This is a genomic window from Hyphococcus sp. D3-15 (assembly GCF_055809375.1).
The window spans coordinates 1053597-1110639 of the sequence record NZ_CM147910.1 but is presented as its reverse complement, the minus strand read 5'-3'; the positions used below and the strand labels follow the sequence as shown (position 1 = coordinate 1110639).

General features: G+C 57.8%; 53 protein-coding genes, 1 tRNA gene and 5 pseudogenes (1 of these 59 running past the window's edge). 15 read left to right on the top strand and 44 right to left on the bottom strand.

What is annotated here, in order from left to right; translation table 11 throughout:
- Positions 1–411, bottom strand: the 5' portion of a protein-coding gene (locus tag AC0L8G_RS05685) for an IclR family transcriptional regulator domain-containing protein (protein WP_473387549.1). The gene continues 402 nt to the left of window position 1, outside the view; 411 of the gene's 813 nt are visible here — the first part of the coding sequence; it begins with the start codon at positions 409–411; its stop codon lies off the left edge, out of view.
- 80 nt (positions 412–491) lie between these two features.
- Positions 492–1640 (bottom strand): CaiB/BaiF CoA transferase family protein, encoded by a 1149-nt coding sequence (locus AC0L8G_RS05680; protein WP_473387547.1) that lies wholly within the window; start codon positions 1638–1640, stop codon positions 492–494.
- A gap of 252 nt (positions 1641–1892) precedes the next feature.
- Here AC0L8G_RS05680 and AC0L8G_RS05675 point away from each other — a divergent pair, with 252 nt between their 5' ends.
- The 6 genes from AC0L8G_RS05675 to AC0L8G_RS05650 all read left to right on the top strand — a co-directional run bounded on the left by AC0L8G_RS05675 (position 1893) and on the right by AC0L8G_RS05650 (position 9109).
- Positions 1893–2672, top strand: a complete 780-nt coding sequence (locus AC0L8G_RS05675; RefSeq protein ID WP_473387545.1) for a citryl-CoA lyase — start codon at positions 1893–1895, stop codon at positions 2670–2672.
- Between the two features lie 20 nt (positions 2673–2692).
- Positions 2693–3715, top strand: a complete 1023-nt coding sequence (locus AC0L8G_RS05670; protein WP_473387544.1) for a uroporphyrinogen decarboxylase family protein — start codon at positions 2693–2695, stop codon at positions 3713–3715.
- A 2-nt stretch (positions 3716–3717) separates the two neighbouring features.
- A complete protein-coding gene (locus AC0L8G_RS05665) occupies positions 3718–4890 on the top strand; it encodes a hypothetical protein (protein ID WP_473387542.1) in 1173 nt (390 codons plus the stop codon).
- A gap of 24 nt (positions 4891–4914) precedes the next feature.
- Positions 4915–6057 (top strand): cobalamin-independent methionine synthase II family protein, encoded by a 1143-nt coding sequence (locus AC0L8G_RS05660; RefSeq protein ID WP_473387540.1) that lies wholly within the window; start codon positions 4915–4917, stop codon positions 6055–6057.
- 207 nt (positions 6058–6264) lie between these two features.
- On the top strand, positions 6265–7140 hold the full coding sequence (locus tag AC0L8G_RS05655) for a methylenetetrahydrofolate reductase (protein ID WP_473387538.1): 876 nt from the start codon (positions 6265–6267) through the stop codon (positions 7138–7140).
- A gap of 502 nt (positions 7141–7642) precedes the next feature.
- Positions 7643–9109, top strand: a complete 1467-nt coding sequence (locus AC0L8G_RS05650; protein WP_473387536.1) for a carotenoid oxygenase family protein — start codon at positions 7643–7645, stop codon at positions 9107–9109.
- Between the two features lie 42 nt (positions 9110–9151).
- Here the strand turns inward: AC0L8G_RS05650 and AC0L8G_RS05645 are convergent, their stop codons facing one another.
- The 8 genes from AC0L8G_RS05645 to AC0L8G_RS05610 form a co-directional block, all read right to left on the bottom strand.
- On the bottom strand, positions 9152–9670 hold the full coding sequence (locus tag AC0L8G_RS05645; protein ID WP_473387534.1) for a nuclear transport factor 2 family protein: 519 nt from the start codon (positions 9668–9670) through the stop codon (positions 9152–9154).
- Positions 9671–9719: 49 nt separating this feature from the next.
- Entirely contained in the window at positions 9720–11837 is a 2118-nt protein-coding gene (locus tag AC0L8G_RS05640) for a PQQ-dependent dehydrogenase, methanol/ethanol family (protein WP_473387532.1), read from the bottom strand.
- Positions 11838–11840: 3 nt separating this feature from the next.
- Positions 11841–12647 carry a nuclear transport factor 2 family protein gene (locus AC0L8G_RS05635; RefSeq protein ID WP_473387530.1) on the bottom strand — a complete coding sequence of 269 codons (807 nt, stop codon included), beginning with the start codon at positions 12645–12647 and terminating at the stop codon, positions 11841–11843.
- Between the two features lie 2 nt (positions 12648–12649).
- Positions 12650–13306 (bottom strand): nuclear transport factor 2 family protein, encoded by a 657-nt coding sequence (locus AC0L8G_RS05630; protein ID WP_473387528.1) that lies wholly within the window; start codon positions 13304–13306, stop codon positions 12650–12652.
- A gap of 79 nt (positions 13307–13385) precedes the next feature.
- Positions 13386–14117, bottom strand: a complete 732-nt coding sequence (locus tag AC0L8G_RS05625; RefSeq protein ID WP_473387526.1) for a nuclear transport factor 2 family protein — start codon at positions 14115–14117, stop codon at positions 13386–13388.
- Complete coding sequence (locus AC0L8G_RS05620; protein WP_473387524.1) at positions 14114–14587, bottom strand: hypothetical protein; 474 nt, start codon at positions 14585–14587, stop codon at positions 14114–14116. The genes AC0L8G_RS05625 and AC0L8G_RS05620 overlap by 4 nt, the downstream gene beginning before the upstream one ends.
- The gene (locus AC0L8G_RS05615) at positions 14535–15098 is read right to left on the bottom strand and encodes an SMP-30/gluconolactonase/LRE family protein (RefSeq protein ID WP_473387522.1); all 564 of its coding nucleotides are present in this window, start codon (positions 15096–15098) and stop codon (positions 14535–14537) included. Before AC0L8G_RS05615 ends, AC0L8G_RS05620 begins: the two co-directional genes overlap by 53 nt.
- A 147-nt stretch (positions 15099–15245) precedes the next feature.
- The gene (locus tag AC0L8G_RS05610; RefSeq protein ID WP_473387520.1) at positions 15246–16208 is read right to left on the bottom strand and encodes a helix-turn-helix domain-containing protein; all 963 of its coding nucleotides are present in this window, start codon (positions 16206–16208) and stop codon (positions 15246–15248) included.
- A gap of 201 nt (positions 16209–16409) precedes the next feature.
- Here AC0L8G_RS05610 and AC0L8G_RS05605 point away from each other — a divergent pair, with 201 nt between their 5' ends.
- On the top strand, positions 16410–18521 hold the full coding sequence (locus tag AC0L8G_RS05605; protein WP_473387518.1) for a PQQ-dependent dehydrogenase, methanol/ethanol family: 2112 nt from the start codon (positions 16410–16412) through the stop codon (positions 18519–18521).
- The gene (locus AC0L8G_RS05600; protein ID WP_473387516.1) at positions 18502–20334 is read left to right on the top strand and encodes a DUF8021 domain-containing protein; all 1833 of its coding nucleotides are present in this window, start codon (positions 18502–18504) and stop codon (positions 20332–20334) included. Before AC0L8G_RS05605 ends, AC0L8G_RS05600 begins: the two co-directional genes overlap by 20 nt.
- A gap of 10 nt (positions 20335–20344) precedes the next feature.
- On the opposite strand, the gene AC0L8G_RS05595 is transcribed toward AC0L8G_RS05600, so the two are convergent.
- The 12 genes and pseudogenes from AC0L8G_RS05595 to AC0L8G_RS05540 all read right to left on the bottom strand — a co-directional run bounded on the left by AC0L8G_RS05595 (position 20345) and on the right by AC0L8G_RS05540 (position 30179).
- On the bottom strand, positions 20345–20974 hold the full coding sequence (locus AC0L8G_RS05595) for a helix-turn-helix domain-containing protein (protein WP_473387514.1): 630 nt from the start codon (positions 20972–20974) through the stop codon (positions 20345–20347).
- Positions 20975–21236: 262 nt separating this feature from the next.
- Entirely contained in the window at positions 21237–21803 is a 567-nt protein-coding gene (locus AC0L8G_RS05590) for a nuclear transport factor 2 family protein (RefSeq protein WP_473387511.1), read from the bottom strand.
- Positions 21800–23194, bottom strand: a pseudogene (locus tag AC0L8G_RS05585) (MFS transporter). The gene AC0L8G_RS05590 and the pseudogene AC0L8G_RS05585 overlap by 4 nt, the downstream one beginning before the upstream one ends.
- The gene (locus tag AC0L8G_RS05580; protein ID WP_473387509.1) at positions 23181–24515 is read right to left on the bottom strand and encodes a nuclear transport factor 2 family protein; all 1335 of its coding nucleotides are present in this window, start codon (positions 24513–24515) and stop codon (positions 23181–23183) included. The pseudogene AC0L8G_RS05585 and the gene AC0L8G_RS05580 overlap by 14 nt, the downstream one beginning before the upstream one ends.
- Positions 24512–25168: a nuclear transport factor 2 family protein gene (locus AC0L8G_RS05575; protein WP_473387507.1), complete on the bottom strand. Its 657-nt coding sequence runs from the start codon at positions 25166–25168 to the stop codon at positions 24512–24514. Before AC0L8G_RS05575 ends, AC0L8G_RS05580 begins: the two co-directional genes overlap by 4 nt.
- Positions 25161–25640: a nuclear transport factor 2 family protein gene (locus tag AC0L8G_RS05570; RefSeq protein WP_473387505.1), complete on the bottom strand. Its 480-nt coding sequence runs from the start codon at positions 25638–25640 to the stop codon at positions 25161–25163. The genes AC0L8G_RS05575 and AC0L8G_RS05570 overlap by 8 nt, the downstream gene beginning before the upstream one ends.
- 168 nt (positions 25641–25808) lie before the next feature.
- Positions 25809–26225 (bottom strand): hypothetical protein, encoded by a 417-nt coding sequence (locus AC0L8G_RS05565; protein ID WP_473387503.1) that lies wholly within the window; start codon positions 26223–26225, stop codon positions 25809–25811.
- Positions 26226–26292: 67 nt separating this feature from the next.
- Positions 26293–27837, bottom strand: a complete 1545-nt coding sequence (locus tag AC0L8G_RS05560) for a putative PEP-binding protein (RefSeq protein WP_473387499.1) — start codon at positions 27835–27837, stop codon at positions 26293–26295.
- A gap of 2 nt (positions 27838–27839) precedes the next feature.
- Positions 27840–28100: an HPr family phosphocarrier protein gene (locus AC0L8G_RS05555; RefSeq protein WP_473388803.1), complete on the bottom strand. Its 261-nt coding sequence runs from the start codon at positions 28098–28100 to the stop codon at positions 27840–27842.
- Positions 28101–28154: 54 nt separating this feature from the next.
- Positions 28155–28541: a dihydroxyacetone kinase phosphoryl donor subunit DhaM gene (dhaM, locus tag AC0L8G_RS05550; protein WP_473387497.1), complete on the bottom strand. Its 387-nt coding sequence runs from the start codon at positions 28539–28541 to the stop codon at positions 28155–28157.
- Positions 28538–29194 carry a dihydroxyacetone kinase subunit DhaL gene (dhaL, locus tag AC0L8G_RS05545; RefSeq protein WP_473387495.1) on the bottom strand — a complete coding sequence of 219 codons (657 nt, stop codon included), beginning with the start codon at positions 29192–29194 and terminating at the stop codon, positions 28538–28540. The genes dhaM and dhaL overlap by 4 nt, the downstream gene beginning before the upstream one ends.
- Positions 29191–30179 (bottom strand): annotated as a pseudogene (locus AC0L8G_RS05540) (dihydroxyacetone kinase subunit DhaK). Before AC0L8G_RS05540 ends, dhaL begins: the two are co-directional and overlap by 4 nt.
- A gap of 167 nt (positions 30180–30346) precedes the next feature.
- Here AC0L8G_RS05540 and AC0L8G_RS05535 point away from each other — a divergent pair.
- Entirely contained in the window at positions 30347–30763 is a 417-nt protein-coding gene (locus AC0L8G_RS05535; RefSeq protein WP_473387492.1) for a nuclear transport factor 2 family protein, read from the top strand.
- Between the two features lie 251 nt (positions 30764–31014).
- Here the strand turns inward: AC0L8G_RS05535 and AC0L8G_RS05530 are convergent, their stop codons facing one another.
- Entirely contained in the window at positions 31015–31590 is a 576-nt protein-coding gene (locus AC0L8G_RS05530; protein ID WP_473387489.1) for a nuclear transport factor 2 family protein, read from the bottom strand.
- A gap of 130 nt (positions 31591–31720) precedes the next feature.
- On the bottom strand, positions 31721–32260 hold the full coding sequence (locus tag AC0L8G_RS05525; RefSeq protein ID WP_473387487.1) for a nuclear transport factor 2 family protein: 540 nt from the start codon (positions 32258–32260) through the stop codon (positions 31721–31723).
- Between the two features lie 61 nt (positions 32261–32321).
- Between AC0L8G_RS05525 and AC0L8G_RS05520 the strand changes: the two genes are divergently transcribed.
- The 3 genes from AC0L8G_RS05520 to AC0L8G_RS05510 are packed head-to-tail and all read left to right on the top strand — an operon-like array spanning position 32322 to position 35340.
- Positions 32322–33449, top strand: coding sequence for a DUF8021 domain-containing protein (locus tag AC0L8G_RS05520; RefSeq protein WP_473387484.1), 1128 nt, complete (start codon positions 32322–32324; stop codon positions 33447–33449).
- Positions 33449–34384, top strand: a complete 936-nt coding sequence (locus AC0L8G_RS05515) for a DUF8021 domain-containing protein (protein ID WP_473387482.1) — start codon at positions 33449–33451, stop codon at positions 34382–34384. Before AC0L8G_RS05520 ends, AC0L8G_RS05515 begins: the two co-directional genes overlap by 1 nt.
- Positions 34381–35340 carry a DUF8021 domain-containing protein gene (locus tag AC0L8G_RS05510; RefSeq protein ID WP_473387480.1) on the top strand — a complete coding sequence of 320 codons (960 nt, stop codon included), beginning with the start codon at positions 34381–34383 and terminating at the stop codon, positions 35338–35340. Before AC0L8G_RS05515 ends, AC0L8G_RS05510 begins: the two co-directional genes overlap by 4 nt.
- Positions 35341–35513: 173 nt before the next feature.
- On the opposite strand, the gene AC0L8G_RS05505 is transcribed toward AC0L8G_RS05510, so the two are convergent.
- The 6 genes from AC0L8G_RS05505 to AC0L8G_RS05480 all read right to left on the bottom strand — a co-directional run bounded on the left by AC0L8G_RS05505 (position 35514) and on the right by AC0L8G_RS05480 (position 44580).
- Complete coding sequence (locus AC0L8G_RS05505; RefSeq protein WP_473387478.1) at positions 35514–36641, bottom strand: amidohydrolase family protein; 1128 nt, start codon at positions 36639–36641, stop codon at positions 35514–35516.
- 35 nt (positions 36642–36676) lie between these two features.
- Positions 36677–37777 (bottom strand): amidohydrolase family protein, encoded by a 1101-nt coding sequence (locus tag AC0L8G_RS05500; protein WP_473387475.1) that lies wholly within the window; start codon positions 37775–37777, stop codon positions 36677–36679.
- 176 nt (positions 37778–37953) lie between these two features.
- The gene (locus AC0L8G_RS05495; RefSeq protein WP_473387472.1) at positions 37954–40479 is read right to left on the bottom strand and encodes a TonB-dependent receptor; all 2526 of its coding nucleotides are present in this window, start codon (positions 40477–40479) and stop codon (positions 37954–37956) included.
- A gap of 452 nt (positions 40480–40931) precedes the next feature.
- On the bottom strand, positions 40932–42260 hold the full coding sequence (locus AC0L8G_RS05490) for a hypothetical protein (RefSeq protein ID WP_473387470.1): 1329 nt from the start codon (positions 42258–42260) through the stop codon (positions 40932–40934).
- Entirely contained in the window at positions 42253–43920 is a 1668-nt protein-coding gene (locus AC0L8G_RS05485) for an MFS transporter (RefSeq protein ID WP_473387468.1), read from the bottom strand. The genes AC0L8G_RS05490 and AC0L8G_RS05485 overlap by 8 nt, the downstream gene beginning before the upstream one ends.
- 570 nt (positions 43921–44490) lie before the next feature.
- Positions 44491–44580, bottom strand: a tRNA-Ser gene (locus AC0L8G_RS05480).
- Positions 44581–44757: 177 nt separating this feature from the next.
- Here AC0L8G_RS05480 and AC0L8G_RS05475 point away from each other — a divergent pair.
- On the top strand, positions 44758–45030 hold the full coding sequence (locus tag AC0L8G_RS05475) for a hypothetical protein (protein WP_473387466.1): 273 nt from the start codon (positions 44758–44760) through the stop codon (positions 45028–45030).
- 50 nt (positions 45031–45080) lie between these two features.
- Here AC0L8G_RS05475 and AC0L8G_RS05470 read toward each other — a convergent pair whose 3' ends face one another.
- Positions 45081–45881 carry a TerC family protein gene (locus AC0L8G_RS05470; protein ID WP_473387463.1) on the bottom strand — a complete coding sequence of 267 codons (801 nt, stop codon included), beginning with the start codon at positions 45879–45881 and terminating at the stop codon, positions 45081–45083.
- A 129-nt stretch (positions 45882–46010) separates the two neighbouring features.
- Between AC0L8G_RS05470 and AC0L8G_RS05465 the strand changes: the two genes are divergently transcribed.
- Positions 46011–46877 (top strand): lipoprotein N-acyltransferase Lnb domain-containing protein, encoded by an 867-nt coding sequence (locus AC0L8G_RS05465; protein WP_473387462.1) that lies wholly within the window; start codon positions 46011–46013, stop codon positions 46875–46877.
- Positions 46878–47234: 357 nt separating this feature from the next.
- Here AC0L8G_RS05465 and AC0L8G_RS05460 read toward each other — a convergent pair whose 3' ends face one another.
- Complete coding sequence (locus tag AC0L8G_RS05460; protein ID WP_473387460.1) at positions 47235–47648, bottom strand: VanZ family protein; 414 nt, start codon at positions 47646–47648, stop codon at positions 47235–47237.
- On the bottom strand, positions 47648–48640 hold the full coding sequence (gene galE, locus AC0L8G_RS05455) for a UDP-glucose 4-epimerase GalE (protein ID WP_473387458.1): 993 nt from the start codon (positions 48638–48640) through the stop codon (positions 47648–47650). The genes AC0L8G_RS05460 and galE overlap by 1 nt, the downstream gene beginning before the upstream one ends.
- A gap of 102 nt (positions 48641–48742) precedes the next feature.
- Here galE and AC0L8G_RS05450 point away from each other — a divergent pair, with 102 nt between their 5' ends.
- On the top strand, positions 48743–49492 hold the full coding sequence (locus AC0L8G_RS05450) for a metallophosphoesterase family protein (protein WP_473387456.1): 750 nt from the start codon (positions 48743–48745) through the stop codon (positions 49490–49492).
- 3 nt (positions 49493–49495) lie between these two features.
- Here AC0L8G_RS05450 and AC0L8G_RS05445 read toward each other — a convergent pair whose 3' ends face one another.
- The 11 genes and pseudogenes from AC0L8G_RS05445 to AC0L8G_RS05395 all read right to left on the bottom strand — a co-directional run bounded on the left by AC0L8G_RS05445 (position 49496) and on the right by AC0L8G_RS05395 (position 57021).
- Positions 49496–50125, bottom strand: coding sequence for a hypothetical protein (locus tag AC0L8G_RS05445; RefSeq protein WP_473387454.1), 630 nt, complete (start codon positions 50123–50125; stop codon positions 49496–49498).
- The gene (locus AC0L8G_RS05440; protein WP_473387452.1) at positions 50100–50852 is read right to left on the bottom strand and encodes a class I SAM-dependent methyltransferase; all 753 of its coding nucleotides are present in this window, start codon (positions 50850–50852) and stop codon (positions 50100–50102) included. Before AC0L8G_RS05440 ends, AC0L8G_RS05445 begins: the two co-directional genes overlap by 26 nt.
- 162 nt (positions 50853–51014) lie before the next feature.
- On the bottom strand, positions 51015–52199 hold the full coding sequence (gene argE / locus AC0L8G_RS05435) for an acetylornithine deacetylase (protein WP_473387451.1): 1185 nt from the start codon (positions 52197–52199) through the stop codon (positions 51015–51017).
- Between the two features lie 143 nt (positions 52200–52342).
- Positions 52343–52636 carry a hypothetical protein gene (locus tag AC0L8G_RS05430; protein ID WP_473387449.1) on the bottom strand — a complete coding sequence of 98 codons (294 nt, stop codon included), beginning with the start codon at positions 52634–52636 and terminating at the stop codon, positions 52343–52345.
- Between the two features lie 205 nt (positions 52637–52841).
- Positions 52842–53213 (bottom strand): annotated as a pseudogene (locus tag AC0L8G_RS05425) (FKBP-type peptidyl-prolyl cis-trans isomerase); the annotation flags it as partial.
- Between the two features lie 102 nt (positions 53214–53315).
- Positions 53316–53804: pseudogene (locus AC0L8G_RS05420) on the bottom strand (FKBP-type peptidyl-prolyl cis-trans isomerase); the annotation flags it as partial.
- A 147-nt stretch (positions 53805–53951) separates the two neighbouring features.
- Entirely contained in the window at positions 53952–54515 is a 564-nt protein-coding gene (locus AC0L8G_RS05415; protein ID WP_473387447.1) for a hypothetical protein, read from the bottom strand.
- On the bottom strand, positions 54506–55141 hold the full coding sequence (locus tag AC0L8G_RS05410) for a lysophospholipid acyltransferase family protein (RefSeq protein WP_473387446.1): 636 nt from the start codon (positions 55139–55141) through the stop codon (positions 54506–54508). Before AC0L8G_RS05410 ends, AC0L8G_RS05415 begins: the two co-directional genes overlap by 10 nt.
- A pseudogene (locus AC0L8G_RS05405) lies at positions 55141–55937 on the bottom strand (phosphatidate cytidylyltransferase). Before AC0L8G_RS05405 ends, AC0L8G_RS05410 begins: the two are co-directional and overlap by 1 nt.
- A 145-nt stretch (positions 55938–56082) precedes the next feature.
- Positions 56083–56697 (bottom strand): CDP-alcohol phosphatidyltransferase family protein, encoded by a 615-nt coding sequence (locus AC0L8G_RS05400; protein WP_473387444.1) that lies wholly within the window; start codon positions 56695–56697, stop codon positions 56083–56085.
- A gap of 54 nt (positions 56698–56751) precedes the next feature.
- Positions 56752–57021, bottom strand: a complete 270-nt coding sequence (locus tag AC0L8G_RS05395) for an usg protein (protein ID WP_473387442.1) — start codon at positions 57019–57021, stop codon at positions 56752–56754.
- Positions 57022–57043: the final 22 nt, after the last annotated feature.

Here is a 57043-nt window from a genome sequence, read left to right as displayed (position 1 = left end):
TCCGACATTTGCGCTCAACCGGATCGGCCGCAAGGTCGACACATGCGCCACATAGAGAATGTCATGGCCCGAAAGCACCGCCATAGACGAACTGTCGCCGGTTTCGTCGCGAACCTTTTGCAAGGACGGCAGCGCGACCGTTTCGAGATTCATCGAAGACATGTAAGACCAGCCAAAGGCCAGCACCTCTGGCCGCAGCAAAAACTTGCGGCCATGCTTCGCCACATAGCCCAGCTTGACCAACGTGTTCAGGCATCGCCTGGCCACTGCCGGACTAAGCTCCGTCACCGCTGCGACTTCGCTAAGCTGCATCTCAGGCCGGTTTTGATCGAAGGCACGCAGCACGGACAAGCCGCGTTCTAGCGTGGAAAGATATTCCGGTTCTTTGTCGGCGTTTTTAGCCCTGGCCATTCTCGGCGCCTCAACAGTCTGCGCCGTAGCCTGGTCTGCATCGGCGGGACCGCAAACTAGCATTGCCCGCCCGCCGCTGGCTACTCCGCTGCGTCGCGCGCGGTCTTGCGGCCAAGAATCTCGCCATTGTGTTCGCCCAATGTAGGCGGCGCGCGCAGATCAAGCGAATGTTCGCCGTCGAATGAAAGCGGCGACCGGATCGTGCGGAATTCGCCCATAGTCTCATGCGCCGCCTTGACCTCAAGCTGCAGATGTTTGGCCTGCTCGCTATCCAGCACATCCTGCGGCTGGCGCAGGGGAGAGTGCGGAACTTCCAATTCTGAGAGCCGTGCGCACCATTCATCCAGCGCGCGGGTCTTGAAAATCGGCGCAAGAAACGCCGCTACGGTTTCATAGTTTTCGATCCGCGCCAGACGATCGGCGAATTCCGGCTGCTTGAGCATGTCCGGCTTGCCCACCGCATTCGCGAGGTTTTCCCAGAATTTCGGCGGAGACGACATATGCAGCGCGAGCCACCGACCATCGCCGCACTCAAACACATAGGATTGCGAGACATGCGGCCGACTATACGGGCCCATGGTTTCGCCCGCCGAAAGATAGTGGGTGAAGTCATCTAGATTGAAGTGGCACATCGCTTCGAACATAGAGGTCTCGACCAGACGCCCCTTGCCGGTGCTGGCGCGCTCGGTAAGCGCGGCGAGCACGCCCAATGCAGCGTAAAACCCGGTCACCGCGTCGGCGATCGCAGGACCGACGACACGCGGATGTTCCGGGTTGACGAGCAATCTCAAAAAGCCGCTGGCGGCCTGCGCCACGCTGTCGAAGGCTGGCCGCTCCTTATCCGGGCCGTCCGGACCAAAACCGGAAATCGAACAATAGACGAGCTTGTCATTGATCTTGCGAAGACGCTCATGATCGACATGCAACCGCCCGGCAACGCCGGGACGAAAATTCTGAATGAACACATCCGCATCGGCGACAAGACGATCAAGCGCAGCGAGGTCATCCGCGTCTTTGGTGTTTAGCGTGATGCTGCGTTTGTTGCGGTTGTAGGTCTGAAAATGCGGACTGTAGAGTTCGCCCTTGAACGCCCTGAACGGATCACCGGTTCCAGGTTGTTCGATCTTGATGACATTGGCGCCCAAATCCGCGAGCAGCATGCCGGCGGCCGGTCCGGTAATGAACGTGCCCATCTCAAGCACGGTAATGTCGCTGAGCACTTTAGCCATAAAGCGGTTCCTCAAGCATTGAAGGACGCCTCTCCGTTTCTCAGCGTTCGCAGCCAAAATCTGCGCGCTTTATCAGGGGCGGCCTCGTAAAATACGGCATTTTTCTTGACATTCCTATAGAAAATTCGAATAACGAAGACAAGTTCGGAATGCGAAATTTCTATTGATTGCCGACGCCGCATGGCGGCGCGGCGCAAATATGCGATTTCACCTGAGGGGCGATTGCCCGGCTCAGATGAAAGGACCAACATTATGCGCATCGGAAAACAAGATAATCCCTACAGCGCGATTTCCACCTCAGACTCAGAACGGATTGTCGTCCGGGGGCGCGATCTTTGTGACGATATTATCGGCAAAGTCGATTTCACCAGCTATTTCTGGCTGCTGGTCACCGGACAGGAACCGAGCGCCACGCAAAAGAAATTCGCCGACTCTGTTCTAGCCGCTATCGCCGAACACGGACTGGTCCCAAGCGTTGTCGCCGCGCGCATGACCTACGCCGCAGCGCCGGAAGCCTTTCAGGGCGCTGTTGCGGCGGGCCTGCTTGGCTGCGGATCTGTCGTATTGGGCAGCGCGGAAATCGCAGGACGTTTACTCGCCGAAGTAGTTGCCGACGGTGACGATATCGACGCTGCGGCGTTGCGCGCAGTAAAACGCCTGCGCGAAACAAAAACGCCAGTGCCTGGCTTTGGTCACCCGCTGCATGCTGATGGCGATCCGCGCGCGCGCAAGCTTCTCGCCATGGCGCATGAAGAAAACACAGTCGGACCGCATATTCGCGCGCTCGAAGCGGTCAAGGCCGCGATCCCTGAAGTGATCGGACGTCCGCTGCCCATCAATGTGAATGGGGCAATTCCAGCCGTCATGCTGGATGTGGACTTTCCGCTCGGGGCGCTCAAAGGCATTTCCCTGCTTGCGCGCACAGCAAGCCTGATCGGGCATTTGCAAGAAGAAACAGAACGGCCCATCGGCTTTATCCTTTCTGGAAAAGCCGCTGAAGCAATCGATTATGACGGACCGGACATGAAATAAAAAAATCGAGGAGGCGTCCAATGACTCTGCTGCCAACATCACTTGTCGGCTCATATCCCCAACCGGACTGGTTGATTGACCGGGAGAAACTTGCAGGGCGTTTTCCGCCGCGGGTGCGCGTCAATGAGCTATGGCGCGTTTCTCCGCAATGGCTGGAACAGGCGCAGGACGATGCGACCATCATCGCATTGCGCGATCAGGAACGCGCAGGTCTTGATATTGTAACCGACGGCGAGATGCGCCGGGAGAGTTATTCCAATCGTTTCGCCACGGCGCTCGATGGCGTCGACCTCGATAATCATGGCGAAGCGCTGGATCGCAGCGGCCATCCCAACCCGGTGCCGCGCGTCATCGGCAAGATTAAGCGCCGCCACGCAGTGCAAGTGCGCGATGTCAAATTCCTCGCCGCCAATACCGACCGCAAAATCAAAATTACGGTGCCAGGCCCGTTCACCATGTCGCAACAGGCGCAAAACGATTTCTATGACAGCGAAGCGCAAATGGCGCTCGACTATGCCGCCGCGGTCAATGAAGAGATCAAAGACCTTTTTGAGGCCGGCGCCGATTATGTTCAGGTCGACGAACCCTACATGCAGGCGCGGCCGGAAAAGGCCCGTGAATATGGGCTCGATGCGCTTAATGCGGCGCTTGACGGCGTGACCGGCAAAACCGCTGTGCATATCTGTTTCGGCTATGCCGCGATCATTCACGAGCGCCCATCCGGTTACTCCTTTTTGCCGGAACTCTCGGATTGTTGCGTGCAGCAGGTCTCGATTGAGACAGCGCAGTCCAACCTCGACACTTCTGTGCTGGAGGAGCTGCGCGGCAAGACCGTTATTCTCGGCGTCATCGACCTTTCCACACAGGATGTCGAAACGCCGGAGATTGTCGCCGCCCGCATCCGCCGCGCCCTTCCTTATGTGGAAGCTGACAAGATCATCGTCGCGCCCGATTGCGGCATGAAATATCTGCCGCGGGATATTGCATTCGGAAAAATGAAAGCGATGGCGGAAGGGGCGGCGCTGGTCAGGGCGGAATTGTAACTGTGACCAATCCTGATTTGGCGCTCTCCCCGACAGCACCCGACAACTCGTCTGAAAAGAACTTCCGCTTCTTCGACAATCGTCAGAAATATCTGATGTTTGTGAACACATGCAGCGAAAAAGACATTGTCGCCGAGCGCGCCGGCATGGAGCTGTCTTTCCTCCAGCCCGCGCCGCCTGCAATCCGGCTGTTTGACGGCGGCATTGGCGACGGCACAGTGCTGGCGAAGCTTTTACGCGAAATGCATGGGCGCTTCCCGACCATGCCATTCTACATTTCAGGCAAAGAAATCAGCCTCGAAGACATTCGCCTGACGCTAGGAAAAATGGCGGACAGATTGTTCGAACATCCGGCTACCGTGCTGGTTTTCACCAACATGTTTTATGCGGAAGCGCCATGGCTGACCCCAAAAAACGAGTCAGCGAAAAAGTCGCTCGTCTGGAAAGAACTCGCGCTGGAAGGCAGCACGGCGCATGATTTCGACAGACAGATTTCCGGCCTTGAAAACTTCCTGACCGACAACTGGCAGGCGCGCCACAGCCCGAAGACCGGAAACCCTATTTACGAGCACCCTTCCGTGCTCGTCATTTATCGTGATGATTACCGGTTCCTGCTCAATGATGTCATTCCCAAACAGGGTGAAGCAAAAGCTGATTTCGATCTCGTACTGGCGTCGCAGCCCTATCGCTTGCGCGTTCCGGCGGCGCTGAAGGCCAGAAACGTTATCGCGCCGCTTGCGCGGGCCCTGCGCCCCAGCGGCCGGCTGCTCGGCATCCACTCCTATGGGCGCGATCCCGGCATGGAAATCATCAACCGGATTTGGCCGGACGATAATCCGTTCGAAACTGACCGGCATGACATTTTACGCGCGCTCAAGGCGGAACTTGGCGAAGAAGCCGAAGAGTTCGACTTCAACGCCTTTTCCGATGATCGCTCCATCTTCCGGTATAAAATGCACACCTTGCCGAGCGAAGTGGATTCAAGCATCGGCACGTCAACGCTTTACGCCGCATGGAATGATGCTGTTTATGTGGCTCAGATCGAAGATGACCGCCTGGAAGAAGCCCCTGCGGGCGCGGCCTATTTGCAGGCGACGCGGGACGTTTTGAGAAAGCATGGCGGCCTCTGGTTCAATGACGAATCCTATGTCGTTTCCAGAACCAAGCACGCATAAGAACCCCTTAGAGGAGAATATTTCATGGCTTCAGCCGGACGATTTCAGACGACACATGTAGGCAGCCTGCCGCGGCCGGAGAAGCTGATCGAAATCATGTTTGCACGCGAGGATGGTCTGCCGCTTGACACGCAGGCGGTCGAGTCGGAAATCGACGCGGCGGTTCGCGGGATTGTCGAGAAACAGGCGCGCGCCGGTATCGACATTGTCAATGACGGAGAAATGTCGAAGCCGAGTTATGCGACCTATATCAAGGATCGCCTCGCGGGTTTCGGCGGCGCAGGCAACTCATATGCGTTTCAGGACATTGAAGACTTTCCCGCGATCAAGGCGCGGATATTTGACGATCCGGGCCGCAAGCACCGCAAGGCGCCGGCCTGCAATGGACCGATTAGCGTCAAGGACATGGAAGCCCCGGCAAAGGATGTATCTCGCCTGAATGCGGCGGTCGCGGCGCATGCAGGGGTCAGTGCGTTTATGAGCGCCGCCTCTCCGGGCGTGACCACGCTTTTTTTCGGCAATGACTATTATGACAGCCACGAAGACTATCTATTCGCCGTCGCCGAAGGATTGCGCCACGAATACGAAACGATCGCCGCCGCCGGAATCACCTTGCAGATCGACTGCCCCGACCTCGCCATGGGCCGGCATACTCAGTATGCAGATCTAGACCTCAGCGGTTTTCGCGACCGTATGGCGCTCCATATTGAAGCGCTCAACCGCGCGGTGGTGAATATTCCAGCGGAACAGTTGCGCATGCATATGTGCTGGGGGAATTATCCCGGCCCGCATCACTGCGACGTGCCGTTCAAAGACATTATCGACCTGGTCTGGCGCGCCAAGCCTCACGCCATCCTCTTTGAAGCGGCCAATCCGCGGCATGCGCATGAATATGAACTGTTCGAAACCATCAAGCCGCCCGAAGGCAAGGTGCTTATTCCCGGCGTCATTGAGTGTCAGTCGAACTATATTGAGCATCCCGATCTCGTGGCGCAACGTATTGGCCGCTACGCCCATTTGGTAGGGCGCGACAATGTCGTGGCCGGCGTCGATTGCGGCTTTTCCATTCATGTGGGGTCGGGCGGCGTCGATCCGAGCGTTGTCTTCGCAAAGCTGGCGGCGCTTTCGGAAGGCGCCGCGATCGCCTCCAAAAAATTCTGGCCCTGACCGGCGAGATTGACCCTACCTATGGGTATTTTAACTAATACCCATGCCAATATCGGCCCATGCAGTCGCAGGCCTTGGCGCCAGTCACGTCCGGTGGAGGGATGGAACCGATTTCTTGCGCAGACAAGCGGGCGACGGAAATTTCGCGAGCTATTCCTGTCAGAGATTGTGACCAGAAAGCCGTCTCTTCTAAAGGATCGCCCGCCTATGTCTTACGCTGAAATTCACCCCAAATGGGAAACCCTGTCCGACGATTTGCTGGACGGCTACTCGCTGGAGATCACCGCAAAGGATGTCCCAGCCTTGCGCGAAGCAGCGCCCATGATCGCGCCGCAGACACCGATTGCGGTGACTTTCCTGCCCGGCGAAGAAATGGAAGCCCGCATTCAGGCGGTGAAAGCAGTGCGCGAACTGGGCTTTGAGCCGATGCCCCATGTCTCCGCCCGGCGTCTGACATCGGTTGACGTTTTTGAAGACATGATCAAGCGCGTGACGAGCGAATCCGATGTTAAACGCCTGTTCGTCATCGCCGGCGATCCGCCGACGCCGGAAGGACCGTTCGAAGATCCGCTTCAGGTCATCAAGACCGGCGTGCTCGAAAAGAACGGCATCAAGGCCATCGGCATCGCCGGCCACCCTGAGGGGCATCCGAATGTCTCAAAAGACGATCTGTGGGTGTGGATGGAAAAGAAAATCGCCGATATTCGCGAACGCGATATGTTGCCGATTATTGTGACGCAATTCGGCTTTTCGGCCGACCCTTTCCTGGAATGGCTTGAAGAAATGCGCGCGCGCGGCATCGATGCGCCGGTTCGTATTGGCGTGCCGGGCCCTGCCGGCATCAAACGTCTTCTGAGCTTTGCAGCGCGTTGCGGCGTCGGCGCCTCAGCGTCTGTAATGTCGAAATACGGCGTCTCACTTACCCAGTTGATGGGCACGGCTGGCCCCAACAAACTTGTCGGCGCCTTAAATGACGGCCTCGATTTCAAAAAGCATGGCCGTGTCCGGCTCCATTTCTATCCGTTTGGAGGGCTCTCCAAAACGCTGGAATGGATCAACGAATACGAGCAAAAGAAAAAATAGCCCGTACCGCATAGCGCCGATTAATTTTAAAGGCCAGACTTTGCATTGCAAGGTCCGGCCTTTTTAATTCCACAAATTGCCGCAGAACCAATATGCATCTCGCATTCGATCAGGCGAGCATTGTTTAACAGCATCACCAATCATGATAAGGCCTATTGCAACGTGTACTGAAGGCCGCTTATCGCGCGCAAAATTGTGTATACGGCATAGCGGCGCCGCACCGGCGCGGCACAGTTAACCAACATCGTTCATACTCAAACGGATTGCATGCCTGGCTCACCCCTCACGGGCCTGAGCGGAACCACCTATCCAGGCCCGATTCACGCGTCCTCTCGCGATTTCCAGCCAAGGCAACACGGCAGGCCACATAAGTCATGGACCGACACACAGGCCGACTTTAGGCAGGAAAGCAGAATGCGGACTCCAAGGTTTGACAAGGATCAAACATCGAAAAAGGCGGTCGGGACATACTTTCCGGCGTAAAGACTGAAGGTGCGAGACCATGGCTCATTTCCCCAACAATCCCAGCTTTACAGGCACGCTGAGCCCGGGTCGCCTTGAGTGCGACATTCGCGATCTGGAGATCGAGGGCGAGGTGCCTGCTTCGATTGACGGCCTGTTTCATCGGGTTCATCCCGACGGGCAGTTTCCGCCGAAATTCGAAGACGATCAATTCTTCAATGGCGACGGCATGGTCAGCCTTTTTCGCTTCAAAGACGGCAAGATCGACTTCAAACAACGTTACGCCCAGACCGATAAATGGCGGTTAGAACGCGCTGCAGGCAAATCCCTGTTCGGCGCCTATCGCAACCACCTGACTGATGATGAAGAGGTGAAGGGCCAGATCCGGGGCACGGCGAACACCAACGTCATGGTGCATGCGGGAAAACTTCTTGCGATGAAAGAAGACAGCCCGGCCTTGATCATGGATCCGCTAACGTTGGAAACCTTTGGCTATACGGATTTCAACGGCAGGCAGGAAAGCAAAACTTTTTGCGCGCATCCCAAGATGGACACCAAAACGGGAAACATGTGTGCATTCTCATACATGTCGAAGGGCCCTTTGACGCTCGACATGTCCTATATGGAGATCAGCCCGGAAGGCGAACTGCTGTTTGAGATTCCATTCGAGAACAAATATGTCTGCATGATGCATGATTTCGGCATCACTGAAGACTACGCCATTTTCAATGTCATGCCCTGCGTCACCAATATTGAGCGCCTCGAAAGAGGCATGCCCTATTTTGGTTTCGACCACTCAATGCCCGTCTGGCTTGGCGTCCTGCCACGCCATAGCGGCGCCACCGCCCAGGATATGCGCTGGTTCAAGGCGCCGGCGAACTGCTTCACCGGTCATGCGATGAACGCCTTCAATGACGGTTCAAAAATTCATTTCGACCTTGCAATCGCGCAAAAGAACAGCTTCCCGTTCTTCCCCGACGTCACCGGCGCACCTTTTGATCCGATCGGCGGTCTCAGCTATTTAACGCGCTGGACGGTCGACATGGAATCGAACTCCGACAGTTTTGAAAGCATTGAGCAACTTACCGATCTCGCCGACGAGTTCCCGCGCATTGACGACCGCTACAGCGCACAGGCGCATCGCCATGGCTGGATGCTGATCTTCGACAATTCGAAACCCTATGAAGGACCCGGCGGCCCATTTGTCAGCACGATTAACAGCATCGCACATATCGATCTGGCGACCGGCAAGGAAAAGACCTGGTGGCCCGGAGCGCAAAGCGGCATTCAAGAGCCTTGCTTTATTCCGAAAAGCGCCGACGCGCCTGAAGGCGACGGCTATGTCGTTGCGCTTGTCGATAACCATGTCACGAATTATTCGGACTTGTGCATCTTCGATGCACAGCATGTGGACGAAGGGCCGATCGCCCGCGCCAAGCTGCCATTCCGGCTGCGTCAGGGGCTCCACGGCAACTGGACCGACATGAAGAAACTTGAAACAGCCTGACCGATGCCGCGCAGAGCGGCATACGCGGCGTTAGCGTTTCTCTTATTTTCGCGACGGCGGCGCCGGCATCAAGCCGCGCACTTGCCTGCGCCGAAACTTCCACTCGCCGTCGATCCGGACGATTTCGTCTTCATACTCCGCCATCATCGCAATTTTCGGTAGATTACTCTCACCGGGAACGACGTAGAACGACATGCTTGTTGAAGTTGCTGCGTCGCCATTCAGCTGAATAACTTCATTGAAGAAGACGTGAAAATTGGGCTCGCCGAAGCCCAGCGCGTTGGCTGCGAAAACTGCGCTCATCCCGTCAGCAATCGCTTCCGGCCCCTGGGTCATCGCGCCTGCGCCGCCATATTCGCCATCACTGGTGAATAGCGCGCCAAAGGCTTCGAAATCACGCTCGTCGAGCGTACGCCCATAGTCCATGAGCAATTGATGTATCGCCGTTCGGTCGCGCAGTTCCTGCGCCGCATCGGGCGCCTCCTGGGCTGCCACGCAAACGGGCGCCGCAGCAAGCGCAGCGAAAGCAGATACGGCGAAAAAGGCCTTCAGAACTTTCATGCGAAGCATCCCTCTCCGAGCGCAGGCGCGCAGGTTAGCGCGACAGACCTCATTGACCCCAATCTTCATTCGCCCGTGCGATCAGATAGGCGTGAATATCAGCGACCTGTTCTTCCGTAAGGATGTCCGCAAAGCTCGCCATGCCTTTGTCGACATAAGCGCCGCCCAGCACGATATCCTTGAACTTTGCGTGGGTCTCCGGCGTCATATGGCGTAGATCCGCCATACCGCCCATGGCCCGCTCGCCATGACACACGGCGCAAGTCTCCGCATATAGCTGCGCGCCGCTTTTCACTTCAGCCTCAGATGCAGTCAGCCGAGGCGGCGACGGCACCGGATCCTTTGCGGCCAGCGGCGGCAATTGCACATCGCCGCCAAGCTTGAACACCAGCAGGCGGGCGCCCGCGCGTGGGCGGTCTACGCCGGCGCCGCGCTCAACCTGCGCCGCGCCGCCGCCCCAGCCTGCGTTGATCGCAACATATTGCTCGCCGTCGAGCATGTAGCTGATCGGCCCCGCCACAGGCGAACTCTGCACCGGGAAAGACCAATATTCTTCGCCTGTGTTCGCATCGAAAGCAGCGATCGTCTGATGCGTCGTGCCTTCAAATACGAGGTCGGACGCAGTGACCATGACGCCGCCATTGCCATGACGCGGCAAGGCAACCTGCCAGGCGATCTCCTGCTTCACCGGATCATAAGCCGTGAGCCACGCTTTTTCGTCAGCGTCGCCCAGCGCCTGCAGCTCAATTCTTTTCTGAAGCACGTCGCCGCTATAGCCGCCCCAGCCGCTGTTTGAACGAAACGGCTTCGGCTCAAATTCCGGATTGAGCGCATAGACCCGACCGGACTGATAAGCCGGGAAATAAGCCAGCTTCGTACGCGGACTATAGGCCATCGGGAACCAGTTATGCGCGCCGCCGGGCCCGGGATAGACCAGAACCGGATCGATGCCGTAATGCTTTTCGGCATTGATGATCGGACGGCTTGTTTCCGGATCGATTCCGCTCGCCCAGTTCACCTTCACATAGGTGTCCGCCGAGATGAGTTCGCCGGTCGCCCGGTCGATGACATAAAAGAAACCGTTCTTCGGCGCCTGCATCAACACCTTGCGATCTTCGCCGCCTATCGTCAGGTCTGCGCTGATAATCGAGCTTGTGCAGGTGTAGTCCCAGTCTTCTTCCGGAACCATCTGATAGTGCCAGGCGTAGCTGCCGTCCTTGGCGTTGAGCGCAACGATCGAGCAGACAAACAGATTATCGCCCTCACTCTCGCTGCGATAATGCCAGGACAGAGGCGAGCCGTTCCCGGTCCCGACATAAACGAGACCCAATTCCGCATCATAGGCGATCGAATCCCATGCATTGGCGCCGCCGCCAAGCTTCCAATATTCTCCGCTCCATGTCTCGCGGATCATCTCCATGATTGGATCGGATGCTTCTCCGTCGGGACCGTCCGCCGGATTGCCTGGCGTGAGGAAGAATTTCCACAATTTTTCGCCCGTATCGGCGTCCACGGCGATGACGAAGCCGCGCACGCCCATATCGCCGCCCGACTGACCGACAACGACCTTGCCATCAAAAACGCGTGGCGCGCCGGTGATGGTGTATGGATATTTATTGTCGAAGGTCCGCGTGCTCCAGAGCTGTTCTCCGGTCTTCGCGTCGAGCCCGATCAGACGCCCGTCCAAGGTCGCAATGATGACCTTGTCTTTCCATAATGCGAAACCGCGCGACACCGGTTCGCAACAGGCATAGCGGCCCATTTCACGCGGCACTTCCGGATCGAACGTCCAAAGCCGTTCCCCGGTGCGCGCGTCATAGGCGATGGTGATGTTCCATGCGAGCGTGTTGTATAAAACACCGTCAGCATAAAGCGGAGTCGCCTCGATGCCGCGAAAAGTGTTGTAGTCATCGAACCAGGCAAGGCCGAGCTGACTGACATTTCCGGCGTCGACCTGCGTCAGCGGACTGAAACGTTGAGCGGAATAGGTCCGCCCGTCGCTCAGCCACACTTCCGGCTCGTCCGCTGAATTGACCAGGCGCTCGGCATCAACGCCGGCTGCATTCGATGTTGCGACATCTCCCCGGCCGCACGCTATCAGCCCCAGTGAAACGGCAATCGCCAAAGCAGCGCGCGTAAGCACGGCTGATCTCTTCCCGTTACGCATCGTTTAATCCTTCGGGGGTTCTGCAATCGGCTGCGTGCCATGCGCCATGGCGCCGACGCCGATGGCGGCATCCTGCTCTGGCGTGCCCGGCGGGCGATGATAGGCGCCGACCTCATCCATCTGAACGGCAAACGGTTTGCCGGTCACCGGGTTCGGATAATGGAAAGGCACAATATAATATGCCGGATAGGTGAGATAGATCACCGAAGGCGGCAAATCCGGCGGCGGATCGAACTTGTCCGGCCAGGTGTTGTTCAGCGCGACCTTCCCCCAGCCGTCCCAGCCGGCATACATGGTGAACGGGCCGGTCAGGCGGCTGATCCGCCATTTTCCGTCTTCGCCTTTTTTATATTCGTTCTCATAAAGCGGCAGGCCCCAGCCGCCATTGCTCATCACATAAGCGCGGCTGCGCGCCCAGCCTGTCTTGCCGTCCGGCGAGATATCGACGATCGGCTGAAACTGCATATGATTTGCGAGCACGCCGACCTTGGTGCCGTCCGGGCCGAAGGCGGTCTGCATATACTCAAGCACCCGGTCGCGGCCGAGAAACAGTCCCTTGCCGCCTATCTCAAGTGTCGCGTCATCAGAGAACAATTCTGAAAGCGGCGTCCACTGGCTCTTATCGACAAAGAAACCATAGGCGCGCTGCACGCGCTCAATCTGGTTCATATCTTCAAGCCGCGTAATTCGCGCATCAAGCGCGTCCAGCTTTTCCGCGGCTGTCTGCGCCGATGCGGGCGCGGCGATCATCTGCATTGCGACCGAAAGCGCCGCAAGGGAAATCATCCGTATGTTGAGTTTATGCTTCATGACTACTCGCGCCCCACCACATCATCACCGGCCAATGGCAGGTTTTTAAGTGACTTGCCCGTCACAGGATGCTTATAGCTGAATGGCGGAAGATACGCCGCAGGCAAAGCCCGATACACCTCAGTTGGCGGGCGATCCGGTGGAAACAGAGCGCTTTGGCCCTCCATCGGAATTAGCGACTTCATCCAACCCTTGTCATAGTCGGTCTTGCCGGTGACATAAAAATGCAGCTTGGAAATTTTCCAGACGCCGCCGTCTTTCACATATTCATTCTCATAGACGCCCAGCCCCCAAATTCCATTGGCGCCAGGTTCCGCCAATTGAATAATGCCTTGCCAGCGCGCGGTTGCCGATTGGCCGTCGTCGGCGACGACCGTGACATTCTGCAACTGCATATGATTGTTGAGATAGCCAGGCGCTAACCCCTGTGGCCCGAACAACAACAAAGCGCGGGCGATGCGCTCCTTGCCGATATAGACGCCGCGCTGGCCATATTCGAAACTGGCGTTTTCAGCGAACAGATCAGCGACGTCGCTCCAAAGGCCTTTGTCGAAATAATAGCCGTAGCTGGCTTGCAGGGTCTCAATCGCAGCCTGATCTTCTAGCCGGTCAACCCGGTCGCGATAGGCGGCGACCCGCGCCTCAAGCGACTGCGCCATGACGGGGGCGCAGAAGCCATCAATACAAAACCGATCGAAGAGGCGCAGCATAGCTGCAGGAGTTTTTGACTTGCACGCATCACTTGCCCCCTTTCACGGGTTGGCCGGTCACCGGGTGAGGCTCGCGGAATGGCGGCACCTGCACCGCCGGAAACGGCTCATACGAGGCTGTAGGACCGCGATCGGGCCTGTATTTTTTAGATGCCTCGCTGCGCACCAGCCCTTCACCCGGCTTCAACCGCGCCCACCCTTTTTCATAGGGCGCAACAAAATTGACAAAGAGGTGGAGCGATTTGATCTTCCAGATCCCGTCTTCTTTTATGTAGCTATTCACATAAATACCGTCGCGCCACTCTGCATGATCCTTATACTGACCAAGCATGCCGAGATCGCGCCAGCGCGCTGTCGCACTCTTGCCGTCACTTGCGACGGAAATAACCGGTTGCAGCGTCACCCACTCGTTAAGCTGACCGTAAATAAGGCCTTCCTGTCCGCCATGCAGACGCTTCAGATATTCGCGAATACGCTCCTTGCCCACATAGACGCCATCGATGCCTATCTCGATCGTACCGTCATCCGCGAAAAGGTCCGCGGCATCGCCCCAGAGACCGCGATCAACATAAAAACCAAAGGCGCGCTGTAATTTTTTGACTGCGCGCGTACCTTCAAGCTGCTCGACGCGCAACGTCAGCGCCTCGATCTCCGCATCAAGGCCAGTGTTTTGCGGCGTGCTTTGCGCCGATGCAGGCGTCATCATAACCGGCTGAACGGTCATGGCCGCAAGCAAAGCCATGGGAAGAATATGTTTCATAGTCCCTCCGGAATGGTGAATGCCCGGATATAAAACTCTCCGGGGTCCTGGTCTTTTAATGCGGGATCGATCAGATATCCGATCTTGCCTTCCGTTGCGTAACCAACCGACCCGACGCGGGTAACGCCGGGGGACGATGCAAGACCAGTGCGAAGCGGCGTGACGGAAGCACTATCGCCATCAATGGTGATGAGCGCGACGCGGCCGCCGGATCCTTCAGCCTGTAAGAATTGATCGCTGCCGACAGGGCGCAACCCATCGGGGCCGCTAACCGGTTCGGACAAGGTTAAGTCGGTAAGTCCAATATAAGCGCCGCTTCGATCACGCTCGACCCGTTGAAGCAGGTTTGCGCGCACATTGTTGACATACATAACGCCGTCGCCGGCGAAGGCGATGCCGTCAACGCCAACAAGCTCATCACCCTCGGCGAATAATTCGAGGCCCGATGCACCCGGCGCAAGCCGGAACACTCCGGCCGCCAGCGGTTTCCGTCACGAATACTTCGCCATCCGACGCAACGGCGGCGTCATTGCAGGCTGCAGGCCCTTCTGGGAACGGATAACTTGCGTGAAAAGCGCCGCTCGCAAGCTCAAAAGCGATGAAGCTCGACCCCGCAGCCCCGCCGGCAAATGGATTTGGGTTGGAACAAACCCATAGCAAATCGTGCGTTTCATCCGCCAGCACGCCAAACAGCGACAGGAGCCCGTTGCCTTCATTCGGCATGATCCACGGCTCCGCGGTGCCTGCACCCGCCTGTGCGCGATAGATGACGCCGCTCAAGCTGCCGACATACAGATTACCCGCGCTGTCCGATGTGATGCTTTCTGGAAAGACACGGCTTCCCGCAATCAGAATATCTTCAGGCTCTGTTTGCGCGGCGGGAGGTTTTTTGGCGTCGCAACCGGCAAGAACCGCAGCCCCTGCGATCGCCGCCACACAAGCAGAAGCGGCGCGAAAGCCTGCAACACGCGGTCGAAGCATCAATTCCCTCCAAGCTATACCGGTTTGCACCGGTTTAGCTATTTGATAGACGACTTAACCGTCGAGGGGAATCTTCTGGCTAGCCCGAACTGGAATCGCGACTTGACCCTACAGGCGCCGTGCCTGGCAGGCGGGCGGAGCCGCCGATCAGTTCAGACGCCATTGCCCTGGCGTGATGGAATAACGCCGCTTGAACGCACGTGTAAAATGCGCCGCATCCTCAAATCCATTTGCGAAGGCGATCTGCGCGATTGATTGATCAGAACGATGCGGGTCTCGCAAGTCCGCTGCCGCCTGTTCAAGCCTGCGGCTCCATAGATGGCTGGCGATTGAGTGACCAAAGGCTTCATGCATCAATTGGTCAAGCCGCCGGCGACTGATGCGCTGGTCCTGCGCCACAGACTCGGCCGTAAGCCCCGCGACGGAAAGATTGATTTCAATGTAATCAAGCGCACGGCGCACCCGCCAATCGGGCGCAGTGGGCAGCTTGGAAAAAGGTTCCGCCATACCGAGCATCTGGATCACGGCGTTCATCATGGCGCTGCGCTGCAACTCTCTCAGCTCAGCCGCGCTGGCGGAAAACCGCAACAGCGTCTCGGCGAGCAACCGGGTCCCAGGTTCATCGGAAGGGAACACTGTCACAAACGGCTTTTCAAGCATCGGGTAGCGGCTCAGCGCCGCCGTGCGTGACATGCGCAGGAACAAGATCTTGCTGCAATCTTCGCCAATCAGACGGAAGCTCCGCGCTTCATCGAGGACACAAAGATCACCCTCGCTCAGGGTGCAACTTTGGCCGGCCTGGTTTACGCGGATGGAACCCTTTGACTGCACCATTAGCGACAAGCGCGGTTGGTCGTGCTCCTTAGCGCCCCCGGCGTGATGGGTAACGTCGACCGGAGACGAATCAATTTCGAAGAATTCGCCTGCGCCCATCTTGGTCAGATTGATGGAACCGAACGATTTTGCAGGGTCGGAAAGCTCCACGGAAAGGCTCGGCAACGCGCTGCGCACGGCGCTGCCCCAAGACAACGCGCGCTTTTCCTGCTCCACCTCACTCAAATCCACGAGCAGGCTCGGCAGTTCACCCCATCCTTTTTCCAGTTCCGGCAATCCTCTCCTCCAAGTCGGTCAACGCCCACTCAGTTTTTTATTAGAGTATGAAGCCAGACCACCATAATTGGCAAGCTTACGTGCAAATGCGACGGTGCAGTGCACAAAAAAACTTGCGGAAAGCACCACGAAACACCGATGATAAATCCCCGGAATTCCTCGTTTTTCTTCCTTAACATCTCAGGGCGGACCCTGAGCCAGTTGGCGCTCGCAACTCTGCTCGCCGCATGTGGCGCAATTACATCGCCTCCCGACGAGTCGAAGGAGGCGGCGCAAGCCGCGCAGGTCACCGGCGAGACGATGCGCAACATCGACTCGGCTGAAAATGTCGGCGACTGGATGTCTTATGGGCGCGGCTGGGACGAGCAACGTTTCAGCCCCCTCAAGAAAATCAATGATCAGAATGCTGACCAATTGGGCCTTGCCTGGTATGATGATCTCGATACGCTGCGCGGAGTACAGGCGACCCCGCTCGTTATTGACGGCGTGCTGTATAACGCCTCGATTTTCAATGTCATCACCGCCTATAACGCCGCGACGGGCGAAAAGCTGTGGACCTATGATCCGCAAGTTGCGCGCGAATGGGCGCGACTTGCTTGTTGTGGTCCAAGCACGCGAGGGATCTCCGCATGGAACGGCAAGCTCTATATCGGCGCGCTTGACGGACGGCTGATCGCAATCGACGCCAAGACCGGCGAAGAAATCTGGACCACCAAAACATTCGAAAACACCGAGCCCTATTCAATCACGGGGCCGACCCGGGTGTTTGACGGCAAGGTCGTAATCGGCAATGGCGGCGCCGATTATGGCGTGCGTGGCTTTGTGTCCGCTTATGACGCCGAGACAGGCGAGAAGCTCTGGAAATTCTACATCGTGCCGGGCAATCCCGCGGACGGCCCCGACGGAGAGGCTTCCGATTCTGTCATGGCGATGGCGGCTGAGACATGGAACGGCGAATGGTGGTCGCTAGGCGGCGGCGGCACCGCCTGGGACTCAATCGTCTACGATCCCGACCTTAATCTCGTTTACATCGGCACCGGCAATGGCTCTCCCCATGTTCAGGAATTTCGGTCGCCTGGCGGCGGCGATAATCTGTTCTTGTGCTCGATCGTCGCCGTTGACGCGACAACCGGAGAATATCGCTGGCACTACCAAATGGCGCCCGGTGAGGAATGGGATTTCACCTGTACGCAACCGATGATGCTCGCCGATCTGGAAATTGACGGCCTCACGCGGCAGGTCATCATGCAGGCGCCGAAAAACGGGTTCTTCTATGTGATCGACCGCGCGACCGGCGAGTTGATCAGCGCTGAAACCTACGTCCCCAACACCTGGGCCACCCATATCGACATGGAAACGGGCCGTCCCGTGGAGACGCCGACAGCGCGACTAACCCACGAACCCAAATTAATGACGCCGAGCGCGTTAGCGGCCCATACCTGGCATCCGATGGCGTATCACCCCGACACCGGCCTGGTTTACCTCTCCGCTCAGGAACAATGGTTCGTATACGCCAAATTGCCACCGGAAGAATTCAAGCCAAAACATTGGCGCGCTAATTCCGGCTTCGACTACATCCACAACATGGAAAAACGCCGCGAACTGCAAGCCGAAGCTGATGCAAAAGAGAAAGGCTATCTCCTCGCATGGGATCCTGTGAAACAGGAAGAGGCTTTCCGCGTGATGCATCCCTATCCGGGTTCGGGCGGCGTGCTGGCGACCGCTGGCAATCTGTTGTTCCAGGGCTCCGTCGAAAAGAATTTCGCCGCCTATCGTGCAGATAATGGCGAATTGCTTTGGCAGATGCCGGTTCAAAATGTCGCCATCGCCGGACCGATCTCATACATGGTTGACGGCGAGCAATATGTGGCGGTCAATGTCGGTTGGGGCGGATCGCCCGTGTCGGCTCTCAACAAAATCCCTGGCGGTTTCAGATTTTCAACAGCGCGCCTGCTGGTGTTCAAGCTAGGCGGCGAAGCTGAGCTTCCGCCGATGCCGCCGCCTTCCCAGTTGCCGCGCCCGCCATGGCTCACCGCGAGCGAAGATGAAGTTAATGCTGGCGCAAAGCTGTACGCCGAAACCTGCTCGACTTGTCACGGCAAGGATGCTCGCGGCGGCGTGAAAGATCTTCGTTACATGACACCCGACACGCATGCCGAGTTCCTCGACATCGTCCTGCGCGGAACCAGAACCGAAAAGGGCATGGCGAGTTTCGACGACATCCTTACAGAAGAACAAGCAAAAGCGATTCACGCCTATCTCATCGCGCGGGCCAATGAAGACTGGGCTGACGATGCGGCCCGCGAACAATAAGAAAGAAACTCAAAATGGAAATGCTGAAGAAATTTCTCGCAGCGTCGGCTTTTTCGCCGCAAGCCCGGCCTTGGCGCAGGCTCCCGGCGAAGCCAGCGCGGTCTTTGAACTCGACTGCGACCGCGCCTGTCTTTTCGACAAGCTCGGACAATATATGGATGCGCTTCGCGCCAGCACGCCTTCTGCCGTGCCCGCAGCGGACAATCTGCAATTCACCGAAAACAACGTGGTCCTGCCGCTTGGCGAGGGACTGTGGGGCACGGTGGAAAATGTCGACGCGATTGGCTTGGAGGTCGCAGACACGCAGACCCAGAATGCAGCCTGGTTTGGATCGGTGATTGAAAATGGCGAACCGGCGATCTTCGCCGTGCGCATCCATGTCACCGACGGCCGGATCGATGAAGTCGAAAGCGTCGTTCACCGCAAGACCAGCCTGCCAGCGCCCTTCGGCAACACCGAAAACATGGTGCACGACCCGGACTTTAATGCAGCCCTTCCGCCAGCGGAGCGTCGTTCGCGCGCACGCATGCGCGCCATCGCCGACAGTTACTTCGACACGGTCGAATTGAATGACGGACAGGTCTTCGCACCTTTCGATGAAGACTGCGGGCGGCTCGAAAACGGCATCAGCACAACAACGCGCGCGAAAGACGGTGTTGACGGCTTCACTCTGGTCGATGGTTGCGAAGCGCAATTCAAGCTGGGGATTTACCGCATCAACAAACGCATCCGCGAACGGCGCTATCCGATCATTGATGAGGAACGCGGCGTCGTTGTCGCAACCGGCTTTTTCGATCACGCCAACGAATTTGACCGCTACGACCTAACAGACGGGCGCGAAATGAAGACGGCGCTCAAATGGCCCAATTCGATCACCTTGCTCGAAGCGTTCCGCATCAAAGATGCAAAGATCAGCCGTATCGAAGCGGTGTTCACCTATGTGCCTTACTTCATGCATAATCCCTGGGCCGGCCCCGCAGCCACGCCGCCCGTTTCGGTTTCTTCGCCGGCGGCGTGCAATGACAAATGCCTCGCCAAACTCGCAGCGAAAACCATGAACGCCTATCCTAAAAGGGGCGAATGGAAAAACCTGCCTTGGGCCGATGAAGTCGGCTATGAGGAAAACAGCGTCGGCATGCAGGTGGATGAAGGCATCTGGGGCTCAACCACCGCAATAGACGACAAGCCGCTGATTATCGCAGACGCCGCTCTTGGGCGCGCGCTTTGGCTCGGACGTATCGAAGCCCATGGACAGCCATCCTGGGCGGCGGTGACGGTCACCGCCGATGGGGCCAAGATCGGGCGCATTGAAGCGGTGATCCGGCGCAAGGAATACGGCCCGCCCTTTGCCGAGCCGACAAGCGCGCCTAACTTCACAGCCGTGCCGAAAAGCCAGCGCACCTCGCGCATGGAAATGCTGGGTGCAATCGACCGAGTATATGCCGCGATCGACGCAGGCAATGGCGCGGCGCCGGACGACTTCACCGATGGCTGTGAGTGGGCGGTAAATGGCCAGCCCCTGTCGCCTTGCGCCGAGCCGATCACCGGTAAGCGCTTCCAGGCTCTCAAACAGATACGCGACCGGAAAGTGATTGCCGTCGATGAAGCGCGCGGACTTGCCGCTGTTTCTCTGTTTGAAGACTTTCCTGCAAGCCAGCAGCAGTTCACGGACGCATCGGGCGCGGCCTATTCGGACACCCTGCCCTATCCGCGCACGTTACAGGCGGTTGCGGTATTTCGATTTGTCGGCGGCAAGATCGAGCGGATCGAAGCTTACACGTCGGAACTGCCTTACGGCATGAAGCCGCGCTGAGGCGCCGCTTCTAACTATCAAGCGCTGCGCGCCGATAGGCGCGCGGCGCTTCGCCGAAACGGGCCCTGAAGCTGCGGCTGAAATGCGCGGCGTTGCTGAACCCGCATGAAAACGCGATTTCGGTGATCGATTTATCGGACATGTCAGAGCGCGCAAGATAAGCCCGGCAAAGCTCAAGCCGCCGCGTCCAGATATAATGGTTTAAAGTCTCGCCCTCTTCGCTGAAGACCTTGTGCAAATAGCGCTTTGTGCACTGCATCCGCTCTGCGATACGATCAATTGTGAGATCCGGGTCCGCAAGATTGCGATGAATGAACCCCTGGATCCGCGCGCGCGCCGTTTCTCGCATCGTCTCGCCGCGTTTGGCGCCGGATTGCTCTATGATCGCGAGCTTTGCAAGTTCGATAAGCGTGTCACCCAACGTGTCCGCGACCGCGGGACTGACTGCTTCAACTTGCGAAAGACATGACCGGCCGAGTTCAATGCACATTTGCGATGCGCCGCTTATCGGCATCGACACCGCCGGCGCCGATTGGAGATGCGCCGCGAGGCTTCGCGACAACAGTGCGGCAGGAAAAGAAATCGACAGCAAATCGCGCCCCGGCTCACGTTCAACTTCCAGCGGGTGCAGGTTCTGCACGATCCAACTGCCCGCAGAGGAATCAAGCGCGATGTTTTTGCGCGCGGCGATATGGGCGACCGCAATGCTGTCTGAAAAACAAGACGGCAGTCGGAACTATCGTTTGTAGACCAGGATTTTTCGCCGGCCCAGCGCTCAATCCGTGCCGCGCCCAGCACCAGCGCCTGCCTCGGTTCGGCGCGCTCATGCTCAAGGCTGACGGACCGCCCGGTCACACGAGTCTGAATCGCTATATTTGCTTCTACTTGCATGGGCTTCTCCCTCAATCGCCTGGGACGGTGACGCCGGCGCGCATCCGCGCTTCGCCTTCGGGTGTGAGTTCAAGCGGCCGGGCGTAGGACCGGTCGCTTCGGTCGCGCATGCCGGTCATCACATTCGGATGCATTTGCGCCGTTGGAACGGTGAACATGAAATCCATCACCGCTTCACGATGGGCGATGCGCCATTCGCCTTTTCGGCGTTCCATCCTGTCAATGTAACGCGCAGTGCCCAACGTGGCCACTTGTGAGCCTTTAGGCATGAGCGTGGTAATCACATAGCTTTCGCAATGCGCAACATCCCCGTCGATATCGATTGTAAAATTCGAAATATGATGGGTCGTATGATCCAGGCTGGAAAGATAATCGAACAACCATTTGACGCGCGCCTTTGGACCACCGGTAAACGCACCGCGATCGTCCGTCGCATCCTCGTGATACGCACTGAGCATCATGTCCTGGTCGAGACGGTCCGCGCCGCGCGTATAGCGGTTCATGCAATCAAGTATGTCCGCCCGGTCTTTCAGATACCGCACATCAGCGGCAAGCGCCTGCAGCTCCGCATCATTCATGGTGTTGCTCCCTCTTCTTTCACCGGAGGCGGCGTCGCGAAGTGTCGACGCGCCAGCGTAATTGCAAGCACTGAAGCCCCGATCGGGATGATCAGCGCCAGCAAGAGATTTTTGGCTTCCATATTCGCGGCCAGCGCAGCGCCGCCGACCATCGGCGCGGATACGGCGCCAATCCGGCTCATGGCCGCGACCCAGCCGGCGCTCGTCGCGCGCAATTTAGGCGGATAGAGAACAACCGCGATCGATATCCAGATCCCTTGAATGCCCGAAATCCCTGCGCCGACGAGCACAAGCAGAAACTTCCAGCCAAGCACGCTTCCCGGCAAAAGCCCGATCGCCATCAAAGCGAGCCCGGAACACGCATATCCTCCGATAAGCCCGGCAAGCAGGTATCGCCGGTCAATCGCCCAGGCGATTAACAAGCTACCGACAATGCCGCCAAGCTGCACGGCCGCCGCGCCGAACAAGGCATCCGCCATGCTCCATTGCGCTTCACGCAAGATTGTCGGAAGCCAGCTCACCATGAGATAGAGGCAAAAAGCGCCACTCCCCGTGGACAGCCAGATGACCAGCGTTCAGATCCAATGCGCTTGCGACAAAAGTCCAATCACGGAAACACGCTCTTGCGTTTGACTTTGCGGCAGGAACAAGCGCGCCGGATCAAGCCCGGGCGCTACCTTGCCAAGTATTTGCGCAATGCGGCGGTCGCCGGGCTTGGCCGCGACGAGCCATTTCAGCGACTCCGGCGCCATCAGCCAGACCACCACAGCCGCTGCGATCGGCACTACGCCGCCGACCAGAAAAATGCCGCGCCAGGAAATCGCTTCAATCACGCCTGGCGCGATAAACGCCGCCGTAAAGGCGCCGCCGGGCACAAAACAATTGGCGAGCGTCATGATCAGAAACCGCCATTTGGCAGGCGCATAGTCGCCCATGATGGCGGCGGTGTTGACGGTCGTAATGCCAAGCCCGATCCCAGTGACCAGTCGGCAGGCCGCGATCCACAAGGTGTTAGGATAGATCAACGCGGCGAGCGTGCTGGCGCCGGTCAGGACCATCGCCAGAATCAACATCGGCTTGCGCCCAATCCTGTCTCCAAGCGGCGCGAAGCCGGCGCCGCCAATCGCCATACCAAAAAGGCTCGCGGATAAAGCAACACTGAAGCCGCTCGCCGCAATACCGAATTCGCCGGAGATGTCAGGCACGGCGAGAGCCAGCGCCTGAAGATCATACCCTTCGCAAAAAAGCACGAAAGCGCAAATGGCGAAGAGTTGTATCTGCAGCCCGCTCAAGCGCGGCGTGTCGATCAGCGCATCCACATTGCCGGAATGGCCCGCCCAGTCCGGCGGAGTCTTCGGCGCGCTCGTCAGAACTGACTCAGTGCGCGTCATCAACAAAATCCGCCATATTTGCGACGCCGCCGGCGGCCGGGTTAGGCGGCGGCGCCTCCTTGCCCGTCGCCGGGTTGGGATAATGAAACGGCTCGCAGTAGTAATTCGGATAGGTCAGATAGACGACAGTCGGCGCCAAATCCGGCGGCGGCGGAAAACTTTCAGGCCGCGTGTTTGGCGTGGTCGATTTGTGCCAGCCTTCTGAATAGAGCGTGTACATGGTGAAGGGCGCATGCAGCTTGTCCATCACCCAAACGCCATCGATCTTTTTGTAGTGATTTTCATACAAGCAATCGCCCCAATTGACCGGCGCCCACGAGCTGCCGCCAATGACAAAGGCGCGCCAGCGGCCACGCGCCGTCTTGCCGTCTTCTGCGACGGTGACGATTCCCTGAAATTGCTGGTGATTGATGATTTGCTCGCGCTGCGGACCTGTCGGGCCAAGCCCGATCCCCATATACTCAAGCACCCGCTTCTTGCCGAGGAACACCCCGCGACCGCCGATCTCCAGCGTTGAATCGTCAACGAAAAGATCCGAAACGTCATCCCACATCGCCTTGTCGACATAATACCCATAGGCGCGCTGAAGCTTTTCACAGGCGCGCGTGTCTTCAAGGCGCTCGATGCGTTGCGAGAGCGCCGTGACGTCGCCAGCCAAGGAGTCACCGTTTAGAATAGCCGGTAGATCGGGTTTGCTCGGCTGTTCGCCGGTAACCGGATTGGGGTAGTGATAGGCCGGCAGATAGACTTCGGGAAGCGATGCGTAGACTTCGGTCGGCGGCTCATCCGGGGGCAAGGTTTCGCTTGGGCCTTCCATCGGAATATCGCCCACAACCCAACCAAGATCGTAATCGCATTCAACAGTCACGTAAAAATGCAGGCTGGCGATTTTCCAGACGCCGCCTTCATTCACATAAACATTCTCAAACGTGCCTTCGCCCCAGCGTCCCTTGCCGCCCGAGCAAAGTTGCATGTCGCTGCGCCAGCGCGCCTTTGCCGACAGATTATCGTCAGCGATGGTGATAATCGGCTGGCAGATGAAATTTGTATTGAGGTCGCCGGTCTCAAGACCTTCGGGGCCGCGCAGCGCCAGCGCGGCGCGAATGCGCTCGCGTCCTTTGTACACGCCGCTTTGGCCCCATTCCCAAGTCGCATCGTCGGCGAACAAATCAGCCGCCGCCGACCACAACCCCTTGTCGATGTAATAGCCGTAGCTCCGCTGCAACCGCTCCACCGCTTCATAAGAAGCCAGCCGCGCCAAGCGCAGTTCCGCCGCATCGAGGTGCGCCTCGAGCGCATCAAGCATCGCCTCACCACTCATGACGCCACTTCCTCACCCGTCACCGGGTGCGCATAGTGAAAAGGCGGCACAAAAATGTCCGGATACGGCTTATATGTCAGAGTGGGCGGCCTGTCTGGCGGGAAATCAGCAAGGGCAGGCGTTTTCCAATCGCCTGTCACCGGTTTCAAGGACGCCCATCCGCCTTCATATGGCGCGACAAAATTCGGAAAAAAGCGAAGCGCAGAGATTTTCCAAATGCCAGCCTGTTTACGGTATCGGTTTTCGTAAACACCCTCGCCCCATTCCGCATGCTCGCCGAACTGACCGGTCATCGACAGAACGTGCCACCTTCCTTCTGCGCTGGCGCCATCTTCGGAAAGCGTGATTACCGGCTGCAGTTGAAAATGTTCGTTGAGTTGGCCGAAAGGAAGACCGGGACCCGGATTGCCGCCCGTCAGCTTCACGATCAATTGGTGAATGCGCTCGCGCCCCACATAAACGCCGTCAACGCCCTGTTCATAGGTGGCGTCTTCGTCAAACAGGTCAGAAGCTTCGCGCCAATAGCCTTTATCAATATAAAACCCGTAGGCGCGTTGAAGCCGAATGATGGCGAGATAGTCTTCGCGCCGCTGCGTTTTAGCCTGCAAGTCGGCTAATCGTTCCTGCAATCTTTTTCGGCGTTCATCACTCATGCCCGTCCTCCTCCGCTGTGCGTACAGGCGCTTCCTCGCGCGTCGGGATTTCCCCGATCACCTGCCGGAATTTAAACCGCCAAACTCCATCCTCGCGTACAAGCTCATCGAAATAGCGCCCGGCCAGCATCGGCACAGGACGCGCTTCCTTGCTGCGAGCGAAGTAAACGAGGCGCGATTCAGCCTTTGCCGCATCGCCATCTATTTCGATGATGATGTTGCTCATCAGGTGGAAATTCTTGGTGTTGCGGAAGCCTTCCGGCGTTGGCCCCAGCCCTTGAACCAGCATGGCCTCGATCGCTTCAGGGCCGGTGGCGTCGCCCATGCGACCGGACCAGCGCCCGTCCCGAGCGAAAAGCTCCGCATACCCACGATGATCGCGGGCGTCGAGGCGCTGCGCATAGCGGATAATGAGATTGCGAATATCGCGCTCATCCTCAAGCGCGCGCAGGCGCTCTTCAACGGAACGCATCGCTCCGCGGCTCTTGGTGGGACTTTCAGCCACCCGTTTCCTCTCCCGCAAACCTGACCTTGGTGCGGCCGGCTGCTTATATCGTTTGTTTTGTTTAGTTAGTTTAGTTTACCTAGATCAAAAGCCGAAGTAAACCGGGGCCGGGCACAAAGATGGCCGGAAACGGGCTTATCGCTTGTCCAGCAGTTCATTGATTTGACGCGCAAAGTCCGTGAGCAGCGCATCAACCTTGCGGTCGAGAGCAGGCGATCCGAGCTTTGGCAACTCGATGCGCAAGGTTCGGGTATTCGCCTGCCCATGCTTTTCGGGAGGATGCGGCCGCGAGCGCGGATGCGCCCGGCGATAAATGTCCAAAAACCGTTCACGCTCAACCGGCGTGAAATGCGCAACCTCGAAAATCGGCTCCACATATTTCTCAGGCAAAGGCGTTTTATATTTGGGATTGGTGATCTGGGAAATGAAGCTCTTGTTCTTGCCGATTGTATCGGCAATCCGCAGACGGATTCCCGAAGGCCGCGATTCCAGCGCCTCTTTGAGCACGAGCTTGTAAGCCCGGATCAATTCCTGTTTCACGTCGCCCTGCAAACTGACTCCCCTTGCCTGCCGGCCGCTTCATCTTCCAAAGGGCTCGAGACTTCTCGAAAAATCGTAGTCATTGCCCCGTCCTGATAAAGCGTTTGAACCGGGGCGCAAAGCGCGCGGGTATGCTGAAGGAACGAACCCCGCATTCCAGATAACGCCCAAGGCTCTCCGGGGACGCCGCGACATCGCCGCAAACGCTCACCGGACGTCCTTTATCGGCGCCAAACTCAACAACGCGGCGAACAAGCTCCAAAACCGCCTTGGGCGCGCCATCGCCAATCTGCAAGGCGTCGCCATCGCGCGCAGCAGCCAGAGCGTATTGCGTGAGATCATTCGTACCAAGCGCAAAGAAATCAGCATCAAATTCGCTGATATCGAGCGCTGCGGCAGGCGTTTCCACCATCATCCCCAACATCACTTTCGTCCTGTCCGATCCTGCTTTCTCGATGGACCGGTTCATCGCCGCCCTGAAGAATCGCATCTCTTCGGGCAAGCTAACCATGGGGACCATGATTCGCACCGGGTTGCCTGCAGCGGCCGTCAAAATAGCTGCAAGCTGCACCCCCAGCACATCCTCGCGCCGCCTCAATAGGCGCGCGCCACGGACGCCAAGAAATCCGCTAGAAGATGCCGGCGGTGCGAAGCCCGGCACTTGCTTGTCGCCGCCGCCATCAAACAATCTGATCGTCACCGCTCGCCCGCCCGCCCAGTCAAACAATGGCCGGTAGAGTGCGGCTTGCCGTTCTTCACTGCTTAAATCGTCACGATCGCGAATCAATAGTTCGGTCCTGACTAGTCCTATTGCGTCAAACCAATCGCGTGGCGCATTCTGAAGCGATTCAAGAGAATTCACTGTCAGATTGATCTGGACAACCTCCCCGCCGGAAATCTCCGCCGCTCCGAGGCCCTCCGTATCCGGAATAGATGCTTCAGCGGGCGTCGCTGCGCGCGGCGCCATTGCGAGATCGGGATCGATGACAAGTTCGCCGCGATCCGCATCAAGCGTTGCATTGACGCCTTCGATATCGCCCGTCATCAGCCCCACCGCCACCAACATGGGCACGCCTTCAGAGCGCGCCAGCAAGGCGACGTGACTGGCTACGCTTCCGCGCTGATCGACAATCGCAACGATATTGGCTCGGTCAAGTTCAAGAAACCTGCTTGGCGTCATCTCGTCCGCCACCAGGATTGTGCCGGCGGGAAAGTCTTTCTCCTCAGCTGTGCGGCCCGCCAGCACATGTAGCAGACGGTTCTTAAGGTCCGCCAGATCCGCCGCACGCGCCGCAAATTGTTCGCTTTTGGCCGACCTGTAAGAAGCAATCTGCGCGTCGAACACAACGCAAATAGCTTTTTCCGGATCCCCGGATGTAGCGACGGCTTCAAGCAACTCCAATATGAAGTGATCGTCTTCTAGCAGCTCCAGTTGAAAGTCGAGAATGTCTGACCCAAGCGTCGCAGCGGAAGATTGCAGCGCTCGCAGTTGAAACGCCGCCTGGATGACCGCTCCGGTCACCCCGCTCGCAGGTCCAACATTTTGCTCCGAGCAGACGATGTCGCGGCACAATGTTCCGTGAGCGACGCCGGATGACGCCACATTTCCGGAATAGCGCGACATTTTCAAACTTCGTCTTCGGAAACCAGGTCGATCTCGACCAGCTTCCGAAGTCCCGCCAGCGCATCTTTGGCGTCGGCGCCGGTCGCCCGCAGCAGGATTGTCTTGCCGGATTCAACCTGGAGTCCCATGACTTTCGCGACGCTCTTGGCATCAACCCAGCGTGAGTCCTCCTCGACACAAATTTGCACCCTTGAAACATAGCTCCTTGCGACCCGCGAAAATTTGATCGCGGGGCGCGCATGCAAGCCATGCGCGCCGAGCACCGTAATGGTCGCATGCACCCACTCCGAACTCAGCCGGCTGTGACCCGTGCAATGTCACGACTGAGAAATCTCTTCGGCAGCATGACACACAGCGTCGAGATCACCGCCGGACGCCGCTTCCGCCGCCGCCATGATCGCCCCCTCCACTAGTGGCGCGGAGCAAATCCGGACTTTTTGCGCTTTGACGCGGTCCAGTTGTTCAATCGCCATTTCAGAGTTCATTTCAGCGCCGCCGACATCAACCAGAATGGCGACGCCTTCCGGCCGCCACACGCTTTCCAGCTGCTTCAAAATAGCGTCAAGGCTAGTCCCCAGACCGCCATCTGGATTGCCCCCAGTCCAGGCGATTGAAAGTTCGGCGCCGGCCATTTGCCGCGCCATATCCGCAGTGCCGCGCGCGACATCCGCCGAATGCGATACGATCAGGAGCGCAACGCTCATCCTGTTTTCTCCGATATGAACTTCGCAATGGTGGAAATGCACAACAGCGCCGAGCGCGCGCCAGGATCGTCATGCCCGACCGCACGCTCGCCGACATAAGCTGCGCGACCGCGTTTTGCACGCAAGGATCGCGACGCATCGAAACCACCCGTCGCTGCTTCCACCATAGATTTAACCGCCTCTGCCGGCGTGGCGTTGGCCGCCTTTTCGTCAAGCGCTTTTGCGGCAGGCATAAGTACGTCAAGCATGGTCTTTTCGCCTTCGGCGGACCGCCCACGCTTGGCGACGCCAATTACGCCGGCCGTAAATGCAACAGCCCAGTCGGAAAGCGCCGGTTGCTCAGGCAAAGCCTTTCCCATTTCCATCAACAAAGTGCCGTATAATGGGCCTGAAGCGCCGCCAACGCTCATGACGACAGTGCGTCCCGCTCTCGTAACCGCCTCGCCCAAAGGAAGCGCCATCAATTCGGGCCGCAATTGACTCAGCCCGCGTGACGCCCGTGCGAGATTGCTGCCATGGTCGCCATCGCCAATGGCGCGATCAAGCGCGTTCAATTCTTCTTCTGTGGAAAGAAGCACGCTGCATATCACATCCATCAGATCAAGGATGGTGTTCGCGTCTGTTGGAGCGAGACTGGTTTGTGACGCGGTCATAGGCCCCACCGCAGCCCCGGCGTAAGGACCGGGTCGTCCCAGAGCCCTATAAAGCCGTCTTCCAGTGTTGTAAGCGTAATCGACGCGCCCGGCATTTCGAGCGACGTCACCAAGGGGGAGACAATTGAGCGGGCGACGACATGGCCACGCGATTCCAGCAAGCGCGCCGCTGCATCATAAAGGATGTACAGCTCCATCGGCGGCGTTCCGCCGAGCCCGTTCACAAACAGCAATAGCGGCGCCTTGGGATGTGCGGCGAGATCAGTGAGAAGTGCGTCAATCAACTCCTCGACAATTTCATCAGCGGACGCAATCGGTCCGCGACGACGCCCCGGTTCGCCGTGAATGCCGACCCCAATCTCCATCTCGCCCTCGGCGAGCAGCAAATTCGCAGCGTCAGCGGTCGGCACCCGGCAGCCGCCTAGCGCAACGCCCATAGTGCGCGTCGCCGCCGCCGCGCGGCACGCGACTTCAGCGCATTCTTCAAGCCCGGCGCCGCGCTCCGCGGCGGCTCCCGCTAATTTCTCCACGATTACCGTGCCCGCGACGCCGCGGCGCCCGACCGTTTCACCGCCTCCCGCCGCGCCAATATCGTCTTCAATGACGACTGTCGCATGGGGCCGATCATACATCTCCATCGCGACCTCAAAATTCATGATGTCGCCCGAATAGTTTTTGACCAGGCACAACAGACCGTTATTGCCGCCGACTGCTTCAGCCGCCGCAAGGATCTGTTCAACCGAAGGAGATGAAAAGACCTCGCCCGGAACCGCAGCGTCGAGCATGCCGCGCCCGACCAGCCCCGCATGCAGAGGATCATGCCCGGAACCGCCCCCGAAATCAGCGCCACCTTGCCGCTGACAAGCTTTTTGCGCCTGACAAAACGCGGATGCTCTTCAAGCCGCACCAGATCCGCATGACAACGCGCAAATCCGCGCAAACTTTCGGAGACCGCATCCGCCGGGTTGTTGAGAAATTTCTTCATGACGACCATCCCGACGCCTGGGCGGGAACATCAACTAAGGGCGTCGCAACATTGCCCATCCATAAAATACTTCCTGGACTGACTATATTGCGCGCTTGACGGCGCCATCTCGCACAAGCAGCTTGCAACGCGGAGAACAGACAGACAGCGCAGAGGGAGAATACGCCATGCACGCCAACCAAGACACCAACGAAGACGGTGAAGCGATACGGCGCCTTTTGGCTGAATATGGTCGCCTTCTTGACCTGCGGGACGGGAAAAGTTGGGCCGCGCTCTTCACGCCTGATGGTGAATGGGTTGGCGGCGACCGCTATGGCGTTATTTCCGGCCATGCAGCGCTTTGTGAGTTTGTTCTGCGCGAATTCGCAGCAGCGCCGCCTTGCGTGCATATTTTTGGCAATATGGCGATTACGGCCAAAGGGGAAAGCGCCACGGCCTGGTCGCGCTGGATGTTGCTCGAACAGGCGGGAAACGGCCTGCAAATTTCGCTGGCGGGAAGCTATTCTGATATCATCACCTGCACGCCGGAAGGATGGCGCTTCCGGCGGCGCGAAGTAACGGTGGACTTGCCAGACAGCGCCTAGCCCTACGCACGGCATCATTTCATTCCAGCCCTAAATGCCCGAGTCCGGTTCCAGCCGGCCGGCGCATCAATTCTATCGTCGATAAACTAAACCTATCACAGGCTAGCTGTGTTAGCGGCGCTAAACACGATTGAACGTGAACCTTCGACTTTGTTCATGGGGAACAGCAGGGGCGGAAACGTACATTTAGGCCCGCTTTCCCAGAACTAAACTTTTACTAGATTTACGCTAAACAGGCCGAGGGGCGCAAATCAGCCATCGTCTTTCTTCAGCGCATCTGAAATCTGCGCCGGCGGCTGCTCTGGCGGCGGGACATTGCCGTCACGATAGGGGATTACGCCGTGGGACCGTCTGGTCTTGATTTTCCAGGCCCCATTCTCGCGAACAAGCGTATCCACATAACGGCCCGCAAGGGCGATGACGGGCCGGTTTTCCTCAGAGGCGACGAAAAACAGGTAGCGCGAGCGGGCGGTCGCTGTATCCCCATCCACATCGACGACAATCGTCGTATTCAGATGGAAATTTTCCTTGTTGATATAGTCTGCATCATGAACGCCCATGTTTTCTTCCAACATGGCCTCAATGGCAGCGGGCCCTTCGAAGCTTCCAAACCCGCCGCTCCATACGCCATCACTGGCGAATAGCGAGGCATAAGCATGATAATCGCGGGCGTCGAGAAATTCGCCATATTCGACAATCACCTGCCGGATTTCTTTTTCATCCTCGAGTTGCTGCACTCTTTGCGCGAGTTCGCTATCTGACGCTCCACCCGCCGAACAGGCCGGCAACACCAAGACCGACGCAAGCGCCAGGGCGGTCCTCAACATTCCACTACGCATCATCGACTCTCCAGACTTCGGGCCAGACTTATGCCTATCGCGTTTGTCCGACCAGTTTACATGAAATTCATTGCTCTGGGAGAACCGGCGAGTTGCATGACAAAGACCGACGGGAACACTACTTCCCACCCGCAGCGGGTTTTCTCGATTCTCTGTATGGAATGACCCCACGGGATGTGCGCGTCCTGATTTTCCACGCCCCGTTCTCACGCAATAGCTCATCAGCATAACGCCCGGAATGCACTGCAATCGGCAGCCCCGCATCGCTGGCGGCGAAAACCGTATAACGCGACCGGGCGATCGCTGTGTCTCCTGAGACCTCAACCACCATAGTCGTCATCAAGTGAAATCGGTCCTTATTGATATAATCTGGTCCCGGATCGCCCATATTCTGCTCAAGCAGAGCCTGGATAGCTTTCGGCCCTGTTGCACTGCCGAAACCGGTTGTGGAAACACCGTCGCTGGCGAAAAGGGATGCGTAACCGGCGTAATCTTTCGCGTCGAGAAACTCGCCATAACGAACCAGCAGCGCACGGATCTCTTTTTCGTCCTCCATTTGCCGCACACGCTCCTCAAGCGCTGTAGGCGCGGCGTCTTCTCCGGCCACACAGGCGGAAACCAGATTTATCAGCAGCATTAGCGGCGCAAATTTTCGCATTGGTTTCCTCTGTTTCCGGCGTTGAGTATCCGGCCCGGCGGCGGCGTCCGCAATGCTGTAGGTGAATGGCGTTTTTGCACTGCAACGCGCGGCGAAACGGCAGTTTCCATATGAGCAAAGCCGACAATTCACTAGGAGCAATGACAGCGCGCGCCTGCGCTGTCAGCCTGCGGTACAAATGAATGGGAGACAATTGATGCAACGTGGAGCGCTAGCCTCACTTAGCCTGACTTTGGGCTCAATCCTGGGTGCGGCGTTCGCCGCCCCCGCAATGGCGCAATCTTATGGCGAGGTAAGCGCATTACCTCGCGGCGACTGTGATCGCGCCTGCCTCGAATCCGCAGCCAAATCCTATGTTGCTGCGCTTGCAGCCAAAGATCCGTCGAAAGCTCCGTTCTCCGACGATATCAAATTCACGGAAAACAGCGTCGAAATGCCGATCGGCAAGGGTTTGTGGGCCACGGTAAGCGCGGCGGACCCTGAAGACGGCATGATCGCGTCTGACACGTTAACCGGCAATGTCGCCTGGTTCGGACATGCCTATGAACATGACAAGCTTGTTTTCTTGTCCTTCCGCCTGCATGTCGATAAGGATCGCAAAATCAGCGAAGCCGAAACGGTTATCGCCCGCGTGACTGGCATGCCGCTGATCCACGGGACCGGCAAGGAGCCGCACCATCCCGCATGGACACAAGCACTGACCGAAGAGCAATGGCGCCCGCGTCCGCGATTGCGCGCCGTGGCGGACTCATACTTCAATACAGTGGAGTTCAACAACGGGCAGGTCTTCGCGCATTTCAAACCCGATTGCTCGCGATTGGAAAACGGAATCAGCACAACCGCAGCGACTGGAAACTCGAACAATTCCGCGTCAGTGGCTGAAGGCTGCGAAGCGCAATTCAAACTCGGTATTTACCGCATCAACAAACAACTTCGCGAACGGCGTTTCCCCATCATTGACGAGGAGCGCGGCATTGTCGTGGGCACGAACTTCTTCGACCACGCCAACACATTCGACGAATATGAACTGACAGATGGGCGCACCATGAAGACATTGCTGAAATGGCCTAACTCGCTTTCGATTATGGAAGCTTTCAAGATTGTCGATGGCGAAATCCTGACGATCGAAGCGAATTTTGACTATGTGCCCTATGGCATGCATTCGCCTTGGGCGGAGGGAGACGAGTAATGAACAAGTTCATTTCATCCCTGGCCGGCGCCGCTTTGCTTTTCACAGCGTCTCCCGCCGTCGCACAAAAATGCAACGAGTCCTGCCTGCTTAAACTCGCAGACAAAACAATGTCCGCAATTGCGGATCAGGATTTCCGCCGGCTGCCTTGGGCCGATCCGGTAAAGTTTTCCGAAAACAATGTGCCGCTGATGATCGGCGATGGTTGGTGGGGCTCCGCCGGCGACAAGACGGGACCAAAAGCCTTCGCCATGGCCGACGCCAAAAGCGGAAATGTCGTGTGGTTCGGCACCATATGGGATCATGACGAGCCATCCTTCGGCGCGATCAGAATCAAGGCCCCAAAAGGCAAGATTGAAGAGATCGAAGTCATTGCAGGGCGCAAACGCTGGCCTATCCCATTCGGCGAGCCAACAGAATTTGCAATACCGTCGGACATGACGGATTCCGTCGCCGCTGGCGACCGGCGATCGCGCGAACGCCTTGTGGATCTCGCCAACAGCTATCTCGCAACCAAACAGCGCAACAATGGCGCGTTGCTGACTGAATTCGCATCTGACTGCGCGATGGTGGAAAACGGCGTGCAAATCACATCGGCCGAGCTTGATGTCGAGCCGGCGGAAGCGGATTGCGCTTCAGTTTTTGAAGCAGGTCTGTTCGCCACTGTGAATCGCATTCGCGATCGCCGCTTCCCTGTCGTCGACACCAAACGCGGCTTGGTCCTGGCGATCAGTGTACAGGATCTGCCAGCTGAAGAACTGAGCTTTCGCACGATAAAAGGCGAGATGGCGACGTTACAGCGCCCCTATCCAATGAGCCGCCTTGTGGCTGAATTGGTCAAAATCGAAGGCGACAAGATTATGCGGGCGGAAGGCGTGGCGACATCGCTGCCTTTTTACATGCCGACGCCGTGGAACAGCGTTGACGCGCAATGATCAGAAATCTCGCCATCGCTGCATTGTTGGGGCTCGCGAGCCCCGCATTTGCAGGCAATTCAGCATGCGACCGCGAATGCCTTAACGCTCACGCGGACGCATATATCGAAGCCCTTGTCGCCAAGGACGCCAACAAATTGCCCTTGGCGAAAAACGTCCGCTTCAGCGAGAATCTGATTCCTCTTGAAATCGGCAAAGAAGGTCTTTGGCGGACGGTTTCCGGAAAGCGGGACTGGGATGTATACGCATCCGACGAAACATTGGGTCACGCCAATTGGATCGGCATCGTCGATGAGATGGGCAATGCCGTTTTCCTGGCCGTCAGGCTTAAAATAGAAAACGGCAAGATCACCGAAGTGGAAACGCAGGTTGGCCGCTCGCCACTCACCGCAGCCAACCACGCCCCGCCGCCGCGCGAGACTTTCAGCGAGGTGGAACCGCCCGAGACGCGGTCCTCCCGCGAACGGTTGAAGGAAATCGTCCACCAGCATTGGGATGCGATGGAAACGGGCAATGCGATCCGTTCCAACTATCGCGATGACTGCATTCGGTACGACAACGGGCATCTGACAACCGGGACCAAGAAATCACCGGCGGAAGGCGGTCCGCCCTCCACCAATATTGGCGAGTTCGGCTGCTATGGTCAGATGGCGTCAGGACGATTCGTCAACGGCAACACGGTCTATCCGCGCCGCTTCTGGGGCGTAGATGAAGAGCGCGGCCTGGTCATCGGGTATTTCTCTCCGAATGTTCCGGGAGACGCGACTTCCGTCGAGGTGTACGGACAGACCATTGAAATGGGGCCGGGCGAACTGGTCCCCTTCACCATTCAACAAGTCGAGCTGTTCAAGGTCATCGATGGGCAGGTGAAAGGTGTCGAAGTTGTCTTCGGCCCGCGTGTTCCGTTCGGAATGCGCAGCCCTTTCGATATGAAAGACCTCTGGCGCCAGAAATAGCCGTCAAACAGCGTACTTTTTTCAGCGCCGCGCTATGCGACATGCTTTAGCGCGGCGACGCTTTCGAAAAAAAACGACATTTCAAAAATAAGCGCCGCGGGTTCCGGGAAGGATGTATAGACGGAACCCGCGGCGTGGGAAAATATCGATTTTCCCACAACACCAAGAGCGCGTCAGTTCGTTCTAAGGTGGAATACGCGCTCGGCGTTGCCCGAGTAGATCTTGATTTTATCGGCCTCTGAAATCTGCGCTGCGTCCATAAACGCCGCCGCTTCGCGATTATCCTGATACGGAAAATCAGCGGCCCACATGATGTTTTCCGGCCCGACGACATGCATGCAATATTGCAAAACCGGCTCTGAGAACATGCCGCTTGTCGTAATCATCATATTCCGCTTGAGATAAAAACTTGGCGTATTCTCCAGCGAACCGGTGCCCCAGTTCGCTTTTGCCTTCTCATACATATGATCGAAACGATACACCCAATAGGGGATCCCCTCGCCCATATGGCCAAGGATGACCTTCAAACCCGGAAAGCGGTCATAGACGCCGCTCAATAAGAGCCGCATTCCATGCGTCCCGGTTTCGACGGCGAAGCCCCATGAGGCGCCTTGCAATCCGTAGGCGTTGAAGGGCCCCAACGAGTCCTTGGGCAGCGCGCGCGGATGGATATAGATCGGCCTGTCGAGGGCTTCGGCCGCTTCGAGAATTGGCCAGAATTTTTCCTGATCGAGATATTCGCCATTGGTGTGCGAATTTACGATAAAGCCATTCAGGCCGAGCTTATTGATCGCCCGATCCATCTCTATAATGCTGCGCGCTGGATCTTGCGGCGCTATTGCGGCGAGACCGGCGAAACGCGACGGATTCTTGCGGATTGCATCGGCGAGGATATCGTTGCTTTCGCGGGCGACCGCGACGGCGACATCGGGATTGAAAATCTGCACGCCCGGCGAGGTCAGCGACAGCACTTGCATGGCGACGCCGCCATCATCCATCTCCGCCACGCGGTTTTTTCCGATATTGAGAAGCCGCGGCGTCATATCCTTCGCGTAATCATTGTCGCCGAGAAGGATATTGGCGAAAGCGATTTCCGGACTGTCATCGAGATATTTTGCGACACCCCGAAAAGCATCAAGCTGAGGCTTCGTCGCAAAAGCAGCCTCTGTGCCGATACGCCGGTAATTGCCTGTCGGTTTGGGAAAGCTTCCCTCAAGGCTTTTCTGCGCCTTCGCAACACCAGGCAAAGCAGCTGCGGCGCCGACCATGCCTGCAAAACCCAACAACTCTCTACGATGCATACGGATCACTCCTCTGATCTTTTTTGGCGTCTTGATCAGACTTCCAAATTGAACACATGGGCGGCGTTTCGCCAGTAAACGGCGTCGCGCTCTTCCTGGGTAAGCGGCGCATCGTCCATAAAGCGCACTGCCGACGGCGTTTGTTGATAGGGATAATCGATCGCCCACATCACATTTTGCAGGCCCAGCACATCAATCGAATATCTGAGTGCGGCGGGGTTTTCCTGCCCGCTCGTCGTGATGCGCAAATTCCGCCGAAGATATTCGCTCGGCAGCAATTTGGTCGGCGTTTCGCCCCGGGCGCGGCCGGGCGCGCTCATATAGTCAAGGCGCCAGATCCAGAACGGCACCGCTTCACCCATATGACCCAGCACCACTTTCAGATTCGGGAAGCGGTCAAAAGCGCCGCTCATCATCAGGCGCACAAAATGGGTCGATGTTTCCATCCCGTAGCCCCAAAAGGCGCTGCCCATATTATATTCATCCATGGGCGCGCGCATTTGGTCGGAAGGCGTACGCGGATGGAGATATATCGGCATATCCATCGCTTCCGCCGCTTCCAAAATCGGCCAGAATTTTTGATTGTCGAGATACTCATTATTGGTGTGGGAATTGATGACGACGCCGTTGAGTTTCAGCGTGTTCCTCGCGCGCTCTATCTCCGCCGCCGCTTTTGCCGGATCTTGCGGAGCAACTGTTGCAAGCCCGCCGAAACGGCGCGGGTGACGCGCGATCACCTCTGATAGTTCGTCATTGGCGCCGCGTGCAACGCCAACGGCGACATCCGGGTCAAGCATTTGCACACCCGGAGAAGTCAGCGACAAGACCTGCATCGTGACGCCGTACTCGTCCATCTCCTTAAGCCGCAAGTCTGTGAAATCGAGCAGCCGGCGCGGCGTGTCCGCGTCGAGATTTGCGGTTATCATGCGCCACAATTTGTAATCGAACCGCGTGACTTCCGGATGCGCATCAACAAATGCGCGCATCGCGTTCATATGTTCAGTTGTGGAAAAAGCCTCTTCTACGGCGACCCGGGTTTGGCTTCGAGCCGCCGCCGCCGGACCCATCCCGCTGACTACGCCCGTTGCTGCTGTCGCTGACGCAGCACTCAACAATGTACGACGATCCAATTTCACGCGCTTCTCCCTTAACTGCGCTCGCTGACCGCCGGTTTCAGGAAACGCCGGGTTTCCCAATTTTGCTGGTTACAAGCATTCTTTTTTAAAGGCGAACCGAAAACGGGCGGTGCGAACGCGGCCCAAAGGCGCCAGCCCCACACCGCCCGTTTATCGGCGAAATTCAGCAGTCCGCTTTAGAAGTTGCGGCGGACTGTGACTGCGATCTCCCGCGGCCGGCCTGGCTGGCCTGTCGCATAGAAGCCGTTCGTGAATTTGTTCAGGAAGTAATATTTATCGAACAAGTTCGTCGCCTCAAGCGCAACCGCCCAATCGCCATCATCGGTGCGATATGTCAGACGCGCATTCGCAAGTGTGTGGCTTTCGACAATCGCGTTAGGGTCGCAAGCGAAGTTGCCGCAATATCCTGGCGTATAGGCGACATCGACGCGCGGCGTAAGCGTGCCCGAGGTTCCCATATCAACCACATATTGAGCGCCGACGCTCCACTTCCACTCACCGATGCCCGGACGATTTGCGCCCTCGACGACAGACGTCGTGGCGTATGTCGGCTCGCCAAATTCGAAGTCGGTCAAGCTGACAGAGGCATCAATGTTGAAGTTGTCGACCGGCTCCAGAAACGCTTCCAGCTCAAAACCTTGAACCGTCGCATCTGCAAGGTTCAGATACTGACCGCACAGGCCACGCGGGTTCATATCAACCCGGTCGCCATTTTCGTCGATACAGAAATCAGGAATGCCCTGATAGCCGATATACTTCATGTGGAAGGCGGCGCCGTTAAGGCGGACCCGGTTGTCAAACCCGGAAACCTTGAAGCCGACTTCGTATGACCGCAATTTCTCCGGACCAAAATCTCTGATCTGGAACACGTTGTAAGGACGTGGAGAGATACCGCCGCCTTTGTGGCCGGTCGCAAACTGGAAGTAGGTCATCAGGCCAGGCGTGAACCGATAGGAGGCGACGGCGCGATAGTCCGTGATCGTCTCCGCATAGGTATCGGTATAGCCGGTGAGCTGGTTGCTCGGGTTGCTCAGCGGCAAATAATCGCTCATCCCATCAGGATTGAGGCGCCCAAAGGTGTAGTCCTTCTGCTCGTCGGTGACGCGAATGCCGCCTTCGAAGGTCAACGCTTCGGTGGCGTTCCATGCCACGTTTGCGAAGCCAGCGAGAACGTTCAAATCAGCCGTGTCATCATTGAGGAAGGAGAAGGTCGGCATGTCAGCCGGCCCGAAGCCTGAGAATGGCGTGTGGATGCGAGAAAGCGGACGCGTCTTGGCGTCATAATAAATGCCGCCAATCGTGAAAAAGAGCGTGTCCTCGGCGAAAGCGCCACTCAGGCGAAGCTCCTGACTGAACTGCTCATGTTCAAACCAGTCCGAGCTTTGGATATAAACGATTGGCGAGTTGTCGTTATCGTTGCCACTCGTCGTATCATAGGAGCGATACCCGGTGATCGACTTAATAGTGAGGTTTTCACTCAACTCATAATCGATCGTGGCGGAAACACCCCAGGCTTCGACCTCACTGCCGTTGACCGCAATGAACGGGCCGTTTGGACCGCCTGCAGGAACGGTTGAAGGCGGACCCGCTTGCGGACCAGCGGCCATATAGGTGACGCCCGGATCATAGAAGTTCGCATAGGACGCGTATGGATCGTTGAGCACCGCGTCCGGACGGCGGAACTGTCCGTAGGGTACGAAGCGATCATCATAAGCAGCGCCCTGGTAAGGGATGCTCAGGCCAGAGCGATCAAGGTAGCCGCTAGCATTTCCAACCGTCGCGGACTCACCACTGGCGATCAACACTGACGCCTGTGTGTTCGATGTATCCTTGGTGTAATCCCCGATGATGTTGATTTCCAGCGGACTGCTGGCCGGCGCGATGCGCAGCGCCCCGCGCATGGCGTACATTTGCTGATTGCCAAGTTCACCGCTTCTGCAATCGCCGCTGCTGATCAGGCTCGGAATAGCGCCTGAAATAACATCGGGATCTGTTGGGTTGAGACACGCATAATTATAAAGCGTGACATGACCATCCCGATTCCGGGTGATCCCGGTGATACGAGCATAAGCAAGGTCTTCAGCAATCGTGAAATCCGCACTCGCCGTAACGTCGCGGCGACCGAGATTGCCCGCGGTGACGGAGACAAACCCGCCTTCGCCTTCCGGCTTGCGCGAGTAGAGCTTGATGGAGCCGCCTTGCGAGTTCATGCCTGAAAGCGTGCCTTGCGGGCCGCGAAGAACTTCGATGCGGTCAAGGTCGATCAGGTCGAAAGCCGATGCCGTGACCGTCCCGAAATAGACGTCATCAACATAAATGCCGACGCCGGGCTCCACTGACGGGCTTTGGTCCGATTGGCCAACGCCGCGAATGAAAGCGCGCATCGAGTTGCCGCTGCCGGACGGGTTCTTCTGCAGCAGCAGGTTCGGGACCTGCGCTGTAATGTCAGTAAGGCTGGTTTGGCTGCGAGCCTCCAGCAAGTCACCGTTAATCGCAGAAATCGAAAGCGGGATGTCTTCTAAATTTTGCTCACGCATCTGCGCCGTAACGACGATCTCGTCGCGCGGCCCAGCTTCGTCAACCGTTGTGCCGCCTTGCGCCATTGCCGGCGCGGCCGATATCGCAACAGCACCAATAGCAGTTGCGCTCAGCAGAGACGCGCGAAATAGGCGCACTCCTGCATTCCCCGGAATATCACTCATTTTTCCACTCCCTAACCGGATTGATCCGTATCTTTTTAGTTTTACGGGTAGCCGCCCTTGCCCAGCGCCAGGACGCATCGTGAAACCGTTGCCCTACCCATCCTTCCGCGCCATGTCGGATCAAGCCTCGCCAAACCCGACTTTCGTCAACCTAGCTGACATGCGCTCAGGGGAATCTACAGATAGTGGAGATCGGCGGCCTTGCCCCAATTAGATAGTTGAGTTGCCAGAACTAGAAATACTAAACTTCTCCCCGGCGAGTGCGGCTTTGGCGCCATCTCAATTCGTAAACAATTCGCGGGTTTCACCGCTTCGGCGCTGCTGAAATGCTGCATTCGGGTTTAGTTGTGACGTTCTTTTTCATAATTGTGCGGGTGCACAAAAAACAGCATGTCAGGCCCATTTCAAGGGAAGCGCCGGGTTTCGTTGCGCGCAGACACATCAGCGCCCCATCACTTTAGCAACACACGCTCCAACAGGCGCTGGAACGCAGCGGCTGTCGCCGCAACAGCCTCAGCCGAAACGCATTTTTCGTCATCTTCTTCCACATGATGGAAACGGTGAACGCCAAAAATTCCTGCGACCGGCGCGTAACCTGCCTCAATGACATTGGTCAGCTCACCCGCCGACAATACGTCACTTGCATAAGGGGCCTCGAGGCCGGCAAGCCCGGAAAACTCCGTGCGCGCCGTTGAGACGAGCTCTGGGCTCACGACGAGATAGCGTTGAGAGTCCGTCCCAGGCAATGGCCGCCGCCCGCCGACAGTGTCATGCCAGTCCCGCGAGGCGAGGTTGGCGCCCAGATGAAGCCAGAAAGCGGTGTCCGCAGGGGCCGGAGCAACATTGTGCAGCAACTCCTCCGCACCCAGATATTGGTATTCGTGGCCGCTATTACATACAAATGCGAGGTCGTAGTCGCGCGCAGACCGGCTTGCCCATCGCGCGATCTGGAGCCACGCCGCGATCCCGCCGCCGCGCTCGCCCGCGCAAGTGAACCAACCTGAACGCGGCGTCGACACGACAAGCCACTTCCCTCGTCCACGGTCTAACCGGCCGACCAGGTTGAACGCCTCTCTGCGCCCGCCCTGACCGGTCAAAATCATAGTCCCCTCACGCCCCTCCATCGCCGCAGCAAGAAAGGGCGCCGCATCCTCCGGCGCCAGCAAAGCGAGCGGCTTGTCATAAAGAGGGCGTCTGCCATCGGTATTCAGCGCAATCACCTTGCCGCTCGGCCCATTGGTGATGATGACGCAAGCCACCGCGCCGCCCGCCATCGCCTCCTCCACGGGCTTGCGAACCCCCGGCCAAAACATCGACGACCAACGCCCAAAGGGCAGGTCGATCAGCGCGATGGCGCCGTCCAAGGCGGTTGATGCGTTGCCATTTTGATCGACCCGAATGATCGGCGCCGTCACGCCCGCTTCAGGCGTCGTCTGGACAATTGGCTGTGGCCAAAGCGGCGCTTTTGCATCACCTGCGGTCAACATGGCCTGTCCGGGCTCGAACCATGGCGCCGAGAAATTCTGGCGCTCGGTCTCAAAACCCGCCTTTGCCAATTCATGCTCGAGCCACGCGCCGCAAGCGATGTCGCCGGGTCCGCCGGACTGCTTGCCTCCGAAGCTGATATATCGCTGCAAATCCTCGGCGACGGACTCCGCATCCGGCGCCGCCATAGCCACGGCGGCGCCAGCGGTAAGTATCGGCGCGACCGCAGAAGCCGTCAGAAACTTGCGCCGTGTTGTCGTGAGCCCGGAGCCCGGTCCTTCTGATTGATTAGTCATCAATATTCCTCCGGAAGGTTTCTGGAAGAAAGAGAATGCCGACTACGGCGGTCATGCCCGCAATAAGGACCGGATACCAAAGCCCGTAATAAATATTCCCGGTGGCCGCGACCATGGCGAATGCAGTTGTCGGCAAGAATCCGCCGAACCAGCCATTACCGATATGATAGGGCAATGACATAGACGTGTAGCGAATGCGAGCGGGGAAGAGTTCGACAAGCATTGCCGCCAATGGCGCATAAGCGGCGGTCACCATCAGCATGATGGCGACAATGATCGCTATGACAAGCGGCCGGTTAACCTTCTCAGGGTCCGCCTCGCTGGGATAGCCGGCCACTATGAGTTGATCGCCAACCGCTTGCTGAAACGCATTTATCTCTGCGGCAAGTCCGGTCTCATCAAACGCCGCGGGGTTCGGCGCAGTGATCACCGTCTCCCCAATGCGAACTTCAGCTAGCGCTCCAGCAGGCGCATCAACATTGATATAGTTGATCCCATTGCGCGCGAGATACGCCTTGGTGATGTCGCAACTCGTTTTGTCGAACGTGTTTTTGCCAATCGGATCGAATTGAAACGAACACTCTTTCGCATTGGCGACGACAGTGACAGGCGCATCGCGAACCGCCCGGGCGAGATCTGGATTCGCCGCGTTCGTCAGCGCTTTGAATAGCGGAAACAAGGTCACCGTGGCGAGTATGCACGCCGTCATGATGATCTTTTTGCGTCCTATTTTATCGCTGAGCCAGCCGAAGAAAACAAAAGTCGGCGTCGTGATGATCAAGGCGATCACCAGAAGAATGTTCGAAGTCGCCGGATCAACATCGGCGATGCGCTCAAGATAGAAGAGCGTGTAGAACTGGCCCGTATAACCAATCACGGCTTGCCCGGCGACGCCGCCCAGAAGCGCAATCAACACATATTTGAGATTGGACCAACGCCCGAAAGCCTCGGCGAGCGGCGCCTTTGAGGTTGCGCCTTCATCTTTCATTTTCTGAAAGATCGGGCTTTCCGCTAGCTGTAAACGGATCCAGAGCGAGATGCCCAAAAGGAAAATCGACAGCAAGAAAGGAATGCGCCAACCCCATGCCGCAAAGGCTTCCTCACCCATTGTGGAGCGCAATCCGATCACCAATAAGAGCGCGGCGAATAACCCGATGGTCGCAGTCGTTTGAATGAAACTGGTGAAGAAACCGCGCCGGCCTTCCGGGGCGTGTTCAGCGACATAGGTAGCCGCGCCGCCATATTCACCGCCGACTGCAAGCCCTTGAAGCAACCGCAAGACGACGAGGATAACCGGCGCCGCGATGCCGATCTTTTCATAATTGGGCAGAAATCCGACCGCAAAAGTCGACAGCCCCATCAAACCCATAGTGACCAGAAACGTGTTTTTTCTCCCGACAACATCACCAATCCGCCCAAAGACGATTGCGCCGAAAGGACGAACCGCAAATCCTGCAGCGAACGCCGCAAGCGCCAGAATGAACGCTGTCGTTTCATTAACGCCGGAGAAGAATTGCACAGAGATATAGCTGGCGAGCAAACCATACAGATAAAAATCATACCACTCGAACATTGTCCCGAGTGATGCGGCTGCAATGACCTTGGCGTCGCTTCGCTTCAAGTCATGCGCGGCGACCGCGCCGGCTTCTCCGTCAGTCATTGGCGTTCCTCTCGCTATGTTTTCACCATCGCCGATCTCGCGCCGGCTTCGGCGTTGTTTTTCTGTGTGACAAAACTGCTGGACTAAAAAATGCTGTGAATGTCTGCGCCTTTTCCGTTTCGGATGATTGCGGTCATAGACGCATTTTCAGGAGCGACGACGCGACCCTGACACCGGCGCGCCAAGATGCGTGGGTACGCCCCCGCCCTGAAGGCTGAAGGACTTCCGTCATGCTTGCGGATTTTGGCGTCCCCGGCTTCACCATGCCCCCAATAATATTCTCACGCTTGTGAGTTAATTACTTTTTGTCCTCTAGAGTCAATCTGTTAAGCCGGAAACGCCTGATAGTCAGGCCGGCACTCCGGCCGCCATTGGCAAAAATAAAAGCCTCTTTGCCAGCGCGCCCCGGCTTCTTGTTCTCCGGCTGTTTGCGCCTATTTCCTGTCACCGGAATGCACTTCCTCTCAGGTGATCCGCCGTCGGACCGCTGGCGCTAGCTTTTCTCCGGCCGGCAAAAAGTCCGGGTGCTTGCGGGCGGGCGATTGAAAAGGAAAATGCGGTGGAATGAGCTGGCGGACAGAGTGGGATTCGAACCCACGGGACGCGTAAACGCCCACACGCTTTCCAAGCGTGCGCCATCGACCACTCGGCCACCTGTCCGTTCAGAAGCGCCGGACTATAGCCATGGCGAAGCGGTGCGCAAGCCTTAATGCACGGCGATTTTGCAGTGGATTCGCCTGGCTGCGCCGGTTTAACCAGTGGGTTTGCAGGCCGGGCCGGGCCGGGCTAGTCTGGGGTCTGTTAAGTTTGCGTTAACTATCCCGAGGGGGCCTCAACATGGCGGCGTTTCGCATAATTGCGTGGGTTTTGGTGGCGATCGCCATCGCATTATTAGGGGCGGACGGCGTTTCCTCTCTGGAGGCCGGCGAGCCGGTCATGCGCTCGACAGAAATGGTGCTCAGCCTGTTCGGCTTGGACGGCGCGGCGCTGGTAAGCAACTCCCCCGGCGGCGTATCGCAAGCGATTGGCACGATCATGGGCCTGCCGCTTTGGGGAGTCCTCGGCATTATCGGCGTCGTCCTGACCTTGATCTTCCGGCCGATGGATTAATCACCCGGCGCGGAGTTCAATACTCGCGGCGCCGGGCTGTATCTACGATTTTAAGCTGACACCTCTCCGTGCTCTTTTGCGCGGAGCGCTTCGAGCTTGTTGCGGTAGCGAGCTTGCACCGTCGAAACCACCACCATGACGAAGATGACGAAATAGAAGCTCGCCTTCGACATTGCGATCACTTCAAAACCGAACAACTCCATATGGGCGAGATGACCGCCCTCGGTGATCAGCAGCACGCCGACAATGAAAAGAATGAAGAGACCGATCACTTCGAACATCCGGTTCTTTTTCAAAAACACCGACACCTGATCGGCAAGCGCGATCATCATCACGCCGCTGATAATGATCGCCGTCGCGATAACCCAGACCACATGAGTCAGCGCGATCGCTGAAAGCAGCGAGTCAAAAGAGAAAATCAAATTCATGAAAACGATAGTCGCGATCGCCATTGGCACCGATTTTTGATGTTTCTTCTCGTTGAGATTTTCCAGGTGGTCAACCGCGAGCAAGTGCATGATCTCTTTCGTCGCCGTGTACATGATAAAGCCGCCGCCGAATAATGAGACGATGGAGTGGAAGGTGAAAGAGGCTTTAAACACGCCTTCAATATTCGCGCCGAACAGCGGCTGGGTGAGTTTGTTTATCAAACCGAGCACGATCACCATCAGCACAAGGCGTAAAATAATGGCGAGGGCGATCCCCACATGGCGCACATATTTCTGGCGGTGCTCGCTCACGCGCCCCGACTCAATCGAGATATAAAGTAGGTTGTCAAAACCCAGCACTGCCTGCAGCAGAATGAGCATCATCAGGGTGAAAATATTTTCTAGCGATAAAAGCGATTCCATGGCGGCGAGCCCTCCGTTTTACGAGCGCGTAAAGGGCCACGTTTCGGCGCAATTAATCAAGACGCCCGACATTGGGCATGCTGGCGTAACCTATGGAAACAAGGCATCTTCACCCAAACTGGAGCCTTCATGCCGAAACCGACCCTCCTCGCCGCCGCCGCCATCGCCGCCGGACTGGTCATATTCTGCCTCATGGTCATGCTGCGCACGCCGCGCACCGACCGCGATTGGGAGAGCGGTCTGTCCCGTTCGCCAGTCTTTAAGGCCATGGAAGAGGGAAACTGGCGGCTGCACGATATGCGCGCCTTCGACTTCAGTGTGGCGGACGGCCCGGTTCAGGCCTGGCGCGATGAAACCCTTCATACGGACGACCTTGAGGAGATCTGGTTCTTTGTTGAGCCCTTCGAAGGGTTTCACGGCGCCGCCCATACGCTGATCAGTTTCGTATTTGGCGGCGAAACCGACCAGACCATCGCAATATCGGTGGAGGCCCGCAAAGAGCAGGGCGAAACCTATTCAGGCCTCAACGGCATGTTCAATAAATTTGAGCTGATCTATCTGTGGTCGAGCGAAAAAGACGTGCTGACCCGCATCGCAGTGAACCTTGATCATGAAATCTACGCCTACCGGCTCAATGTCACGCAGTCACAAGCGCAACAAATCCTGGCCCATTTCATAGATCGCACCAACGCACTCGTAGAGCGGCCGCGCTTTTACAACACGCTGACATCCAATTGCACGAATGAACTGGCGAAGGCGGTGAACAGCGCCTTTCCGGGCGCCCTGCCCTGGCATTATGCGCATGTGTTCACTGGCTATTCAGCCGAGCGCCTGCACGCTCTCGGCTTTCTCGGCGAGGGAACGAATGAGCTTCAGGACTTGAAATCCAACGCCGCGGCAGGCGACGCCATGCGCGCCGCTGCAAACGCCCCGGAAGCGGAATTCCCCTCGCGCTGGCGTGATTTCATGGCGTCTCATGAACGCGAAACCCGCTAAGGGCGCGCCGAAACGACGCCTTCGAAAGACCAGCCGACATTGCCGAATAGTCATGCGGTGAAGCGTTTTTTTCCTGCGGCAAGCAGCATGCGGCAGGGCTTTTTTTCAAAATCGCCGGGACTATCTCCCCGTCATAACAAGAAACGGAGAGAGAAACCCATGACACGCTTTATTACGCTTATCAGTACTTGTGCAGTAATCGCCGCTGCGGCGTACCCCGCGATTTACGCATATGCGTCCCTTGCGTAACCGCACGCCGTGAGCGAGCCCCCGAAGGCGCCGCCGAGACAGCTACACACCCCCACCCTGGCTGCCGGCGGCGCCTTTTCGCAGGATGCGTTAGTCGAAAATGGCGCCCTAAGCGCCGCGTATTTTCTTAAAAATTAGCGCCATCACACAAGCGCCACCGATCCCCGCTGCGGCGCCAATCCCATTGGCGATCGCATCGGCGATTTCGGGCGAGCGCACGCCGCCCAGCCCCTGCAGGCCTTCCAGCGCGACGCCATAGAAAACCAGTGCGGCGCCAGTCGCCCACCTTCGGGATACAAGTTTCAGCTCGGCCCAATAGGCGCTCGCCCCGAGCGCTGCATAGCCGAGGAAATGCGCCACCTTGTCGGTAAGCGCCGCATCGCCGAACAATATATTCGCGACCCAGCGCGCAACGGCGAAGCCTTCTTTCGTGTCGTCAGGATTGGGCGTCAGTGTGAGGTATGTGACGAGCGCAAGCAGCACAAAGAACAGCGCGCGCATCACCGCAACCGGCATTCGCATCAGGCCGGGCCCTCTCGCGCCGCAAGGCGGCGCTCCCAGTCGATCGCCGTTTCAACAATGAAATCGATGTCGTCATAACGCGGACGCCAGTCGAGCACCGTTCTGATCGCCGCATTGTCCGCAATCAACTGCGCCGGATCGCCAGCGCGGCGCGGGCCAACTTCATAGTCCATCGGAGCCCCGGAAACGCGCCGGAAAGCGTCGATCACTTCATACACCGAATAGCCGCGGCCATAGCCGCAATTGAGCGTGATAGAGCCGCCATTGCCGCGCAAACGCCCCAGCGCCTCCAAATGCGCCTGGGCGAGGTCACTCACATGCACATAGTCGCGAATAGCGCTGCCATCAGGCGTCGCGTAGTCGCCGCCATGGATTTGCAATTTTTCTTCACGCAGGCCGAGCGCAATCTGCGCAGCAGCCTTGATCAGATGGGTTGGTTTGCCAATCTCGCCTGCGCGGTTTTTAGGGTCCGCGCCGGCCACATTGAAGTAACGCAAAGTCACATAAGAGATGCCATGCGCGACGGCCGCGTCCTCCAGGATGCGCTCGCTCATCGCCATAGACGCGCCATAAGGCGTGATCGAGCGTATCGGCGCGACCTCAGAAATCGGCGTGCGCTCCGGCGTGCCATAGACCGCGGCCGTGGAAGAAAAGATGAAGCGCTTTACGCCCGCGGTCGCGCAAGCCTGCAACAGCGTGATCGTGTTCGCGGTATTGTTTTGATAATAGCTAAGCGGATGACGGATCGATTCCGGCACCAGGATCGACCCGGCAAAATGAATGACTTCCCGGACTTCATGTTCGGCGAACACCTGGGCCAGCGCATCCGCATCACCCACATCCGCCTCGATGAAGGGGGCGCTTTTCGGCGCGAGCCAGCGCGCGCCGGTCGAGAGATTGTCGAGCGCAATGGCGGGCTCGCCGGCGTCTTCCAACGCCAGAAGCATATGTGCGCCGATATAGCCGGCGCCGCCCGTCACCAGAACGCTCATCTGTTTCCGCCCTTATTCACGCCCTTTAAGCGTGATTCCTTGACAGAAATTTATAGCCTTTTCGATAGGCGAAGTGTACCGGCTGGCGAGGAAATGAGGTAAATGGCGCGGATGATCGAGCGAATGTTCAAGAAATCGGGAAAAAACGCATCCGTCCCGATTGGTCAGCGCGTTTACGCTATCGGAGACATTCACGGCCGGGCGGACATGCTCGACGAACTCCTCATGCAGATCAAGGAGGACGCTGGCGCCCTCCATCAGGCCCAGCTCATCTTTCTTGGCGATTATGTGGATCGAGGAAGCGACAGCCGCGGCGTCATCGACCGACTGATCAGCCTTCGCAATGACTATGATGATGCGGTGTTCCTCAAGGGCAATCACGAAGCGCTAATGCTCGATTTTCTCGAAGAACCGGAGGATTTGGGGCAATGGCTCGATTGGGGCGGCGAAGAGACGCTGGAAAGCTATGGTGTTGATCCCGTCGGCAAAACCAAGCGCGCGCTTGCCGATGAATTGCGCGCCGCCGCGCCGAAATCGCACCTGAGTTTCCTCAACAATCTCGACCTCACCCATATTGAGGGCGATTATCTGTTCGTGCATGCGGGGGTGCGCCCCGGCGCGCCGCTCGAAGACCAGACCGAGACGGACCTTTTGTGGATACGCAAGCGGTTTCATAACGCCGCCCCGGCGTCACGGCCGGATTATGTGGTTGTTCATGGCCATACGCCCACGGACAAGCCTGAAGACGCCGGATGGCGCATCGGAGTCGATACCGGCGCCTGTTATGGCGGCATGCTGACCGCCGTTGTGCTGGAAGGCAAAACACGCCGGTTTTTGAGCGTGAAAGACTAGCCGTCACCCGTTCGCGGTTTTCACCACGTCCGGATTTTCCGAAATCAGGCGAGGGCCGCCCGCTGCGGCGAGGATCGTGCGCAAGGTTTGCGCACCCGCCGGACCGTCGCCATTGTTGATGACTTTGCCATATTCGCTGGCGAAATTCATCGAGGTCACAATATGCGGCGACGGAGTCACAAAAATGATCTGCGCGCCCAGCATCACCGCCTCGCGCCAGCGCTCCATGATCTCGCGCTTGTAGCGGGCGGAGGCGATCAGAAAATCAGGTTCCGCCGACCGGCATTCCGTTTCGGAGATAATGCGCGGACCCTTTTCGCCGAGTCGTTCTTTTTCACGCGCGATACCGGTATCCACCGCTGCGGTGATTGCCTTGGCGGAAGGCCCCGCCCAACGCAGCAAAGCTTCGGTTTGCGCGTCGGCCCCGAGAATATGGGCGCATTCGCCGCGTGCGGCGATGTCGTCCAGGATGGTGATGAAATCGCGGCGCACTTCCGCGGCGCGCTGTTCAAAGGATTGATAGGGTTGCATCGCCCGCATGGCGAGCGCGTTCTCTTCGTCCCAAAGCCGCGCCAACCGCTCATACCAGGGATCAAAGTCATATTCTTCAAAATCGGCATGGGTGATGAACAATCGAGATCGAGCCGCCTTCTTTCGAAGTGAGCGCGCCTTTGAAAATTTTCAGCCCGGCCTCGCGCAATAGCCATTCGGTCACCGACAGCGAATAGACCGCTGAAACGCCCGCTTGCAATGTTTCAACGCAAGTGCGGGTCAGCACCATCGGCGCGTAGAGCGTTTCCAGCGCGAAGACGCCGTCATCAGCAAGCAGTGTTTTCACTCGCGCAAGAAATTCGCGCGGATCGCCTACATGCTCCAACACGGATACCGCAGTGATGATGTCGAAGCGCTTATCGCCAAAGGCGGCGTCCACGTCTTTGGACGGAAACGCTGATTTGCCGGTCCACGCCCAATCACCAATTTCTTCGATATGTTCGGACGGATCTACGCCGAACCGCTCGACCCAGCGCGGGTAGAAGGACAAAAGCGTGCCGTCGCTGCACCCGATATCCAGCGCGGAGCAATCACGCCCGGAAATCATTTCCAGCGCCTCAGTCGCCACCGCGCGCAAATGATCGCGGGTCGAGGCATGATGGCCGGATCGCAAATAGGAAAATTCGTCTTCAGCATGAGCGGATTGCAACAATCCGCAGGCGCGCGCGTCGCGCGAAGGATCGCACAGAACATAGTCCGCCGATGCGTCATGCTTGCGCGAAAGGCCTTTGCGCGAACCAAGCGGCATTGAGAATGCCGACGTTAGCGCTTTCGATCCACATGCGCGGCACTGCGTAATTGTCTTCACGTCTTGCATTCCTTCGGAGCGGCGGCATCGCCTTTCCGGAAAGCTCGCAGGACAGCGTCAACAAAATGTAAAAACGGCGAAAAAGCCCTTCTAAGCCGGGGGTTTAGATACATTCCCCTTACACAGCTTAACAAAGTCTTGCGAACAGGACGGACGGAAAGGTCAGGATGCGCTCAAACGCTCGATGAGCCGGCGCATAAACACCGTCCCTGCACGCACCTGCTCCAGCGTAATGAATTCGTCCGGCTGGTGCGCCTGGTCGATGGAGCCAGGCCCGCAAATGACGACGGAAAAGCCCGCTTCCTGAAACTGCCCCGCTTCGGCGGCATAGGCGACGACTTCCGTGCTGTTATGGCCCGTAATCGCCTTGGCGAGATCGGCGGCGGGATTGTGGTCTGTCGGGCCCAGGCTGGGCGCATTGCTCATCTGTTCGATTTCAATGCGGCAGCCCGGCGCCTTGGCCCGCATTTCCGCCTCTATGCCGCGGGCATAATCGGTGAACTCACCGATAATGTCTTCGCGACTGTCGCCGGGAACGACGCGCATATCCCACTGGAATTCAGCTTCGCCCGCCATGATATTCAACTGCGTGCCGCCATGCGCCACATTCACGGTCATCGTCGAATAGGGCGGATTGAAGGGCGAGGCCTTGTCAGCATGCGCGGCGCGGCGTTCGCGCATATCGGAAATTTTGGTGATCAGCTTCGCCGCCGCCTCTACCGCGGAGACGCCGCGATCTGTCTGGCTCGAATGGGTGGTGTAGCCCGTCACTTTCACCTTGAACGAGCCCATGCCCTTATGGCCGTCGATCACCTTCATATTGGTCGGTTCGCCGACGATGACGGCGGACGGCGTCGGCGCCTTCTCCGCGATCTCGGCGATCATCCTCGGCGCGCCGAACAAGCCAATCTCCTCATCATAGGAGAGCGCGAAGATGACTGGACGCTTCAGCCCTGCTTTGAGCATTTCAGGCACAAGGGAGAGGCCGATGGCGGAAAAGCTCTTCATATCGGCGACCCCGCGCCCATAAAGCTTGCCGTCCCGCTCGGTTACGGTCCACGGATCGCTCGACCAGTTCTGGCCGTCTATCGGCACAACATCCGTATGGCCGGAGAGGACGACGCCACCCTCGACCTTTGGGCCGACCACCGCATAGAGGTTGGCCTTCGTGCCGTCATCATTGGGAACCCGAAAGGACTCGACGCCAAGTCCGTCGAGATAGGCTTCGACGTCTTCGATCAATGCGAGGTTCGACTTCGACGAGGTGGTGTCGAAAGCAACGAGACGGGAAATCCAGGAAAGCTGTTCTGCAATATCACTCATGCGCGCAAACTGCGCGAAAAGCATGCCTCCACGCAAGCGCAATGAGCGCTCGGCGTCAGTCTTTCTTGCTGGAATCTAAGGAAAATTCGGGTTTTAACCTCGCCCGAAAGAGGCGGCGTGGATGCCCCGACAACAAGGCCGGGGCATCAACAATGCGCCAGACCGGCTTAAGCTGCCTTCTTGCGGCGGACCGTCTTGCGTTTGGCGGTCGTTTTTTTCGCGGCTTTTTTGGCCGTCTTTTTCGCTGCCGGCTTTTTCTTGACCGTCAGTTTTACTTTTTTCGCCGTCTTGCGCTTGGCTGGAGCTTTCTTCGCTACCTTACGCTTGGCTGGCGCTTTTTTCTTTGCAGCTTTCTTGGCTGTCTTTTTTGCGGTCGTTTTCTTCTTGGTGGTTTTAGCTTTCGCCTTCACCGTGCGTTTTTTCGCTGCAGGTTTCGCAGCTTTCTTCACAGCTTTTCTCATCGGAGGACATCCCCTTAAACACTGACCATTCGTCAGCAAGATTCCCCCTTATCTTGATGCGAGTAAACGAACAATAAAAAAAATGCAGTTCGCATCAGGGCCATCACGGCGCTGATCCTCCTACGGAAGGTCTATTTCGCGGACTCAAAACCCCCGCTTGCGAACAAGCGGGGGCGTGAATGCAGATCGGCAATGGGGCGTAGTTCTATTTCACCGCGATGAGTTCAACCTCGAAAATCAGCGCCTCATTCGGTCCGATAGACCCGCCCGGACCGCCGCGCTCTCCATATGCGAGAGCAGGCGGAATGAAGAAGCGAAACTTGTCGCCCTCGCTCATCAACTGCACGCCCTCGGTCCAACCGGCGATGACGCCATTGAGCGGAAACTCGATCGGTTCGCCGCGCGCATAGGAGCTGTCGAATTCCGTCCCATTGGTCAGCGTGCCCTGATAATGAACCCGGACCGTATCGCTTGCTGCGGGGCTTTTGCCGTCGTCAGAACCTTCGGTGAGGATCTGATATTGCAAGCCGGAAGGCGTGGTTTTAACCCCGTCTTTCTTGGCGTTTTCGGCAAGAAAGGCTTTCGCCAGCTCAAGGTTGCGTTGCGGGCTTTGCACCTTGATCAACTCCACATCAAAGATCAGCGCTTCATTCGGACCGAAGGGCGCGCCGGGGCCGACACGGTCGCCATAAGCGAGCTCAGGCGGAATGAAAAAGCGATATTGATCGCCTTCGCTCATCATCTGCAGGCCCTCGGCGAGACCCGGGACATCGAGCGCCACTTCATTGACGCGGACCTGCGCTGCAGCGCCCATAGCGCGGGAGGAATTGAACTCGACACCGTCGCTGGTCGCCATCGCAAATTCGAACACCACCAGATCCGTAGAGGTGGGGGTCAGGCCGCCCGGCGCGCCCTCTTTGATCGGCAGGCACTGAAGGCCGGACTCAGAAACCTGAACGCCTTCGACGCTCTTGTTCTCCTCAAGAAATTTTTTCGCGGCGGCGAGATTTTCCGCCGCCTGTTTCTCAAAATCCGCAGTTAGTTCGGCGCTGGTTTTTGCCTCATCAGGCAATTCAGCAGCGATTTCGGCGGGCGATGTCTCCGCCGCCGCTTCCGGGGCGTCTTCTTTTTGGGCACACGCGGCAAGCGCCAGTGAGGCCGCCCCCATCATCAAAACAGTAATCCGCACGCTGTTGCTCCTTTTTCGACGCGTGATTGATCTCGGCGGCGACCCTACCCCATTGCGCCTGCGGGATAAAACAAGCGAGCGCGCGGAATCGCCGCCGCTGCGTTAAAATCGGGTAACACTGGCGTTTTAAGCGATCAGCCTCAGATGCACATAAGACGCATAGATCGCGGCCCAGATGAGTGCGAGACCGAGCGGCGCGATACGTTTGAACCCAAGGCGCGCGGCGAGCGTCACACCAAACGCCGTGAGGGTGATAGCAAGCGAAAACCGCGCGAGCCGCGCCAAAAAGCCGACAATGATGAAAGCGAGCGGGTTAACGCCGGTCACGCCCGCTTCCACCGCATAGATCTTGAATGGCGCGCCGGAGATGGCGCCGAGCGTCAATTCCAGCGGCCATATGCAGGCCATTTCACTTTGCACCCGCAACAGCAAATCTTCACCGATCAATGGGACGGAAAGCAGAAAAACCCGCGCGGCCTCAGGGTCATGCGCACCCCATACCCACATAACGGCGCCGCCAAGCGCCGCCGCGCCAGCCGCGGTGAGCGCGAAACGAAAAGCGCGCGCAAAACCGAAGACCAGCACCGCCGCCGTCAGCAGGAGGTCGGGCACCACAAAGAAAAATGTCGCTTCCGCAAATCCCCACAGGATCGCGCCAGTGACCCAGAGCCGGGGGCCACTCATTCCCATGGCTGGAAATTTCCCTGCTCGGCGAGATCCGTCATCCGCGCTTCCAGCTCGGTCATGAAACCCTGCGCATCGCCTGTCCAACTCATCGGCGCACTGGCGGCTACAGTGCAATTGAACGGCACCAGAAAGAAACTCCCCTTGGGCAGCGCCTTGCCAAGACCATGCATGAAGACGGGGCAGACCGGGACGTCGGGCCGCGACTTGGCGAGATAAGCGACGCCGCGCTTGAAGGCGGCGCGCTGTTCCGGCTCGCCACGAGAGCCTTCCGGAAACAGAATAAGAATCTCATCGCGATCAAGGGCCGCTTCGAGATCGGCGAGCGGGTTCCTTTTCACCGCGCCCCGCGCCAGCGGGATGATGTTGATGATGGTCGAGGCGAACCAGGAGAGCCATTTATTGGCGAGGAAATAATCCGCCGCCGCCGCAGGCCGTAGCAGATGCAGGTCCTTTAGCGGGAATAGCGCCATCAAGGTCAGCGTATCCAAGTGAGAATTGTGATTGGCCACCAGCACTGCCGGACCTTTCACCGGCAGGTTTTCGCGCCCCCGCACATTCATGCCGAGGATGATCAGCAGGACCGGGCGCACCAGCGCGAGGAAAAACACATATTGCAGCGCGCGCTTCATCAGACCCGCCCGCTGAAGACGAAGAAATGCATGGCGTGGTAAAACACCGGCGCGGCATAGGTGAGACTGTCGACCCGGTCGAGAATGCCGCCATGGCCGGGGATGAGCCCGCCGGAATCCTTCACGCCCAGATCGCGTTTAAAGGCGGAAATGGTGATGTCGCCGAGAAAACCCGCAATGGCGATGATGGCGCCGGCGATGGCGGCGTAATACCAGGCCATAGGAGTCAGAAAGGGCCCGGCGAGCCCGGCCGCGACAATGGTTGACGCCAGCCCGCCGAGAAAGCCTTCCCAAGTTTTTTCGGGCTCACCCGAGGCACGATCTTATGCTTGCCGAACAGCTTGCCCCAGGTGAATTGCGCCACATCATTGAACTGGGTCAACGCCACAAGAAACAAGAGCAACCCCGCGCCGCCCGCCGGACCGGCAATGCTCTGATCCGTTGATAGCAACATCGCTGTATGACTGAGTGAAAAGACGGTGATCATCAGCCCCCAGCTCAATGTCCCCACCGCGCGCAGGAACCCTTCGGTCTTGCCGATCAGCGTCATCACCATAGGCAGGAAAAGAAACGTCCATACCGGGATGAAGGTCAGGAAATGTCCGTATTCATTCCGGTGCGCGAAATAGAACTGCACCGGGATGGTCCAGTAGGCGAACAGCAGGATCAGCCGGTCGACCCGGCGCGTCGGGATCAGCGACAGATATTCCTTGAAGGCGAGGAACGTCATGAAAGCGAGAAACACCGTCGAGACGACGCGATTGGTCACGATCGCCACGGCGAAGATGGTGATCATGAACCACCATGACGTCACGCGCCGGGAAAGCTCCACGGTCCCCTCGCCGGGAGAGGTTCGTTTCAACACCGCAACGACGATGCTGGCGACGGCCAGCAGGGCGTAAATGACCGCTATGGCGTAGAAGACATTCTCAGGAAGCGCGTCAGGAATTTGCATCGCTTGCCTCCCTTAAAGCGGCGCGCGCCCGATTGACGATGGTTGCGAGGCCGAGCGCGCAAGCAAAGGCGATCAGCACGGTTGACCATCGCCCGGGATCGAAAAACACCATCAGCATGGCGAGCGCGCCAACAAAGAACGCGCGGTCGGATTTGCCGAGAGGTCCGTCATAGCGCCGCGACGCGCCGATCTGGACGCCGATGACGCCGGTCATTTCCGCGATCACGCCGAATAGCACAGCAATGACAACCAGCGGCGCCGGCAGGCCGGGAATGAACGCGAAAGGCAGATATAGCGCCGCATCGGAAATCACATCCGTCAGTTCGTTGAGGATGGCGCCCAGCTTCGACGCCTGCCCAAATTCCCGCGCCAGCATGCCGTCCACCGCATTCATCGCCATGCGAATGAACAGCACGATCGGCAAGAGAATGAGCACCCACTTCGCGCCGGGAGCTGTCAGATGCGCCGCGCCATGAGCGAGCGACAGTCCGCAGGCGATCGCGGTCACCTGATTGGCGGTGACGCCTGCCGCCGCTAGCCTGGCGCAGAACGGCCTGAGCAGCGCCTGAAATTTGGGCTTGAGGTCATAGATTGTGGGCACGGAGCGCTCGCCTTTTTCAAAGCGAAACTAAAGGGATTCCTTCCTAAGAGGCGATTAATTCAATCCGTACTCGCTCACATTCCGTAATTCCGCCGCACTGATCAGGTGCTTGCCTGCGACGCGGACCGAGTGAAGCGGCCCCTCAAGTTCGGCTGTCCAGAAGGTGAGGAATTTCGACAGCACCGGGTATTTCGGGGCGATGTCGTAATCCTGCCAGACATAGGACTGTAGGAGGCCCGGATGGTCAGGAAGATGGTAAAGAATTTCTGCTGTAGCGAGGCGATAGCCCGCAAGCTGTTTCTTGAAGGAGATATCTGCGCCCATGGCGTGCCCCTTTCACTTGGAT

What these genes read in the sequence shown, in the direction of transcription:
- AC0L8G_RS05630 (WP_473387528.1), bottom strand. Translation starts at nt 13,306, where the DNA reads ATGGCGCAGTCGCTTGAGGCGCGGGTCGCCGCCTATCGCGACCGGGTT.
- AC0L8G_RS05660 (WP_473387540.1), top strand. Translation starts at nt 4,915, where the DNA reads ATGGCTTCAGCCGGACGATTTCAGACGACACATGTAGGCAGCCTGCCG.
- AC0L8G_RS05535 (WP_473387492.1), top strand. Translation starts at nt 30,347, where the DNA reads ATGCACGCCAACCAAGACACCAACGAAGACGGTGAAGCGATACGGCGC.
- AC0L8G_RS05575 (WP_473387507.1), bottom strand. Translation starts at nt 25,168, where the DNA reads ATGAGTGATGAACGCCGAAAAAGATTGCAGGAACGATTAGCCGACTTG.
- AC0L8G_RS05395 (WP_473387442.1), bottom strand. Translation starts at nt 57,021, where the DNA reads ATGGGCGCAGATATCTCCTTCAAGAAACAGCTTGCGGGCTATCGCCTC.
- AC0L8G_RS05590 (WP_473387511.1), bottom strand. Translation starts at nt 21,803, where the DNA reads ATGAATGATGCGGAGCTGCAGGCGCTTGCCGCTGATGTGCGGTATCTG.
- AC0L8G_RS05450 (WP_473387456.1), top strand. Translation starts at nt 48,743, where the DNA reads ATGGCGCGGATGATCGAGCGAATGTTCAAGAAATCGGGAAAAAACGCA.
- AC0L8G_RS05415 (WP_473387447.1), bottom strand. Translation starts at nt 54,515, where the DNA reads ATGGGAATGAGTGGCCCCCGGCTCTGGGTCACTGGCGCGATCCTGTGG.
- AC0L8G_RS05470 (WP_473387463.1), bottom strand. Translation starts at nt 45,881, where the DNA reads ATGGAATCGCTTTTATCGCTAGAAAATATTTTCACCCTGATGATGCTC.
- AC0L8G_RS05675 (WP_473387545.1), top strand. Translation starts at nt 1,893, where the DNA reads ATGCGCATCGGAAAACAAGATAATCCCTACAGCGCGATTTCCACCTCA.
- argE (WP_473387451.1), bottom strand. Translation starts at nt 52,199, where the DNA reads ATGCTTTTCGCGCAGTTTGCGCGCATGAGTGATATTGCAGAACAGCTT.
- AC0L8G_RS05600 (WP_473387516.1), top strand. Translation starts at nt 18,502, where the DNA reads ATGCGGCCCGCGAACAATAAGAAAGAAACTCAAAATGGAAATGCTGAA.
- AC0L8G_RS05485 (WP_473387468.1), bottom strand. Translation starts at nt 43,920, where the DNA reads ATGACTGACGGAGAAGCCGGCGCGGTCGCCGCGCATGACTTGAAGCGA.
- AC0L8G_RS05515 (WP_473387482.1), top strand. Translation starts at nt 33,449, where the DNA reads ATGAACAAGTTCATTTCATCCCTGGCCGGCGCCGCTTTGCTTTTCACA.
- AC0L8G_RS05460 (WP_473387460.1), bottom strand. Translation starts at nt 47,648, where the DNA reads ATGCGAATGCCGGTTGCGGTGATGCGCGCGCTGTTCTTTGTGCTGCTT.
- AC0L8G_RS05625 (WP_473387526.1), bottom strand. Translation starts at nt 14,117, where the DNA reads ATGAAACATATTCTTCCCATGGCTTTGCTTGCGGCCATGACCGTTCAG.
- galE (WP_473387458.1), bottom strand. Translation starts at nt 48,640, where the DNA reads ATGAGCGTTCTGGTGACGGGCGGCGCCGGCTATATCGGCGCACATATG.
- AC0L8G_RS05655 (WP_473387538.1), top strand. Translation starts at nt 6,265, where the DNA reads ATGTCTTACGCTGAAATTCACCCCAAATGGGAAACCCTGTCCGACGAT.
- AC0L8G_RS05495 (WP_473387472.1), bottom strand. Translation starts at nt 40,479, where the DNA reads ATGAGTGATATTCCGGGGAATGCAGGAGTGCGCCTATTTCGCGCGTCT.
- AC0L8G_RS05465 (WP_473387462.1), top strand. Translation starts at nt 46,011, where the DNA reads ATGCCGAAACCGACCCTCCTCGCCGCCGCCGCCATCGCCGCCGGACTG.
- AC0L8G_RS05560 (WP_473387499.1), bottom strand. Translation starts at nt 27,837, where the DNA reads ATGTCGCGCTATTCCGGAAATGTGGCGTCATCCGGCGTCGCTCACGGA.
- AC0L8G_RS05615 (WP_473387522.1), bottom strand. Translation starts at nt 15,098, where the DNA reads ATGCTTCGACCGCGTGTTGCAGGCTTTCGCGCCGCTTCTGCTTGTGTG.
- AC0L8G_RS05580 (WP_473387509.1), bottom strand. Translation starts at nt 24,515, where the DNA reads ATGAGTGGTGAGGCGATGCTTGATGCGCTCGAGGCGCACCTCGATGCG.
- AC0L8G_RS05650 (WP_473387536.1), top strand. Translation starts at nt 7,643, where the DNA reads ATGGCTCATTTCCCCAACAATCCCAGCTTTACAGGCACGCTGAGCCCG.
- dhaL (WP_473387495.1), bottom strand. Translation starts at nt 29,194, where the DNA reads ATGACCGCGTCACAAACCAGTCTCGCTCCAACAGACGCGAACACCATC.
- AC0L8G_RS05475 (WP_473387466.1), top strand. Translation starts at nt 44,758, where the DNA reads ATGGCGGCGTTTCGCATAATTGCGTGGGTTTTGGTGGCGATCGCCATC.
- AC0L8G_RS05530 (WP_473387489.1), bottom strand. Translation starts at nt 31,590, where the DNA reads ATGTTGAGGACCGCCCTGGCGCTTGCGTCGGTCTTGGTGTTGCCGGCC.
- AC0L8G_RS05490 (WP_473387470.1), bottom strand. Translation starts at nt 42,260, where the DNA reads ATGACTAATCAATCAGAAGGACCGGGCTCCGGGCTCACGACAACACGG.
- AC0L8G_RS05410 (WP_473387446.1), bottom strand. Translation starts at nt 55,141, where the DNA reads ATGAAGCGCGCGCTGCAATATGTGTTTTTCCTCGCGCTGGTGCGCCCG.
- AC0L8G_RS05505 (WP_473387478.1), bottom strand. Translation starts at nt 36,641, where the DNA reads ATGCATCGTAGAGAGTTGTTGGGTTTTGCAGGCATGGTCGGCGCCGCA.
- AC0L8G_RS05640 (WP_473387532.1), bottom strand. Translation starts at nt 11,837, where the DNA reads ATGCGTAACGGGAAGAGATCAGCCGTGCTTACGCGCGCTGCTTTGGCG.
- AC0L8G_RS05430 (WP_473387449.1), bottom strand. Translation starts at nt 52,636, where the DNA reads ATGAGAAAAGCTGTGAAGAAAGCTGCGAAACCTGCAGCGAAAAAACGC.
- AC0L8G_RS05645 (WP_473387534.1), bottom strand. Translation starts at nt 9,670, where the DNA reads ATGAAAGTTCTGAAGGCCTTTTTCGCCGTATCTGCTTTCGCTGCGCTT.
- AC0L8G_RS05635 (WP_473387530.1), bottom strand. Translation starts at nt 12,647, where the DNA reads ATGAAGCATAAACTCAACATACGGATGATTTCCCTTGCGGCGCTTTCG.
- AC0L8G_RS05525 (WP_473387487.1), bottom strand. Translation starts at nt 32,260, where the DNA reads ATGCGAAAATTTGCGCCGCTAATGCTGCTGATAAATCTGGTTTCCGCC.
- AC0L8G_RS05570 (WP_473387505.1), bottom strand. Translation starts at nt 25,640, where the DNA reads ATGCGTTCCGTTGAAGAGCGCCTGCGCGCGCTTGAGGATGAGCGCGAT.
- AC0L8G_RS05680 (WP_473387547.1), bottom strand. Translation starts at nt 1,640, where the DNA reads ATGGCTAAAGTGCTCAGCGACATTACCGTGCTTGAGATGGGCACGTTC.
- AC0L8G_RS05510 (WP_473387480.1), top strand. Translation starts at nt 34,381, where the DNA reads ATGATCAGAAATCTCGCCATCGCTGCATTGTTGGGGCTCGCGAGCCCC.
- AC0L8G_RS05670 (WP_473387544.1), top strand. Translation starts at nt 2,693, where the DNA reads ATGACTCTGCTGCCAACATCACTTGTCGGCTCATATCCCCAACCGGAC.
- dhaM (WP_473387497.1), bottom strand. Translation starts at nt 28,541, where the DNA reads ATGAGCGTTGCGCTCCTGATCGTATCGCATTCGGCGGATGTCGCGCGC.